The sequence below is a fragment of the Helicobacter monodelphidis genome, from assembly GCF_003288845.1.
Classification (GTDB): Bacteria; Campylobacterota; Campylobacteria; order Campylobacterales; family Helicobacteraceae; genus NHYN01.
Genome location: NZ_NHYN01000008.1, coordinates 1 through 57,671, shown reverse-complemented (window position 1 = coordinate 57,671; position 57,671 = coordinate 1). Strand labels below are relative to the sequence as shown.

Sequence of the window (57,671 nt, the reverse complement as noted above, 5' to 3'; positions counted from 1 at the left end):
TGAAATTATTAGAATTGATCGTTTTGAATTTGATGGATCTTCTGTAGATTCTCAAGGTGCTGGGGTTGTTCGTATTGGCGATGGGATGATTAACTTTCATGTAAAAATTGCCGCTTTTAAAAATTTAAGTACATTGCTCAATAATATCCCATTGATGGGTTATATTATCACAGGGCAGGATGGTTCATTTTCGACTTTTTTGGAAGTTACAGGGACAACAAAAGATGTTCGTATCCAAACCAATATTCTCAAGCAAACCATTCAAAGCCCGGCATATTTATTGGAAAGAATACTAAAAACCCCTATGCAATTCTTGAAAAAAAATGATTGATTAAGAATGGGTTATTGTTACTTAAAAAAATAAAAAAAATTTTTTTGTGCAAATTTTATGTAAAGAATGCTAAACTTTTATCTAAAACATACCGATATAATCGTTGGTAGTTTCCAGAAAAACGCATTAGGAGTAAAAAAATGTATATAGGACAGACTAATCCATTTCAACCGCAACAACTTGGCTCATTGATTCGCCCTAGTAAGCCTGAAGAGGAACAACCTCAAGACACATTGAAAAATGCAGGTGAAGGTGTTGGTGATAAAGATAAGCTGAAGACAGATGCTGCTAGGAATGGTATCGAAAATACAGATGGGCAGTCTGCAAAAGAGCAATTGCGTGCGGATTTTGCAAAGGGTATTGTTGAAAAATTACGGGGCATCACAAATATGTTCCAAAATAATAACCAAAATAAAAGTGCTTTTGCACCTTTTAATAATCTTGCAAATACCCCAAAGGTTTCGTCTCCCGTTGCAGATCAGATAGAAAAAAGTGATGATGAGAAGAAAAAAGAAGAAGAGGAGCGGTTAGAAGAGCAACAAAAGCCTTCTAATTCAGTTGCTCCAGCAAATAAAGGATTTGACCTTACAAACTTAAACCTTGTTCCAATGGATAGTTTTGAGGCGAGCGAGTCTCTACAGTTCAATGCGTCTTATGACAACACAACAGGGGTTGCGACACAAGAAATGGCATATACGCGTTCGTATAAGTTGAGTTTTTCAGGAAAAGTAACGGGTGAAGATGGTACAACGCGTATGATTGAAGCTGAAGTTACATTGACGCATAGTGTTTATACAAAGATCACTGGCGGTAAAGATACACTTGATCCAACATTGTTGGAAAAACTACAAAATGGTGACCCTATTGAGCTTTCTTATGCGGGCAACACAAGTGATTTGGATCAAGCAAAGTTTGGATTCTTTATGGACGATTTAGGCGACAAAAATCAGCTTAGTGCCGTAGATTCTCCATTTAATGGGCTTTTGGACACTGCCTTTAATGAGGGGTTAGGTTCTTTGCTTGAGGGGTTGCGTATTTTTGCAACAGATCCTTTTGGTTTAGGGGCTTCAAGAGATCCTTCAGGAGGTGGGCATTCTGAAGAGGGTATTACACCTCTTCCCGCAAATGGGCTTAATAACGCACAGCAACCTAGTTTAAATATGCCTACTTTGGCAAATCCATTTTCCTATGGTAAAACAATCGTAGAGGCGTTGCGTGATTCTTTAGGTTTAAATGAGAAAGATCAGATTTCGGAGAAAATTAAAGAGGCGATGGAAAATGGAGATCAAGAGGCGTTAGAGCTACTCCAAAAAGAGCTAAAAGAAAGGGAGCTTGCACAGCTAATTGGTTTAGGTGAAGAAGGTGTAGGTATTAAATTTCTCTCAATGATGCAAAAAGAAATTTATGCACAAATGACGATTCAGCATACTCAAGCACAAAGCGGATCATCATTAAGCTTTTCTGCTTCATTTAGTTTCTCTGCTAGTTTTTCATCGACTTCTAGTAGTGGTAGTAGCCTTGATATGCTCTTAGGGCAACAAAAGGCACAAGGTGAGGTTCTTAACCCTCAAAAAGCCTTAAACACCTACAAAGCTGAGGGTTTAGAATAGCCCCTTAACTTTTTGTGTTAGCTAATGATTGTATTAGCTAACACTTACTAACTCAAAAATAAAGCAATTTCATCAGCTAGAAGGAGTGATTTTGCGTAGATTCTTCCACTCCTTTCCTCAACAATTCCCTCCTTGATTGCAATATCTAAATTTTCTTGATTAGGGACATCTGTTTTTTTTACGCCGATAATTGCACAGCGAAGCCCTAAAAATAAACGCTCTAAGGATTCTTCTTGAGAAGATAAAAATTCTTTTTTGATATACTTTGGGTTTTTTATATATTCTTGAATGCTTAAAAGATTTGTATAGCGGTAATTCTGTAGAAAACCAACCGCACCAGCTCCAACACCGATATATTCTTTACGATTCCAATAACCTAAATTATGTTGGCATATCCATTCTTTGCACTGAACATAATTACTTACTTCATATTGCCACCACCCTGCTTTTTCTAAAAGAAAAGAAAATTCTTCTCCCTCATAATTTTGCCTTTTATCTTGTTTAAATTTACTTCCATTTTCGATACTCAAATGATAGGCAGAAAGATGGGTAATGGGTAATTGTTGCAAAGATTCTAATTCATTTAAGAGTTGTAAAGAATCATCAAAGGGCGTTCCATAAATCAAATCAATGTTGATATTTTTAAAATTTGCTTGATCTAAAGCTATGAATGCTGATTGAATGGAATGGGGCGTTGCATTCCTCTCAAGCCATTGTAGTTTCTGTGTGCTGAAGCTTTGGACACCCATCGAGATGCGATTCACTCCATATTCTTGAATGTGGCGTATAAATTCTACATTCAAGAATTCTGGATTTGCTTCAAGCGTAATTTCAGCATTTTTTTGTACAAAGGGCATAAATATCTGAAATAGGTTTTCATAAAGCCAAAAATTGACAATATTGGGTGTTCCTCCTCCAATAAAAACACTTTCAATAGATGGATTTAAGTGGTACAAAAATGATTTAAGTTGTGTTTGCATAGCTTGAAAATAAGGTAAATGTAAATCTATATTATTAATAATGGAATTAAATGCACAGTAACCGCATTTAGAGGCACAAAATGGTATATGAAAGTAAAGTAACATTGTCATTCCTCAGAGAGTTTTTATCTTGCTTATTTTATAATGTGCGACCCAAAAAGGAGTTTACAGATTAAGGTAAGCAATGGAGCAGAATGAGAAAAAAATTTATCGTCCTAATGTTGCTGCTGTCATAGTTTCACCAGCGTATCCTGAAAAATGTGAATTTTTCATTGCGAGTCGCACGGATATTAAAGATGCGTGGCAATTTCCGCAAGGGGGTATCGATGAAGGAGAAAGCCCAAAAGAAGCTTTATTTAGGGAATTGAAAGAGGAAATTGGAACAGATAGGGTGGATTTAATTGCTGAATATCCGCAATGGGTAACTTATGATTTTCCACCCTCTGTTGCACAAAAAATGTATCCTTTTAGTGGACAACGACAAAAATATTTTTTGGTACGTTTGCATTCAACTTCACTCATTAATATTCAAACAGAAGTTCCAGAGTTTAATGCTTATAAGTTTGTCCCCTATAAGATTGTTTTCAATGAAGTTACAAATTTTAAACGTATGATTTATAAACATGTTTTGGATTATTTTAAAAGAGGAGGTTATCTATAAATGCTACTTGTTCAAAAATATGGTGGAACGAGTGTTGGTGACTTAGAACGTATCAATAATGTTGCTAAACGTGTTCTTGAGACAAAAAAACCTCAGGATCGTGTTGTGATTGTTGTGTCTGCGATGAGTGGTGAAACGGATAAGCTTTTAGGTTACGCTTTACATTTTGACCCCTTACCTGATCCGCGCGAAGTTGATATGATTCTTAGCTCTGGTGAACGTGTAACAAGTGCTTTGTTGGCAATTGCTCTACAAACATTGGGACATAAGGCAATTTCTTTGAGCGGGAGGAATGCTGGGATTTTTACAGATTCTTACCACACAAAAGCTCATATTGAACATATTGATACCCAACGCATTTTGCAACTTCTCGATGAGGGACAAATTGTTATTGTAGCAGGTTTTCAAGGTGTGAATGAAAAAGGTGATGTTACGACACTTGGACGTGGTGGAAGCGACCTTTCTGCCGTTGCACTTGCAGGTGCTTTGAAGGCTGATTTGTGTGAGATTTATACAGATGTTGAAGGTGTTTTTACGACTGACCCTCGCATTGAACCCAACGCAAAGAAAATTGACAAAATTAGCTATGATGAAATGCTAGAATTGGCAAGCATGGGAGCTAAGGTTTTGCTGAATCGTTCTGTGGAATTAGCAAAAAAACTTGATGTTAAGCTGGTAACGCGTAGCACTTTTAGCGATAATCCAGGTACATTAATTACTAAAGAAGAGGATATTATGGAACAACCCATCATTAGCGGAATTGCTTTAGATAAAAATCAGGCACGCGTGAGTATTGCAGAGGTAGAGGATAGGCCCGGTATTGCTGCTGAAATTTTTGGCACTCTTGCTGAGGCAAATATTAATGTGGATATGATTGTGCAAACAATTGGTTATGATGGTAAAACCGACCTAGATTTTACCATTCCTAAGACGGAATTAGAATTAGCTAAGAGTGTTTTAAAAAGTTTTAAGGGTAGTTTTGCACAGATTGAATATGATGATAATATTGCAAAAGTTTCTATTGTAGGTGTGGGTATGAAGTCTCATACAGGTATTGCAAGCAAGGTTTTTACAACATTTGCAAATGAGCAAATCAACATTATGATGATTAGCACAAGTGAAATTAAAATTTCTGTATTGATTGATTTACAGTATGCAGAGTTAGCCATTCGTTCTATGCATTCGGCCTTTGAACTAGATAAGTGAGTTGAATGGAAAATAAAGATTTTTATTCATGGACGATTAAGACAATCCGTAATGATGCAAGTAAGCCTGCCGTTTGGCTGGAGGATCGCAAGACAGAATGGATTGCACTTACCCAAAGTGTGTTGATGCGTATTTTGGACGGATATAGCGTTATTTTAATGAGTGATGAGGAACGTTCTTGGTTTGTGGATTACATTCTTCATTTTTTAAATCATCCTCGTAAAGGACGTCCATTTATACCGCTTTATTCTTTGAATTCTGTTTATACACAGTTTTATCATTTTGATTCTGACCCTAGCGATGTGAGTCTTTTGCAAGATATGTTAGCAATTTCATTGGGAGACAAGTATATTTTTTGGTATATTGGTAGAGGAAGTGGTACTTGTGCAAAGCTTTCTTTAGGGCGAGAATTTAGCTTTAATTGGATTTTAGATGATCGTTTGCAAAATAGTTTTTGGCTACAATCTGATGAATTGCTTGATATTAAGTTAATGCAGCTTCTAAGAATTTTTGATAAGAGTCTTTCGGCTGCAATTTTTGGCGATGTTAATTTGGAGTCTTGATTATGCAAGAATTTGCTTTAGATGAGGAGCAGGGTTCTTTCATTTTGTTGGTTGATTCTCCGCAAGAATGCTTTGAATCTTTGCAGGTAAAATTTAAATCATCGGATTCTATGTTCTTCTTATTTTGTTTTAGAGATATTTTTGAGATTGATGATGCAAAGGAAGTGGTACGTCTTGCCTACATTCACCATTATTCAGCGACGCGTATGGTTTTAGCGGCAAAGTCATATAATGAATATGCACAAAATTCTTTGCTAAAGATTTTAGAGGAACCACCATCCTCTGTCTATTTTACGCTTATTACATCGAGCAAGTCTGCCATTCTTCCAACGATTCGTTCTAGATTACGCATTGTGAATATGCGTCAAAATGTGTCGCTTCCAAGCCTTAATATAGATTTGCAAAATATAAGTTTGGATTCTATTTATACTTTTTTGAAAGCTTTTGGTAAGGAATTTATTAGCAAAGAGGAAGTAAAGGAAAGAGTCTCTGCTCTTTTGATTTGTGCGAAACAGGTAAATATTCCTCTTAATGAGGAGGATTTGCAGGCATTTCATCAAGCTTTTTTGTTGGCAGAACAATTTGAACGAGCCGAACATATATTTTTACCTTTGCTGTTGCGTATTTTAAGGCATAAGCAAAATGCGAGAATCAAATATGCTTAATTTGGTTAAAATTATGCCTAAAGATATTGCGTCATATTTGAGTAGTTTGGGATGCGAGAAGGGCGGTGTTCGTATTATGCAACAAAAGGCACAAATAGAATTTTTTTTTATTAAGGATTTAAAAACTCCTGCAGCATTAATTCTCAAGCAAGAGGCATTAAGCTTAGGGGCGGAAGTTGCATTGCCCAAAGAAGCAATTTTAGGTATTAAAAAAGTTGATGCAATTTTAATAATTACGCGAAATTTACTCCCCATTCTTATCCAAAAATGCAAACAACAACCTTTTGATTTAAAGCAGCTAGCTATGCAATTACAAAGACATATTCATACACCAATATTTTCAGCACAAATTATGGGTGTGATCAACCTCACACCTGATAGTTTTTATTTACAAAGTCGTTGTAACACGCAAGAAGCAATAGAAAGGATTTATCAATTTATTGATGAAGGTGCAGACATAATTGATATTGGTGCGGCTTCTAGTCGGCCTGGAAGTGCATGGCTGGAAGAAGAAGAGGAATTAGAACGTGTTCGGGAAGTTTTTTATGCAATTAAAAGTGAAAATATTGCAGCTAAAGTTGCTTTGAGTGTGGATACTTATTCTCCAAAGGTTGCAGAATTAGCTTTAGAAAGTGGTTTTAGTATCTTGAATGATATCACGGCATTGCGTCATTCGCGTATGGTCCAAATTGCAGTAGCTACACAATGCAAAGTTATTCTTATGCATATGCAAAACAATCCTAAGAATATGCAAGATTGCCCACACTACGATAATGTATTAGAGGAGGTGGACGCATTTTTTGCAGATAAAATTCAAAGCTTGAATGCTGAAGGGATTACAAATCTGATTTTAGATGTGGGGATTGGTTTTGGTAAAAGCTATGAGCATAATTTTTCCCTTATTGCCCATCTTTCTAATTTTCAAGCCTATCGTTTACCGCTTTTAGTGGGTGCAAGTCGTAAATCGATGATAGGAGCTGTTTATCCTTCAGAACCTGAAGAAAGATTGCCGGGTAGTTTGATTTTGCACGCAGAGGCTTTGGAGCATGGTGCAAGTATTATTCGTTGCCATGATGTTAAAGAGCATAAACAAATGTTAGCCATTAAACAAGCATTAAGGAGGGTATAATGCCGTTATCATACAAAGATTTGGTTGCACAACTTCAGTTGCATGGACATTCACTAGATAAGCTTAAACAGATGGATCTTGAGGATATCCAGTCTCTCTTTAATGAAGAAAGTAAAAAATTCATAAATAGTTTTGAGGATATTCTGATTGAGCAGGGTATTGTTGAAAATGAAAAAACAGAGGTAGATAACGGAGGTTATCCAACACCACTTAAGCACTATTGGGATCAAATTATAGAGCATAGAAATAGTGCTGATGATATTTACACAATTATCGGTGCAATGGTGAAAGAACATGAGTATGAAGATATTTTAGACTTTTTTGCCCATATGAGTACGGGTAGTTTTTTTAAGAGTCTTGAGGGAATGCTATTGATTAAGTGCAGTGAGTATCAAGAAATTCTTTTAGATAAAATTGAGGAATATTATAAGGAACTTCCGCCAGATGAGTTGGAAGAACAAATGGCTCATTATACAGCGATTCGTTTTCAGATTCATCGTTTAGAATTTGTCTTACAAAAACTTAAAAAAGACAATCAAAAATATACCTATATGGCACATCTTAAAGAGATGATTGTGCGTGATTTTATTAAGTATGGCGAAGAGGAGAGTGGGACTTTTTAGTTTTTTAATGTTATAATATCCGTTTAATTTTGTAAGGAGTTAATAATGTCAAAACATAGTTTTCAAACAGAAGTGAATCAATTGCTTGATTTGATGATTCACTCTTTATATTCTAATAAAGAAATTTTTTTGCGGGAGCTAATTTCAAATGCTTCTGATGCGCTTGAAAAATTACAATATTTAACGCATACTGATGATGCATATAAAAATTTAGAATTTACCCCTAAGATTGAAATTTGTATTAACGAGAATGCAAAAACAATTAGTGTGATTGATAATGGTATTGGTATGAATGAGGCGGAATTGGTAGAGAATTTAGGGACAATTGCACGTAGTGGGACAAAGGGATTTTTAAACAACATGGTCGGCGATAAGAAGAAAGATTCGGCGTTGATTGGGCAATTTGGGGTCGGATTTTATTCTGCATTTATGGTTGCTAAGGAAGTGCATGTTGTTTCTAGGAAGCCTCTTGTTGAGGAATCTCATCTCTGGAAGAGCATTGGAAAAGGAGAATATGAGATTGCACTTGCTGACAGGAAAGAGTTTGGTAGTCATATTACATTATTTTTAAATGATGATGAAGAAGAATTTTTAAGTCATTATCGTTTAAGCGAAATTATTAGACGCTATTCAGATCATATTCCTTTCCCCATTTTTTTACGTTATCAGAAAAAAGAGTACGATAAAGAAGGAAAAGAAACTGGAGAGAAAGAGCAATATGAACAAGTCAATAAGGCATCTGCGTTATGGAGGCTTGCTAAAAGTGAAATTTCAGAAGAAGAATATAAAGAATTTTACAAGAGCTTAAGTCATGATTCTAGCGACCCATTGTGCTGGGTGCATACAAAAGTTGAAGGTGGTTTGGAGTATACAACCCTTTTTTATATTCCACAAAAAGCACCTTTTGATTTATATCGTCCAGATTATCGTTCCGGCGTTAAACTCTATGTTAAACGTGTATTCATTACTGATGATGATAAGGAGTTGTTGCCAACTTACTTGCGCTTTGTACGCGGAGTTATTGATAGTGAAGATCTTCCTTTGAATGTAAGTCGTGAAATTTTGCAACAGAATCGTATTTTGGCTAATATTAAGAGTGCGTCTGTAAAGAAGATATTAGGAGAAATTGAGGAAATTGCTAAGGATAAAGAAAGATATAAACCATTTTATGATGAGTTTGGTCGGGTATTAAAAGAGGGTTTATATGGAGATTTTGAGAATCGTGATCGTTTGTTGAATTTGGTTAGATTCTCTTCAAGTGTCAATGGAGAACAAGTTTCTTTTAAGGAATACAAAGAGAGAATGCAAGAAAATCAGAAAGCCATTTACTATTTATTGGCACAAAATAATCAGAGCATTGGTGATTCTCCTATGCTTGAGCGATTTAGGAAAAAAGGCATTGAAGTGCTATTGTTTGATGAAGAAATTGATGCTATTGTAATGCCAAATATCCAAGAATATGAGCATACTAAGCTTGTTTCGATTAATAGTAAGGAAGCTGATGAAGAATTTATCTTAGAATCAGTGAGTGCCGAAGAGCAGGAAAAGTTTAAAGATTTGATTGCAACTTTTAGAGAGGAGCTAGGTGAAAAAGTTGAAGATGTTGTGCTATCAAAAAAGCTTGTTAGCTCACCTGCTTGTATTGTTTATAAAGATGAATCTAGTATTGCAATAAAGAATCTTATGCGACAGATGGGGCAGTTTGGTGATATTCCAGAAGGAAAACCTATCCTTGAGATTAATCCTGAACACCCTATTTTAATACGTTTATTGCTTTGTAATGATAACCATAAAAATGCAGAATATGCCCATTTACTTCTTGAGCAAGCTTTATTGCTTGAAAATGGAACATTGAAAGAACCGACAAGTTTTATTCAAAGAATGAATAGGATTTTGGAGAAAAGCATTTAGGTATGTTTCTTTCCAAATTAAATTGTCTTAGAAGGTAATGAATTTTGTTACCTTCTAAAATTTTTATTTAAAAGTTTCTATTTATACTTCGAATACTCTCTTAAAAATAGCGTCGACATTTTTGGTGTAATATTGTACATGAAAACATTCTCGTATGGCGTCTTGCCCGATATATTCCACGAGCTCTTTGTCTTCAAGGAGATATTGTAAATATAGACTTTCATCGTTTGCGTTCAAAACCGCTTTACCTTCTTGTAAGTCCGCCCATACTTTCATTGCATTGCGTTGCACAATTTTATAGGAATCTTCACGCGATACACCTCTTTTTGGAAGTTCCAGTAGAATTCTTTGTGAAAAAACAAGCCCTCCAGTTAGGTTAAGATTTTTTATCATATTTTTGGGGTAAACCACAAGCTGTTCAAGCAATCCGCTTAAGCGATGAAGCATAAAATCTGTCGTGATGAATCCATCTGGCAAAATAAATCTCTCCACACTGGAATGGCTAATATCCCTTTCGTGCCATAGTGCAACATTTTCCATTGCCGGAATAGCATAGGAGCGGATTATTCTGCATAGCCCTGTAATATTTTCACTTAGAACTGGATTGCGTTTATGTGGCATTGCAGAACTTCCTTTTTGCCCCTTGCTAAAGTATTCTTCTGCTTCATAAACTTCTGTTCGTTGTAGGTGTCTAATTTCAACAGCAATCTTTTCGCAACTACTAGCTAGAAGTGCTAAATCACTCATTAATCGTGCATAGCTATCGCGTTGTATAACCTGATTACTAACCCTCGCAGGTTTTAATCCAAGCATAGAGCAAACAATTTCTTCTAATTCGATGGGGGTGTGTGCAAGATTTCCCATAGCCCCACTCAATTGCCCCACGCTAATGACTTCTAAGGTTGATTGCAGGGCATTTAAATGGCGCCCCATCTCATCATACCAAATTGCTAAAACCAAGCCAAAGGTAATGGGTTCTCCATGAATCCCATGACTGCGCCCCACCATTAATGTGTCCTTATGTTCATAAGCGCGTTTTTTGAGTATTTTTCTTAAAATCTTTATATCTTCAATAATGATTTTCAAAGAATCACGCATTTGTAATGCCACCGCCGTGTCAATACAATCACTCGAAGTAATTCCATAGTGCACCCATCGACTTTCTTCCCCTAAAGACTCAGCGACACTTGTTGTGAATGCGATAAGATCATGCTTTGTAACTGCCTCTATTTCATCAATTCGTGCAATGTCAAATTTTGCATTTTTACAGATTTTCTCACAATCAGAATCTGGAATTAGTCCAAGTTGATTCCAGCCTCGCACTAATGCCTTTTCTACCTCTAGCCATGCACTGTACTTTGCATTCATATCCCAAAGGGCTTTCATTTCCTTTCTTGCATATCGTTCTATCATATTTAACTCCTTTAAATTAAATCAATTTTAACAATTTCTCGCTCCAAATCCAAGCTTTTATGTAAAGTTTGAATAATGCACTGGAAATGCTCAAAATCTATCTTTTCATTTTTATGGCTTTTTAGATATTTATCCAAAACTTGATAACCTCCGATTTTGTATTCCCATACTTCTTTACTTACATTATCAAAATACAATGTTTCATTAACAAAAAGCTTTTGTTCAGATTCTTTATAGTTAGGCTTGATAATGGTTAAATTTTTGTTTTTTGTATCTTTATAAAGTGGCTTACCAATGTTAGAATCTAGCATAACTTCTCCTTAAGATAGAGTGGGAAAATATAGCTTCCGCTACCTACCAAATGCAAATCAATAATATTTTGAGTAATAAAAATGTTATTAATCTCTTGCAATTTAGAACCTCTATCACAAACTAAACCTATATTTTGCATTTTTAAGCCTTTAGATAGAGCGGAAAGAGATAATTTATCTCTCTGGTTGTGTCTGAAATGTAACAACTCTCCATTATCGAATATACTATGAAGCTGTGGCTGAATGCTTGACGTACTACTTGTCTGCAAAGCACCAGCCCAATATTGAGATTTGTTCTCATTATTTTCTGCTCTCTCTCTCTCTCTCTCTCTCTCTTGTTGCTGAATCTTGCATTAAATGCACCGAGATTAATTTTTGCCCTAACGCACTTAGGATTAAAAATTTCTCTTTAGATTCTACAAAGGGAATCTTTGGGAAGTCGATTTTAAGAAAGTCAAGGTATTTTTCTCTATAGTCTTTATGGAAAAGCACTGCATAGATATAGCCTAGTATTGCTTCTGGTGTGAGGGTGAATTTATGGTTATTGTGTTGTTCTTTGTCATATTGAGCAGAGCGAAATATCTCTTTGTTGGAATCTTTTTTAGATTCTTCGGCTTTAGCCTCAGAATGACATGGGGTAATAATAAAGAATTCAGGATTATTTTTATAATCCTCATTATCCCATTGATATTTAGAATCTATAAAATCTCTAAATTCTTGTGTGAAGTTTTCTATTCTATTTGATTGTAAATCCTCATTTTTGAGATAAAGAGGCATAACTTCTTCCCCACCCCTGCGGTAGAAATTTAAATCTACCATTTTATCGCTAATAGCAATAGTGCTGATTTTATCATCGCCCACAGCACTACTTTGTCTTGAAGCAAGTAAAGCTACATTATCGTTATCTAAAAAATGCTGAAAAACTTCATAAACAGGATAAGCCATAAACGCGCGTGATTTATTAATGTAATAAGTCCAACGATAATCAAAAGGGCGATAATGGCATTGCATTATAAAATCATCTAAATTATCTTTATTTTCTTTAATAGATTCTATTGCAGAATCTAGTTTCCAATCTCTTGAATCTTCCCCTATATTATAGATTCTATATAATTCCTCTTTTGATTTTGTGATAAAATCTTTTAGCATAACTTTTAGACTTTCTTTAGTATTGTGAAAAACAATATTATCTCTTTTAGAGCAGATTCCAACCCCGCTTATTCTAAAAATATCCTTTACACTCCAGCCCTTATCGTATTCCTCTCTTAAACTCTCATTTTGCGGGATAAAGAGATAAAAAGGCTTTTTGGGAGAGAGTTTGCTCCACTTAATGGAATCTAAAGTATTTTCATAAAGAAAGTTATATTTGTCTTTGCGTTTGCCATAAAGGTTATAATGATAGACTGACGCAAGTGGCTTTTTGGTTTTAGATTCTTCGCTACGTTCAGAATGACAAACCGCCTTATCATATTGAGGCTTTGAAAAAGCCGAAATATCTTTGCTAGAATGCTTCTTAGATTCTTCGGCTTTAGCCTCAGAATGACCAATGGGGAAGCTGGAATGGCAAGAGTGTTTCACAAATACATTAATGCTTACCCCTTGCATAATATCAAATACATTATCATCTTTACTGCCATCAGGGCATAACTCCTTTTTCCTTGCATTGCCATGCAAATCTAAAATATAAATTTTATCAAAAGTATTTAGCAAAGAATAGCGCATTCCGCGAAATGTGGGGTTATCCAAAAAGCTATTATTAGAAATAAAAGCAAAGATTCCACTTCCTTGCTTTTGAATCTTAGATTCTGCAAAACAAATAAATTTTACATAATCATCAAGTAACCATTTTGGGTTTTTCTCTTTTTCTATCTTGCCATTTTTGATAAATGTCACAGGAGAACCTAGAATCTCTAAAGGTTTTTTATAGGTATTTCGCACTTCTTTTTCATATAAACCCTTATTTGCACTTGCACCGTTATAGGGTGGATTACCTGTAATAATTAAAATCTCTTTTTCTTTAGTTTTTTGTGCAGCTATTGCTTCCCCCACAAGTTCTGGGATTCCACCAAATAGATTTGCTTTTTCGTTTTGTTCTGCTTTAATATCTTTACTATAAAGTGTGTTTGTAAGATAGATTCCTAATCTCTCGTTGTCCTCTATGGGAGTGTTAAACTCTTCTTTGAAACTTTGAGAAAGTCGCAAATGTGCAATAATATAAGGAGCGATTAAAAATTCAAAACCAAAGAATTTATTAAGCAAGTTTTTGGGGTCATATTTAGGACTATTTTTAGATGTGGGTTCCAATGCTTTTCTAAAACTTTCTAGCAAAAATGTCCCTGTGCCTGTGGCGAAGTCTAAAAGGGTAATATTTTGGTTTTCTAAACTCGCACTCAAGCCTTTTGGTAGTGCAAAATCAGCTTTTAATATGAAATCTATTGCATTAATAATAAAGCTTACCACGCTTATAGGAGTATAATATACCCCACGAATCTCACGCAATTTTGGGTCGTATTTGCTTAGGAATGTCTCGTAAAAATGCAAATAAGGGTCTTTGTGTGTAAAAGCAGTTGTATAGTTTCCGAGTAAATCTTTTTCGTTCATTTGATTAAGTTCACGGATAATACTTGCAATGTCAATATGATTGCTGATGTGGATAATTTCTTCTAATAACCACTTAATAGAATCTAAATCCTCAAGTTGGTTGAGAAAATCGCTCATTGCACGAATAAGCGGGAATGATTTAGGGATAAACTTTTTTGCATTATATAAATCAAGCTCTTTATCTTCTGTGATGTTTAGCTTTGCGAGAAAAAGACTATAAGTCAACGTCTGTGCAAAAGAATCGCAAAAGTCATTAAAATCTAGCTCTTGATAGAGTTGAGTTTTGAAAGTTTCATAAAGGTTTGCAATGTGCATATTGTCGATATTTTCTATCAAAGTAGCTTTTAGAATCTGTGTGCGAAGTGCTAAGCTTTGAGCAAATTCTGAAGCCGTGATGATAGGTTTTATTTTACTTGCATCAAAGAAGATTTTAAAAAAATCTAGCAATTCTTGTGTTTTGGATTCTAAAATTTGCTTACTTTTAAGTGTGGCTTTGATTTGGCTAAGCTCACAGATTCTACACCCTTGCACAATTTGTGCTTTGTTTTTTTCATTTTTGCACACGCGACAAAAGTGCAAATAATCCGTTAGTATTAGATTATCATTCAATTGAAGATATTTTTCAATCTGTTCACTTTGTACCACAGAATCTAAATCCGTATTTACACGTTTATTTTCAATGTAGCCAATACTTAAGCCTTGAAATAAAATCATAAAATCTGGTGCACCTCTACCCTCTTTGTCATTGTTTGGTTCGTGTCTAATAGTAAGGCTGGACAAAGCCTTATTGTTGGTAGCTAAAGCTTCTTTAATGGAGTTTAAAAAGTTTTGTAAATACGTGCGGTGTGTATGTTCTTTGTCTTGTAGTGTGATATTTTGAATTGTATTAAGATAAGTGCCTAGAAATTCCATTATTTAACCTTTTTCTTAATTTTATAAACTAAGAATTTTTTATTTTTTCTTGTGCGTGTTGCTCTATCATTGTAGAATCTCCATTAAATTAATCATCACTGTTTTGAGGCTGATTTGTTTTTGAATGCTGTATTATAATCCAACAAGGCTTAAGGGATAAAATTTTTTCATTAAATAAGATTTTAAGAATTTTTAGGGTAGAAATATAGGCTAATTTTAAAAGTGGAGTACAATAAATGGCATTAATGATTACAGAAGAATGTATTGCGTGCGATGAATGTCGTGAGGAGTGTCCTAATGATGCAATTGAGGTTGAAGATCCCTATTATATTATTGACCCTGATCGTTGCACAGAATGCGTAGGTTATGATGATGAACCTTCGTGTGTTCCTGTATGTCCTAAAGATGCATTGATTCCTGACCCTGATAATGTTGAAAGTATCGAAGAATTAAAATATAAATATGAACAACTCCAGAAAGAAGAGTAATGGCAAAAATAACTGCAGTGATTGACATTGGTTCGAATTCAGCAAGAATGGCAATTTTTAAGAAGACGAGTCGCTATGGTTTTTATCTGATTGAGGAGAGAAAAAGTCGTGTGCGTATATCTGAAAATAGCTATCAAAATGGTGGATATTTACAAAAAGAAGCGATTGAAAGGGCGATTTGTGCTTTAAGGGGTTTTTTGAAAATTGCCCATGAAGTGGGAGCCAGGAAGATTTTATGTGTAGCAACAAGTGCATTAAGAGATGCCCCTAATCGTGGGGAATTTCTTGCATTGGTGCGTTCATGTCTGGGCTTGAATATAAAAATTATCACTGGGGAAAGGGAGGCATTTTATGGTGCAGTTGCAGCACTGAATCTTTTACCTTATGATGAAGGCGTAACTATTGATATTGGTGGTGGTTCAAGTGAATGTGCATTAATCCAAAATGGAAAAATTGTAGATTTAATTTCTCTTGATCTTGGTACGATTCGTTTAAAAGAGTTATTTTTTGATAAAAATATGCCTATCCATGAGATGTTAACTTTTATTCAGGGGCAAATGCAAAAAATTCCTTATTCTTTTAAAGGGAAGCGTATTTTTGGAATTGGTGGAACAATTCGTGCACTTTCTAAGGCAATTATGGAGAGAGAAGAGTACCCTCTGAGTACCCTTCATGCATTTGAATATAATGTAGAATCTCATCAAGGTTTCTTTAGACAGGTTTATGAAGCGTGTGACACTCAGGAGCTAGTAGATTTGGGTATTAGTGAAGATCGTTTTGATAATATTCGAGGCGGTGCATTGATTTTTAGTACCCTATTGAAACATTTTGAGGCAACAGAAATTGTGATAAGTGGTGTTGGGGTTAGAGAGGGTGTATTTTTAACGGACGCACTGCGTAACTCCCATTTTACATTTCCTAAAGGATTTAATCCAAGTATTCGTAGCCTTGTTGATCGTTTTTCTTTGCAGGATGTACGGACAAAACGTCTTGCGTCCTATGCGTTAAGATTGTTTGATGTTTTATATTTACTACATCAAGTCAATGAATCTTATCGATTTCATTTAAAAAGTGCAGCACGATTATTGAATATTGGAACAGCATTAAATTTTTATCAAAATCATAAGCATGGGGGTTATTTTTTGGTAAATGGTTTAAATTATGGTTTTACGCATGCGGATAGGATTTTAATCTCTATGCTTGTTGAATCGTATGGAAGTAAAAAGCCACCGAATGTTGCACGTTATGAAAAAGTTGCTTCTTTAGTTCCATCTTATGATGTGGTTTACTGGCTAAGTATAATTTTAGCGATTGCAGAAATTCTTGCTACCTACTTACAAAATGTTGATTTTAAATATCAGCACGGGGTGTTAGTGATTTGCACACAACAAGATCCTTATCTTGCACGTGAAGCGATTAATAAGTTGGCTATTCCGCAGGAATTACAAATTCAAGTTGATTGGCTAGAGGAATAAAATTTTTGCAAGAAGCTATTATTAAACTTTCATCACTAGGTGATATTATTCATCTAGCTCTTTTGTTGCCTATGTTTGAGAGTCGTCAAAGGGAATGGTTTGTAGATGAGGAGTTTAGCGAAATTTTGCGTTATTCACCCTTTGTATCCCAGATCCACCCTTTGCCTATTAGAAAGCTGTTAAAGGGTAGGCGGTGGCGTGAACTCTATACCCTATTGAATAACTTAAAGCAATTAAACTCTTATGATTATGTAATTGATGCACAAGGGCTTTTGAAAAGTGCTATTATTGCACATTTTTTGCCATCAAAAAGAAAAATAGGTTTTTCTTTTCAATCTGCAAAGGAAGGATTATCTGCATTATTTTATCATGAGCATTGCCATATTAACTATCAAGAACATATTTTAAAACGTAATGCAAAGTTGCTTTCAGAGGCCTATTGCTTGCCCTACAAGCATCAGCTTCTTGATGAATTTTTGCAAAAAGGTCGTTTATGTTGCTTACCCGGATTAAACGCATCGGATGAGGCAAAGCAGAAAATTCAAACCTTGATTCAGGATTACAAGGGTAAAAAAATTGTTTTTGCATTAGAATCATCAAAACCAAATAAAGTTTATCCACCACAACAGTTTTTGGTGCTTTCAAAATACTTAGATAAAAATTTTCATATTTTTTTATTATCATACTCCTATCCATTGATTGCCCAAGAGATGCAAGAGAGCAATCCTTGTTTGGTTTGCTTGCCAAAACTTTCTTTAGATGAGGTTAAAGCACTTTTAATGCAGGTAGATTTAGTTATTGGTGGTGATACGGGTGTCGTGCATTTAGCTTTTGCCTTAAACATTGCCTCAATTACGCTTTTTGGTAATACACCTATTGAACGATTCGCACTCCTTAGCCCAATTAATCGAGCTTTAAGGGCAGAAGCAAGCAGAGATTATCAAAAGGATGATTTTTCCATTGCTACACTTTGTCCAAAAAAAATTGCTGAAATCGCTAAAGATTTATTGCGATAAAAGGAGGTGTAATGTCCCAGACAGATTCAAAACTTAATCGCTTAAAAATAAGAATTTTTGAGATATTTTTTTATACACTAGCCTATTTTTTTGCTTTTTTACCCCATAAAATTTTTATGTTTTTTGTGAAAGGACTTGCCTGGATTTTCTATATTCTTGATAAAAGAAGGAAAAAAGATGCAAAAATTAATTTAGATTTTGTTTACCAAGATAATTTAAGTGAGGAACAGAAAAAAAATATCATTAAACGCGGTTATTTAAATTTTGCATTCAGTGTTTTGGATTTTGTGCGACTCTCTGTGTCGTCCCAAGAAAAAATTCTTCAAAGAGTTACAATTTTTAATAAAGAAAAAGCTGATGCAATCATTCCTAAGGATAAGCCTTTTGTATTAATTACGGCACACTATGGGCATTGGGAATTAATATCGCTTTGTGCGGGAATTGTTTATGGAAAAATGGGGAATGTAGGAAGATTTTTTGGAAATTCTAGCCTTGATTATTTTCTATGTAAGGTGAGAAGTCGTTTTGGTATTCAGCTTATTAATAAACAAAAAGGAATGAGGGAAATTCTAAAATTTATGAATCATGGCTATCCGATTGGTTTGGTAGTTGACCAAAATACGGCAGAAAAAGAAGGAGTGATTGTTGATTTTTTTGGAAAAAAGGTGCGACATACTCCTAGTGCATCGATTTTAGCAAGGCGATTTGATAGTGTGATTATACCAGTTTTTTCAGAATGCAATGAAGATTATTCACATTTTTTTATCCACTATTATGATCCTATTGTTGTTTCAAAAACAGACAATATGCAACAAGACATTCTTGAGGCTACCCAAAAACAGGCGATAATAACCCAGCAGGCCATTGAAAAGAAGCCTGAAGAATGGCTTTGGTTTCATCGTCGCTTTAAGAATCAATATGAGGAAATTTACTCTTAATCTTTAGATGTCCAATTGTAGGTATTAATTAAGTATCTTTATTGTTATTATTGTTTTAGATTTTAGTTAAAGAGTTTTTTGCTTTAAACTTCTTAAGCTTTTTTGTAAGTGTTAAGTAGTTATTTTGTATGAATCGTACAATTCTTTTTTTATTAAGCCAGAAAGATGGTGTTGTTTTTAATGTGTAGCTGTTGTTATTGGGCAATGTATTGTTTATAAAGTAAATTGATTGCAACGATGAGGGCAATTACAACAACCAAAGGTTTGATAATTTTACCCCCATAACGTAATGCAACTTTTGCCCCTAATGTTGCTCCAGTAAATTGTCCAATTGCCATCAAGAGTCCAACAAGCCACAAAACCTGCCCATTGATAGCAAAAAATAACAAGGAAGCAATATTGGAAGTAAAATTGAATAGTTTAGAATATGCAAGTGCTGATGTAATCATTGATCCTCCCAATGCAACAAGAATTAATAAAAAAAATGATCCTGTACCGGGACCAAAGAAGCCGTCATAAAAACCTATAAGACCCAATAAGGTTGCAAGGGTATAGCGTCCTACCTTTGCTTTTGTGTTTTCTTGAGACACTTTTGGAGAAAATAAAAAGTAAAATGCAAAGATAATAAGCAAAAAAGGAATAATTTTTGCCAGATACTGCTGGTCAATTTTTTGAACTGTAAGACTTCCTAGTGCTGATAAAATAAAAACAAAAATAATCCCTAAAGATGCCTTTTTAAAATCAATATGACCTTTTCGATAGAAATATAGCATCGCAGAACCACTACCAAAGCTACTTTGTAGTTTATTTGTGCCTAAAGCTTGCGTGGGTGGAATTCCAGCATAAAATAAAGCAGGAATAGTAATCATACCGCCACCACCAGCTATAGAGTCAATAAAGCCCGCTATAAATGCTGCCATAATCAACAGAACAATCACTGAGAGTTCTAGTTCCATCGTATAACTCTTATTGTAAGTTTATTAGGTGGTTTATATGCCAATGGTGCCTAAGCTGAAAATTCCAAAAATAATCAAAATTGCCCCACCTATAATATAAACGAGATCACTTACGCAACTCTTCTCTAGTTCTGTCAATTCCTCTTTTTTGCTCATCGTATACTCCTTTATTGAGATGAATTTATGGATGCCTCAAATATGATTTGAAGTTAAAATTATTTTCATTATAAATTTATATTTCTGCTTCCTGTAAAAGTGCGTCAATATCAACCTCATCCGTGCTACTGCTACTAATGTTTGCATCTCCTACATCTTTAATCAAGATAGTATAGGTGTAGGGCAGACTCTTGTAACCTTTAGGATTTCCTTGTCCGATGTCAGTCATAAATTCCATTAAGCCACGCATTTCACAAATACGAGAAATTTCCTCGTCAAGCCCAAAGCGATCCAAATAAATGAGAATAGATTTTTTCCAATTCACATCGCTATATGTAGCCTTATTTTCTGCTGCTTTATCTAACTCATAAAGATAAGAGATTTTGATAATAGAAGCAATTTTTTCTTGCCAATACTCTACCTCAAAATAAGGATTTAAATGATCAATCACATTGCTAGTGAAGCCATCTGTAGCAAGATTGTAGGCTTGTTCCGCAATTTCTTTAAATTCATTGTTTAGTCCTGAATATTCAGGTAGGGCTTGAAGCTTACTTTCCTCTGATGCAAGTGCATATGCTTTTTTAAGATCTTTTGCTTCAACGGCACTTAAAAAGGTTTTTTGCAATTCAATCAATCGAAGATTTTCTTCACCTATTTCTTTGAAGGGGGCTAACGAAGCTAGAAAGGTAGAAAGTTCTGACGCTTTCTCAAAATTCTTATTGGCCATTAGTTGATTCATACGATCAATAACTTGTGGAATAATATACATCGCCTTATCATAACTATTTGTTTGTTTTAAGAAAGAATGTTTCTCTGCTAAAGCAAATAATTCTGCAAATTTCCTTTCCCTAAGGAGAGTATCAAGCTGTTGAAACTTATTAGATTCTTTGAGTAAGGCATACGCAATATCTTTCTTGCTTTTCACATTCAAAAATGGTTTAAGTAGGGCTTGAGCTTTTGGCATATTATTTTTTGCATCCATAATGAGAAACTTTTTCGCAGCATTGAAAATCTGTAAAAAATATTCTTCAAGTAAATCGAAAAATGGTAGTTTTCGCACTTCAGGAGATTGTTCGGCAATTTTGTAGGCGGTTTGCACATCTTTACTTTCCCATGCATCACAAAATTTCGCAACAGCTTCAATTTGTTGTGCATATTGGCTAAATTCTTCTTTTTTGCGTTTGTCGTCCATGAAAGGTGCAACAAGGTTAATCGCTTCTTGAAAACGATTGGTGGCTAAGAAGTCAATCGCCTCTTTAAGTGTTTTTTTCCATTGTTCTTCCATTGTTTTGGTGTAGATAGGCAACAAACTGAGGAATACATTTTCTTCTTTTGTGAGTCGTAGGGCATCAAGAAAATTCCCCTCATTAATTAAGCCTTCAAAAATATCAAGAGATTTTTGAAGGTTATAAAATTCTATGTAGCCATCAATATAAGCAACAGCTAAACGGTCGATTGTTAAATCAATCGCTGAAATTCCATTATGTTCCGTTATAAGAGTTTGAATAGGTTCTAAATCTTCTAAGCGAATAATAAAAAGCTTATTTGCTTTTGTTCCAACAATAGCAAAGCGACGGTCTGTAGTAAGCCTTAGACGTGTAAACCACTCCTTAGTTATTTCTTTTAATGTTAATTCTTGTGTTAACAGATTGTAAATACCTGCTCTCCCATCACGACAGACAAAGAAGAATTTGTTTCCACAATCAAAGAATACACCGTCTTCAAGTACTGTTTTTTCTAGCTCGAAAGTTCCTACAATAAGGTTTCTTTCAATGTCTAATATAACCGTCACACCGTCAAAACTGCTTGAAGCAATTCTCTCTGCTTTTGAATCAAAATTAATACTTGCGATGTAATCTGGACGCGGGAGCATAGAGCCTGCAAGCTTAAAGCTTGGAATTTGAAAAAGTAGAGTTTTCCCATCTTCTCCGCCTGTTGCAAGATAGCGCCCATCACGTGAAAAACGTGATGAGCTTACAGTAGCCTTATGCCATTGTAGGTTGGCAATTTTTGCAACTGTTTCGCCATCTTTCAAAATGACGCCTTGTGAACTATTATGGAGTGTAACGAATAAATATCCATCGACAGAACCAGATATAGCATGTGTGAATTTATGTCTTGCTTCTTTGTCTTTAAAAATTTGTGTGCTTTTCGAAAAAGAGAGGTCTGAAGCATCCAGTTCATAGAAGTGGTAAAGATTATCTAGCATAAATATTTTCTTGTCTGTAATAGTGCAACTAACAACCCCGCTATTCAGCTTGGTTCGGTGTAAAAGTGGAAGCATTATGAGACTCCTTGTGTGAGGTTTTTCTTAGATAGTATCGCCCTTTTAACTAAAATCTTGAGATGCTTATCTAAGGTTGTCGTGTTGATTGGTTTAAAAAGGAAGCGATCAACTCCTAACTGCAAAGCTTCAATTAGATAATCTGATTCATTAAAAGCAGTAATCATCATAATAGGAATTTCTTCATCAATTTCCCTGATTTTTGCACATAATTCTAAACCACTGACTTTTGGCATACTCATATCTGTAATGACAATGTCTATGTTTTCTTTTTGGAAAAGGTCAAATCCTCCTTCTCCATCATTAGCACAAAGAACCTTGCAAAAACGGCGTTGAAGAATCTTTTTCATCATTTCTTGAATGCTCTTATCGTCTTCTGCATACAAAAGTGTTAGCTCGAAAAGAGAACGGTCACTTGAAGTTACACTCATTAAAACCCCTTCCTTCTTTGATTGCCTCTCATTAAATTCCTAACTAGAGCTTTAAATATAAGGAATTATAGCTTAAAAATGAGTTATTTAAATAAATAACTCATAATTTTTTATTGTTTTTTATAGATTCGTTTCTTTTAAGTTATTCTTAAAGAAACAACCCAAGTTGTCCGTCAAATTTTTATATTTATCTCAAAATTAGTAGATAACCATTTTTCTTTTACTTTTCATAAATTTTAATAAAGTTTAGAATTTTGGGTTGTGAGATGATTGCTTGAGATACAGAGCGCAAAAGATGTATTTGCATTTACTAAAAAATTCTTTGTATTGTCAAAAAAATTTTTGTACCTTGCAATTCCATAAAACCCTTTACTTGCTGTATATTTTTTCTTATCTTTGGTAGAAGAAGTAGACTGCATTAATTTGACAAAGATGATGATAGGATTATAAGGAGGTTCAATAACCAAATTCATAATAAAATTTTTATTATAAATATTGAATAATCCTTTTTGATTGACTTTGATAAACGGGTAGGTGAGATAATAATTAGAATTCAGTGGAGCGCGAATTTATGTTGTGGAGTTAGAATATATCTTGATAAAGTTAAAAGAAAAGGAAAAGTTTATCCATATAATATTGATAGTTCGGGCAAGAATGTAATTGACGGCATAAAAATAAACCGGGTATCAATGTGCGTATAATAAATGGAACTTTTGATGAATGCTGGATTAATCCTTTAGTATCGATGTTTTTCAAGGATTAATAATAGGGCAAAGAACTGAGGTAAATCTTATTTTAAAATTTTTATGCTTAAACTACAGCTTAAAAAATAACTTGAATCAAAACTCATAAACCAAAGATGATCAAAAGAGACTCAACTAACTTTTCCTTATTTTTGTAATTTCATCACGAATTCGAGCAGCTTCTTCAAATTCTAATGCTTTAGCTGCCGTGTGCATTCTACGCGTGAGTTCTTTAATAATTCTGTCTTTTTCTGCTTTAGGGATTTTATCTTTTTTAAGATTTTTTATATCTAAATTACCCAGAGATTCTACTTTTAATTCTTCCTCAACCTTTCGATTAACACTCTTAGGGATAATATTATATTTTTTATTAAATTCTTCTTGTTTTTTACGACGATAATCCGTTACCTCCATGGCTTTTCGCATTGATGGTGTAATTTTATTTGCAAAAAGTAAAACTCTTCCATTTAAGTTTCTGGCCGCTCTCCCCATTGTTTGAATGAGGCTTGTTTCGCTGCGTAAGAACCCTTCTTTATCTGCATCTAAAATGGCAACAAGAGAAACTTCAGGTAAATCTAAACCCTCTCTTAATAAATTAATTCCAACTAAAACATCAAATTCACCCAATCTTAACCCTCTAATAATCTCATTACGTTCAATGGCATCAATATCTGAATGCATATAACGCACCTTAATTCCGAGATCACTATAATATTTTGTTAGTTCCTCTGCCATTTTTTTTGTTAAAGATGTAATTAAAACTCTTTCTTTTTTTTCGATGACTTTGATAATTTCGTCATAGAGTGTCGCAATTTGATTATCGCTTGATAGGATTTCGTAAGTAGGATCTAAAAGCCCTGTAGGGCGGACAATTTGTTCAGCTATTGCCTCTTGACTCAATTCTAATTCTAGTTTAGCAGGTGTGGCAGAAACAAACAAATAATGTGGTGCTTTAATAATAAATTCATCAAATTTTAATGGGCGGTTATCCAAAGCACTTGGCAATCTGAATCCATACTCAACCAAAACCTCTTTGCGACTACGATCCCCCGCATACATTCCTCCAAACTGGGGCAAAGACACATGGGATTCATCAACAATGAGCAAATAGGGTTGTTGTTTAAACTCAAAATAGTCTAGTAGACTATAAGGGGTTTCACCCTCTTTTTTGCCGGTAAGATGACGAGAATAGTTTTCGATGCCTTTACAAATTCCGCTTGTTTGTATCATCTCTAAATCAAATTCTGTGCGACTTTTTAAGCGTTCGTATTCAACCATTCGCCCCTCTTTTTCATAGAATGCAAGACGTTTTGCTAATTCTTCTTTAATCTCTGTAGTGGCTTGTTTTTGTCTTGATTCGCCTACGATAAATTGGTTGGCTGCATATAAAATATATTCATCAAGAGTACGTAATTCCTGTAATTGAATACTATCAAGCATTAAAATGCGTTCAATTTCATCACCAAAGAATTCTATACGCACAATTTCATTTTCACTGTAGGCAGGAAAAATATCAATTGCTTCTCCACGTACGCGAAAATCACCGCATTCAAAGAAATTGTCATTGCGTGAATAGCCCATATCAACAAGCCTTGCTAGGAGTTGCTTTTGGTTAATCTCCTCACCTTTTTTAAGATGTAATATCATCTTAATGTATTCAGCAGGAGAACCCAAACCATAATTGGCGGATACGCTTGCAACAACAACGACATCATTGTAGGACAGGAGGCTTGTTGTCGCTCTTAGTCGTAATCTTTCTAGCTCTTCATTAATGGAAGAATCTTTTTCTATAAATAAATCTTGACGTGGAATGTAGGCTTCTGGTTGGTAATAATCAAAATGGGAAATAAAATATTCCACATGGTTATGAGGAAAAAAGCTACGAAATTCACTATAAAGCTGGGCGGCTAGGGTCTTATTGTGTGTCATAATTAATGTCGGCATTTGTAATTTTTCAATAATTTTCGCCATTGTGAATGTTTTTCCACTTCCTGTTACGCCCACAAGCATAGCATAACGTTGTCCTTGCATAATCATACGACTTAGTTGTGAAATTGCTTCTGGTTGGTCTCCTGCTTCAGTATAGGTGGAGTATACCTTAAATAGGGAAGATTGTCGCGTTTTCATTCAAGAATCCTTCTTCAAAAAGTTTGTGTTGTGAGGGTTATTAAAAATCCATCATTTATTTTTAGTTTTGTTCTAACTTGTTTATTTTATAAAAGAGTTAATCAATTTTAAGGACAGCAAGGAATGCTTCTTGTGGTAGATTCACTTTCCCGATAGATTTCATACGTTTTTTGCCTTCTTTTTGTTTTTCAAGTAATTTTCTTTTTCGTGTAATATCCCCACCATAGCATTTTGCTGTCACATTTTTACCCATTGATTTAACCGTTTCCCTTGCAATAATTTTATTTCCAATGCTTGCCTGAATTGCTACTTCAAAAAGTTGGCGTGGAATAATTTCTTTCATTGCTACAACAAGTTCTTTACCGCGGTCATAAGATTTGCTTTTAGGCACAATAATAGAAAGTGCATCAACAATTTCTCCTGCTACACGAACATCAAGCTTAACTAAATCACCCTCGCGGTATTCATAAGGCTCATAATCAAAACTTGCATAGCCCTTTGTACAAGATTTTAGCTTGTCATAAAAATCCATTACAATTTCGTTGGTTGGAATGAGGTATTCAAGTAAAACACGCGTCTCATGAAGATATTCCATCTTCTCTTGAATGCCCCTCCGATGATTTAAAAGTGTAATAATATTCCCCAAAAACTCGCTTGGAACGATGATTGTTGCCTTAACATAAGGTTCTTCTATTTTTGCAATTTTTTGTTCTGGTGGGAGTTCGCTTGGGTTTTGGATATTGATTGTGCTACCATCGGTTTGTGTTATCCGATAAACAACAGTGGGCGCGGTGGCAATTAGGCTTAAGTCAAATTCTCTCTCTAATCGTTCCTTGATTACTTCCATGTGCAATAAACCTAAGAATCCGATCCTAAACCCAAAACCAAGTGCAATACTTGTTTCTGGCTCATAGGTTAGACTCGAATCATTGAGTTTTAATTTATCTAGTGCATCGCGTAAATCCTCAAACTTATCTGTTTCGATGGGATAAATTCCTGCAAAAACAAAAGGCTTTGCAGGTTCAAAGCCACTAATTGCCTCTTTGGTAGGATTCTTAAAATCTGTCATTGTGTCGCCCACGGCAATATCTGTAACGCTCTTAAGCCCTAAAATAACAATTCCAATTTCACCGCATGCAATTTCTTCTGTTTGTTGTTGTTTGATGGGGTGGGGATATAAAAGCCCAAGCACTTCATGATTTTTATTGCTACCCATTACAAGGATCCTCTGTCCCTTCTTTATTGCCCCTTCTTTAACACGAACTAAGGCTAAAGCCCCCAAATAGTTATCAAACCATGAATCATAAATAAGAGCCTTTGTGGGGGCGTTTGGATCTCCTTTTGGTGGTGGAACTTGCATAATAATACGTTCTAAAAGTTCACGAATACCCAAACGTGTTTTCGCACTGACACATAAGGGCTGATTACACTCAAGCCCAATGGTTTGTTCAATCTCCTCAATGACACGTTCAGGATTTGCTGCAGGTAAATCAATTTTATTTAAAACAGGTAGAATTTCAAGATTATTTTCTAAGGCGATATAGACATTAGCAATAGTTTGTGCTTCAACACCTTGAGAGGCATCAACAACAAGCAAAGCACCTTCACATGAAGCAAGAGAACGACTTACTTCATAGCTGAAGTCGACATGCCCTGGCGTATCAATTAAGTTAAGAATGTATGTTTCATTTTGATATTGATATGAAAGCCTTACACTTTGTGCTTTTATGGTAATTCCGCGTTCTTTTTCAATGTCCATTGTATCCATAACTTGTTGTGTCATTTCTCTTTCGCTAATAGCGCCACAGGTTTGAATAAGGCAATCCGCAAGCGTACTTTTGCCATGGTCAATATGAGCAATGATGGAAAAATTGCGTATACGTGAGAGTGGATTCAAGGTTTTTCCTTCAAGATGTGAGTTTTAAAGTATGGAGGTGACATCACCCAAAGGAAGTCTTTGCTTGGGAGAAGGTTGACCTTTTCCGTACCCTAAGGCAATAAGTATGCATGGTTGAAAGAATTGTGTGAAAGTATTAGGGTAACAATCAAGCCACTTGTAAAGTTTTTGTGTGTCAAAACCACCGATAATGAGAGAGTCTATCTTGAGTAGTGTGGCAACGCGTACCATATCTCCCATAGCAAGATAAACTTGCTCCCTAATGTAGCCCTCAATAAGACAACTCTCGTTATGAAAACGTTGCTGCAAAATATCCTCTACCATTTGCGTTTTTTCTGCAATGTGATTTATATTTTGGTGACGTTGGTAATGTTCTTTTGCCGTATTTGCGTTTAGGGTGTATGGTTTTTGACTCATTAAGATTAGCAGGCAAGAACAGTCAATAACTGGTTGTTGTGTGTGGCTAAAAGAAGCGATTTTCGTCTTTTTCTCTCTATCTGTAACAAAAATGGAGCGATAAGGCTGTAAACCCATTGAACTGGGTGCAAATTGGATACTTTGAGCAAGAATGTGTAAATGTTCCTGCGGAAGTGGTTTTGTTGGGTCAAAATCACGACAAGCATAGCGGTAAGAAAGATTGTCTTGTAAAAAATCTTGAAATTTCATAAATTTTCCTCTTTTATTGTTATCTTTAGGTAGAATTTAAATTTCTTCGTGTTGGACTGAAAAATATCGGCGGACATTATAAGCTTTGAAGGCTGATAAAACACTGAAAATTCTTAGCTATTTTTAAAAAAAAATAGGTTAGAATGCGGTCTCTAAATAACCAGAAAATAAGGAGTTAAAATTTTATGAAAAAAGATATTCACCCACAATATGTGCCTTGCAAGGTAACTTGTGTAACAAGTGGCAAGGAAATTGAAGTTCTTAGTACAAAGCCAGAATTAAGAATTGACATTTCTGCATTTTGTCATCCTTTTTATACCGGTTCGGATAAGATTGTTGATACTGCGGGACGTGTTGAAAAATTCAAGCAAAGATATAATCTGAAGTAGTGTTGACTTTTGTTCCAACTCCCATCGGTAATCTTGAGGATATTACTCTAAGGACATTGCGGGTATTGGAGGAGAGTGAGGTGGTTTTGTGCGAGGATACACGTGTCACTTCTTCGTTACTTCGTCTTTTAGAAAATAGGGGGTATTTGCGTTCTTTTTCTGCAGAGTTAATGCCTGTGCATTCTCATAATGAATGTGGTTTTTTAGAGAATGTTACTTCAGACTTTTTTGAGCGAAATGTTCTTTATATGTGTGATGCCGGGACACCCTGTATTAGTGATCCTGGTGCGGCATTGGTTCGTTTTGTTCAAGAATATCAAATTCCTTATACAGTCTTGCCCGGTGCCAATGCACCCCTAACAATTTTTGCGGCGAGTGGAAGTACACATAAGGAGTTCTTATTTTATGGCTTTTTACCTTCAAAGCAACAAGAAAGAAAAAGTGAATTTGAAAGGTTATTGTCACTCGGCATTGATGTCATTTTTTATGAATCGCCTCATCGTTTACTAGAGTCTTTGCAAGATTTGGAAAGAGTGCAAAAGAGGGCTGAAATTTTTGTTGCTAAGGAAATGACAAAGCACTTTGAAACCTTCTATAAAGGGCAGGTCGGGCATGTGCTGAAAAGTTTATCAGCTAAGGAGATTCGTGGAGAATGGGCGTTTATGGTGTATGGGTGTCCGTTGCATGAAGAATATGTTTTGCGCGGAAGCGATATTGAAGCTTTAAATCTTCCTCCAAAAGTTGTCGCCAAAATTATTGCTAAAATGACAGGAATCGATGTTAAGAAATGCTATGAATGTGTGATTCATGGGCAGAATCCGTTACATCAAGAGTGAGGAAGTAATGATTGTTTATGGCAAACAGATTCTCGGTTATCTACTACAACGACACGCTGAAAAAATCCGTAAGGTGATTTTGCAAAAAGAGATTGATAAGTCCTTATTTAAGCATATTTTAAATCTAAATATTCCTATAGAAAGGATAGATTTTAAGGCAGCACAAGCTTTAGCTAAGGGAGGGAATCATCAAGGTTGTTTAGTGGAAATTTTTCCTTTAGAACAAAGTGACTTTGCTACAATTAAAACTTTTTCTTCTGTGCTTGTTTTAGGAGGCGTGAGCGATACGCACAATATCGGTGCAATTTTTAGAAGTGCTTATGCATTGGGATTTGAAGCAATTATTTTAACTGAAATTGTTTCTTTCTCTTATGAAGGTGCAGTCAAGACAAGTAGCGGGGCAATATTTGATTTACCTTTTGTAATTGTGAAAGATGGTTTGAGTGTTGCCCACGAGTTAAAAATGGCGGGTTTTTGTTTTAACGCGGCGGGATTGCACGGACAAGAGTTAACATTGGATTTTGTTGCTTCGCTACCACCCAAAATTGCACTTTTTATGGGTAGTGAAGGAGAGGGGTTGCGTAAAAGATTAATCGCAAAAATGGATAATTGTGTTACAATTTCACTTAGGAATCTTGTTGATTCTTTAAATGTGAGTGTAGCAGCAGCAATTTTAATGGATAGGATACAAAATGGACGAAAACAACAACAATAACAACGATAATAATCAACCAGAAGAAAATACAAATCTACCAAAAGAAGAAGGGGAGAGAGTCGTCAATAATGGCAGTGAAAAGGCTTTAGAGTTTTTGCGTCAGGAAGGTGTAGAGAAAATTCACAAGCAGACATATATTGCATTGTTTAAAATTGAGGCGGTTTTAGATAGAGATTATGAGCAATTTGATAAAGTTACAGCACAGGGATTTATTCGCATCTTAGAAAGAGAGTATAATATTGACTTAAGTGGTTGGATGGATGATTATGACCGCTATTGTCAGGAGCATGGCTTATTTAAGGCTGATGAATATGATAGTCCAAGCTTGATTGATGTGAATGTGAAGATTGATCGTTATGAGAAGCATACTTCAAGCAAGTGGCTTAATATTGCTATAGCTACGATTGTTGTTGTGTTAGGTGGGAGTTATTACATTTTTAATGTATATGGAAATACTTATGATGAAATTGTGAATAATGAGCATTTTGAAGGTGGTAAGGCTGTAGTTGAGGATATTAGACGCGATTTGGAAGCACAAGTTGGCATAGAAAACAATCAGACAAAAGCAGAATCTAATGAAACGGTAGCAACAGAAGTGAATGGGACGATGGTAGAACAAAATATGTCTATTGTAGCTCAATCTTTGAATGAAGAGCCTCCATTAGTTGATCAGAACATTACACGGGAGATTATCTTTTCTTTGAATGGCCCTCTGTGGTTAGGAATTTTAGAGGTGGATACTAAAAAACGCGTTTATCAAAATGTTTATGATCGTTTTGTTGTTAAAGGAGAAAAGCCTTTATTGTTTCGCACAGGGCATGGACGTTTTAATGTGAGTGTTGGTGAGATAGAAAATAATTTTACAAGTGGTTCACCTTTGTACTTGTATTATGCGCCCAATGAGGGCTTAAGGGCAATTACTGAAGCAGAATTTCGTTCCATTAACGGAGGAGGTGGGTGGTAAACATATTGTCTATTGCCAAAACTGCAAAAATTTTCGTCTATTTGATTGTTTTTTCCACATTAGCTTTTGCGGTGGATAGGGATATTGAATCTGTCTTAAAGAGGCTTTTAGAGCCCAGAGTCTTTGAAAAAAACAAGACTTTCATTATGAATGGAATTTTTAAAAGATCACAGCTTTATTTTAATGAATACGGACCCGACTATCCAAAGATTCTTTCTCGTTTGAAAGATAATGGGCTTTTAAAGCTTTCCGTCCCTTCCGTTCGTGCTTTTAAAATTCAAATTGAAGTTTCTGATTCTCCTATTTTTGTTACTCGTTCTGTGCAAAGTGCATTGAAGTCTTTGGGGTATTATTATGCAACACCCATTCAAGCTGAATTTGTCGATGGGCGATTTTTTTTGGTTTTATTGATGAATGCAGAAAATGCCCTTGACCCGGTAAGTTTTATGCAAGAAATGCAGGAATATGGTTATCGATTAACCTCGCTCACAAGAGAAAATGAGGTTTTATGGCAATATGGATTCAAGCTGACTTCCCCAAAAATACCTGAAGCACTCAACTTAGAATATGGAGTGGAGATGTCGCATGGGAATTTGAAAGGAGAGTATTGGATTTTTTTGAATAGGCGAGGAGGTATTTTACAATTTAGCCCTTTGCATGGAGGAAAAATCTACCCAGACCTTGCTTTTTATGATTCATCTTTGAGGCTTATTTCTTTAGAGAAAGCCAGTTTTAAAAATGGAGTTTATCAACAGAAAATTCCACAAGAAGTGTCGTTTGTACGTTTAAGTGATAGCCATACGCCCTCTAATGTGAAGACGGGATTGCGGTTTGTGCTTGAACGTCTTTAATGATTTGAATTTGAAAGGGAGATATGATGTTTGATGAGATTGAATTTGATAAAATGAAGAGGTTGCCTAAATATGTTTTTGCAACAATTAATGAAATTAAATTGCAAATGCGACAAAATAATGAAGATGTCATTGATTTTAGCATGGGGAACCCAGATGGACCAACTCCACAACATATTATCGATAAGCTTTGTGAGGCGGCACAAAAACCAAAGAATCACGGTTATTCTGCGAGTAAAGGAATTTATAAATTGCGTTTAGCGATTTGTAATTGGTATAAACGAAAATATGGTTTAGATTTAGACCCAGACACAGAAGCTTGTTTATCGATGGGTTCTAAGGAAGGATATGTGCATTTAATCCAAGCTATTTCAAACTTTGGTGACAATGCTATTGTGTCAGAGCCAATGTATCCTATTCATTATTATGCCTTTATTATTGTTGGTGCAAATGTAACAAAATTTAGTTTGAAGTGGAATGAAAAATTTGAACTTGATGAGGAGCAATATTTTCAAGATTTAAAACGGGCACTTAAAGAAGCGATGCCCAAACCTAAATTTGTTGTTGTGAATTTTCCCCATAATCCAACGACTGTTACTGTAACAAAGAGCTTTTATGAACGTTTAGTTGTTTTAGCTAAGCAAGAACGATTTTATGTCATTAGTGATATTGCTTATGCGGATTTAAGTTATGGTGACTACAAGACGCCTTCTATTCTTGAGGTTGATGGAGCTAAAGAAGTGGCTGTTGAGAGTTTTACGCTTTCAAAAAGTTATAATATGGCGGGTTGGCGTGTAGGTTTTGTTGTAGGAAATAAAAAGCTTGTTGGTGCTTTGCAAAAAATAAAAAGCTGGATTGACTATGGAATGTATACGCCTTTACAAATTGCAGCAACGATTGCACTTGACGACGATCAAAGTTGTGTAGAGGAAATTAAGAATCAATATTCAACGCGTATGGATATTTTAATTAAGAGTTTTGGCGAAGCAGGTTGGCTAATACAAAAGCCTCAAGCAACAATGTTTATTTGGGCAGAGATACCAGAGGTTGCAAAAAAAATGGGAAGCTTAGAATTTAGTAAGCGATTACTTAAGGAGGCAAAAGTTGCTGTTTCTCCAGGTGTTGGATTTGGAGAATCAGGGGAGGGTTATGTAAGAATTGCATTAATTGAAAATGAGAAAAGGATTCGCCAAGCGGCAAGAAATATTAAGCAATTTTTAAAGAATTTAGGAAGTGAGAATTAAGTCATTATGCGTATCGGAATTGTAGGGGTCGGTGTTGTAGGTAGCAGTGTTGTGCGTATTTTGCAACAAAATAAAGAAGTCATTGCGGCACGTGCTGGAGAGGAAATTATTCCTGTTAAGGGTGTTGTTCGTTCTTTAGGTAAGCAAAGAAATGTAGATATTTCGCTATATAGCGATATTGAATCTGTCTTGAATGATGATTCTATTGATACGATTGTAGAATTAATGGGTGGTGTTGATGAGGCATTTATTGTAGCAAAAAAAACATTGGGTGCAAAAAAACGTCTTGTCACTGCAAATAAAGCACTTTTAGCATATCATCGCTATGAATTACAAGAGATTGCAGGAGAAATTCCTATTGGCTTTGAAGCAAGTGTTGCAGGAGGAATTCCTATCATTAAAGCACTTAGAGATGGATTGGGGGCAAATCACATTCTAGAAATTAGTGGTATTTTAAACGGCACTTGTAATTATATTTTAACTAAAATGCTTTATGAAAATATAGATTATGCAACTGCTTTGCAAGAGGCACAACATTTGGGCTATGCAGAGGCTGACCCAGTTTTTGATGTGGGGGGTATTGATGCTGCTCATAAACTGCTGATTCTTGCAAGTTTAGCTTATGGTATTGATGCAAAACCTGATGATATTTTGATAGAAGGTATTACGAAAATTTCTAATGATGAAATTGCATTTGCTAGAGAGTTTGGCTATAGTATTAAGCTTTTAGGAATTGCAAAAAGACAAAACAATCAAGTTGAGTTGCGTATTCACCCTGCATTTATTAAGAATGCTGAAATGCTTAGTCGTGTTGATGGCGTAATGAATGGAATTAGTGTTGTTGGGGATTGTGTAGGTGAGACAATGTTTTATGGTGCTGGAGCTGGTGGTGATGCTACTGCCAGTGCTGTGATTTCAGATTTGATTGAAATTGCAAGAAGCAAGGGTGCACCTATGCTTGGCTTTAAGAAGCCATTTGAAAGTGGGTTGTATTTGCGTTCGCAAGAAGAGATTCAATCGCGCTATTATTTGAAAGCGGAGGTTGCGGATAAAACCGGTGTTTTAGCACAGATTGCAAAAATTTTAAGCGAGGAAGATATTTCTATTAATTCTCTGTTGCAACAAAATGGGATGAACGATGCAAAGATTCTTCTTTCAACACATTATGCATTAGAGAAGAATATTAAATGTGCATTGAAGCGTTTAGGGGAATTGCCTGTTGTGTTAAGCGAGCCTCTGATGATTCGCATCAAGGACTAGAGTGAGTCGCCAAAAAGGTAATATTGCTGAAGAAAAGGCAGCACAATTTTTACAGCAAAAAAAATTTAAAATCATAGAGCGGAATTTTTATACGCCTTTTGGCGAGATTGATATTATTGCCGAAAAAAAGAAGATTTTACATTTTGTAGAAGTCAAGAGTGGGGAGAGTTTTGAGCCTATTTATAATATCACGCCTATTAAGATGCAACGAATTATTAGAAGTTTGGAGTTCTATTTGAGTCAAAATGGTATTACGAGGGAGTATTGTGTTGATGCGTTAATTGTTTGTGGCGAAAAATTAGAATTAATAGAAAATATTACTCTTTAGTTTACAAAAATAGGTTATAATGGGCTTTTTAAATTTTAACATTAGGAGTGAAGATGAGTAGTGAATTAGTAAGACATTTAACAACAGACACTTTTGCGGATACAATTGGAAGTGGTGGGGTTGTTTTAGTTGATTTTTGGGCACCTTGGTGCAGTCCTTGTCGTATGCTTGGCCCTGTTATTGATGAGCTTGCGGGTGATTACGAAGGGAAGGCAATTATTTGTAAAGTTAATGTTGATGAGCAACAGGAATTAGCTGCACAAAATGGCGTGAAAGGAGTTCCTTCTATTTTTATCTATAAGAATGGAGAGCAAGTTGATAGTCATGTGGGTGCAGCCCCTAAGTCGCTTTTTCAGGAAAAGCTTGATAAGCTTCTTTAATGTCGATTAAAAAACATGGGGAGTGTAACTCCCCTCGACCAGCTTTTGGAATTATTACTCCATTCTTAGCCGCGTTATTTTGTGCCGCAGCTTATTTTTATTTTCAGTTTTCTTATTCCAGACTTGTAAAGGTAGACTTCAATGAGTGGGTGCTTTATACTTCGGAAGGTTTGTTTACTCCCCAGTCTGACCGATATGTAATCATATTTTATAGTTCCAATGTACAAGAGCAATTGAGGTTTGTGCAAAATTTAGAAATTATTGAAAAAGACCCTATTATAGCGATTGATTTTTATCAAAATCGTGAATTACCCTCACAGAATGGCAGAATTTATGCAACTTCTAGTGCAAATACTATTTTAAACTATTTATTACGTTTTAAAGTAACGCAACTTCCAACACTTGTCAGTATAGAACGTGAAAAAGGTGTGGGGCAACAATTTAAACAACGTTACCCATCTCGTATGGTGAGTAATGCAGAAATGGAGATTCAAAATCAGAAGATAGAAAAAAATATTTAGTATTAAAAGATAATTTTTATTGATTAAAATATATTTTAATGCTATAATGCACTACACATTAATGAGAGTGTGAAAAAATTTGATAATTTTTTAAGGAGTTTTTTATGTTAGATGTTGCAATTATTGGTGGCGGTCCTGCTGGATTGACTGCGGGTTTATATACAACAAGAGGTGGTGCAAAAGAAGTGGTAATGTTTGAACGCGGTATGCCCGGCGGACAAATTACAGGTAGTAGTGAAATTGAAAATTATCCTGGCGTAAAAGAGGTTCTCTCTGGATTTGATTTTATGCAACCTTGGCAAGAGCAGTGTTTTCGCTTTGGTTTAAAGAGTATGCAAAAAGATGTTATGCGCATTTCTCGGCTTAAAAATTATTTTGTTATCCATACCGATAAAGAAACTTTCGAGGCAAAATCAGTAATTGTGGCTACCGGTGGGAGTCCTAAACGTTCTGGGGTGAAGGGAGAAGATCAGTTTTATGGACGTGGTATTAGTACTTGTGCGACTTGTGATGGTTTTTTTTATAAGGGTGAGGAAGTTGCAGTGTTAGGTGGTGGTGATACAGCGATTGAAGAGGCACTTTTTCTTTCTGAGTTATGTAAAAAAGTAACAGTCCTTCATCGTCGCGATGAATTTAGGGCAGCCCCTGTAACCCTTCAAAAAGCGAAAGCGAAAGCAAATATTGAATTTTTAACTCCTGTATTGCTTGATGAAATTTTAGGCGATGCAAAGGGTGTAAATGGTATATTATACAAATACAAGGATTCGCAAGAGCAACAGAAGTTAGAAGTGAATGGCTTATTTATATTTGTTGGCTATTCTGTCAATAACCAGATTCTTAAGCAAGAAGATGGTTCTTTTTTATGTGAAATGACTGATGCCGGAGAGGTGAAAGTAGATTTAAATATGAATACGAACGTGCCAGGTCTTTTTGCGGCTGGAGATATTCGTATTCAAGCTGCAAAGCAGGTTGTTTGTGCGGCTGGAGATGGTGCTAGAGCAGCATTGAGTGCTTTGGCATATTTAGAGCATCATATGTGAAAGAGGAGTGGTATATAATGAAAAAAATTGGCGTTTTTGGAGCAAGTGGACGTGTGGGGAAGATTCTGGTTGATCTTCTTGTAGATCATAAGGATGCAACCCTTTCTGCAGTTTTTGTACGGAAGAATCTGGATTTTTCGATGTCTCCGGGAGCATTGGTAACAAATGATTATCAGATTTTCTTGGATGCTTGTGATGTTGTTATTGATTTTTCTTTACCTGATGCAACGACGACTTTGCTTGAAACCGCTATTGATAAGCACCCAAAGCCTATCGTGATAGGTACAACTGGTTTGCTTGATTATCAAAATAATCTTTTGCAAGTTGCTTCCACAAAGATGCCTATACTATATGCAAGTAATATGTCTTTTGGTGTAGCCATTTTGCATGAAGTTATTCGAACAGTTTCTAAAACTTTGGCTGAATTTGATATTGAAATTGTTGAGATGCATCATCGTTACAAAAAAGATGCACCGAGTGGAACAGCGTTAGCACTTGCACAAACATGTGCGGAAGCACGTAACCTTAGTTTAGAAAATATCCTTTATGGTCGTGAGGGTAACACGGGCGAACGCTCTAAGGATGAGATTGCTGTGTTTGCAGTTCGTGGTGGTGATATTGCAGGGAAGCATACGGTAGGCTTTTTTAATGAGGGCGAATATTTGGAATTCACGCATACAGCGACAAATCGTGCAACTTTTGCTAAAGGGGCGTTGAGGGCTGCAATATGGCTATCAGAGCAGAAGATTGGTTATTATTCTATCCAAGATGCTTTAGGCTTATAAGGGAGAATGTGTGGATTCTTTTAAAGAAGAATGTGCTGTTGTTGGCGTATACAATTGTCAAAATGCTGCAAAACTTGCCTACTATTCTTTATTTTCAATGCAACATCGTGGACAAGAAGCAAGTGGAATTAGTAGTTCTGATGGGAAAAAAATCAAAACAATTAAAAATCATGGGTTGGTGACAAGCGTTTTTGATGAGGAGAATTTAAAGAAACTCTCTGGTTATGCAGCTGTTGGTCATAATCGCTATTCAACTGCTGGTGAAGATTCAATGTTAGATGCACAGCCTGTTTTTGCACGTTATGATTTGGGGGAAATGTCTGTTGTGCATAATGGAAATTTAACTAATGCACAAGAATTGCGTAAAAAGCTGATTGAGAATGGGGCAATTTTTCAGAGCTTTATGGATACAGAGATTCTCATCCATTTGATTGCAAAAAGTGAGAAAAAATGTTTGCAAGATCGTATTATTGATGCGATTTTACAAGTACAGGGAGCGTATTCCCTTGTTTTTTTGAGTCGATCTAAAATGTTTGTCATTCGTGATGCAAATGGATTTCGTCCGTTTTCTCTAGGAAAGATTCAAAATGATGACGGAAGTGTAGGCTATATTGTTGCGAGTGAGAGTTGTGCTTTTGATTTAGTGAATGCACAATATGTGCGAGATGTTCAACCTGGCGAGATGTTGATTTTTGAAGCTAATAAGCCTCCTCAAAGTTTGCAGATTATGTCACCTACGCCTCACCCTTGTATTTTTGAATATGTCTATTTTGCACGTCCTGATAGTAAAGTTTTTGGACGCACCGTTTATGATGTGCGTAAAAAAATGGGTATAGAGTTAGCAAGAGAAAAGTCTATTGATGCAGATATTGTTATTCCTGTTCCCGATAGCGGTGTAGCAGCGGCACTTGGGTATTCTCAGGAGAGTAAAATTCCATTTGAGTTGGGTATTATTAGAAATCATTATATTGGACGTACTTTTATTGAGCCAACACAGACAATGCGTGAATTGAAGGTGCGTTTGAAATTGAATCCCATTCGTGAATTAATTGAAGGTAAGAAAGTGATTGTGATTGATGATAGTATTGTACGCGGAACAACAAGTCGCCAAATTGTACGTATTTTGCGTGGTGCTGGAGCGAAAGAAGTGCATATGTGCATTAGCTCTCCACCAACAATTAGCCCATGCTACTATGGTGTAGATACTCCCAATAAAGAAGATTTAATTAGTGCGAGGATGTCAGTTGAACAGATTTGTGAATATATTGAGGCAGATTCTTTGGTGTACCTTTCTTTGCAAGGGTTGCGACAAAGTTTGGAGTGTGGTCAATCTGATTCTTTTTGCCAAGCCTGTTTTGATGGCAAATATGTAGTTTAGTTTTTAGGAATAATGTGAGAAAAATGTTAACATTTGGGCGTTACTTTCAAAGACGCTTTGGAGAACGGGTTAGGAAAGTCCCTTTAAGTATTCCGGGTTTTACATGCCCTAATATTGATGGAACACTTGCTAGGGGAGGGTGTATTTTTTGTAAGAATGAGAGTTTTTCGCCTTCGTTGAATAGTCAAGAAGTCCCCAAGCTTCCCTTTAAATTAAAACCTAGTATGCAGGAAAATCCCATTTTGCAACAGCAGATTCAAGCCTTAAATATTCAATTTGAAACCCAAAGTGAATATCATCGTAAAAAATTTAAAATGCGTAAATTTTTAGCTTATTTTCAATCTTTTACAAATACTTATGCACCATTAGAAACATTAAAAATTTTATATAATGAGGCATTAAAACGTAAGGAAGTTGTTGGGATTTCAATTGGAACGCGTTTTGATTCAATTACGCTTGATATTTTAGATTATCTTGCAGAATGGGTGCAAAAAGATAAGGAAGTATGGGTGGAATATGGTGTGCAATCTATTCATCAGCGAACCCTTGAGTTAATTAATCGTGGGCATGATTGTAGTGCTTTAGAATATTGGGTGGATGAGGCAAGGAAACGTGGAATTAAGATTTGTATCCATTTAATTTATGGACTTCCAGAAGAGACGGATGAGATGATTCTTGCTTCCTTAGAAGAGGTTTTGCGTATAGGGCTTGATGGTTTGAAAATTCACCCTTTGTATGTTATGGAACATACAAAGTTGGCACAGATGTACAAAGCAGGGGAGTATATGCCTATTAGTTTAGAACATTATGGAGATTTGTTAGTTAAGTCTTTGAAACTTATTCCTGCTGATGTTGTGATGCACCGAATTTCTGCTGGAGTGCATAGTGGAGATTTGTTAGCTCCGAAGTGGTGTATGGATAAAAATATTCAGATGAATTATTTGCGACAACTTTTACGCAGTCATGGAATTGAATATTAGGTGTATCGGCCAGTTATAGGGGGAGATTTTTCGTATACCCTTTTTAATGAAGCTTATGCTGAATCTTATCATTGTATTACTGAAGGTGCATTGAGTGAGACTTTGCGTAAACATATTCGTCCACCGATTGATTTAAAGGAAGATTTGCTTTATTTACCTGTTGTGCGGATTATCGATATTTGTTTTGGCTTGGGTTATAACACTCTTTGTTCTGTGCTAGAATATACAAAACTAAACTTTGCAGGTAAGGTTCAAATATTCACTCCCGAAAAGGATTTTGAACTTTTAAAAAGATTGCCTACAATTCCTTATCCCGATGATTTAAAACCTTTCCTGTTTATTTTAGAGACTTTGTTGCAAAAGAGAAGATTTATTTCAGATAAGATAGATATTCAGCTATATTGTGGAGACGCAATAGAATATTTGGGAGGACTTATTGATTGTTTTGCTGGTAAGATTGATATAATCCACCAAGATCCTTTTAGCCCAAAGAAGAATCCTGAATTATGGAATATGAAGCATTTTCATATTCTTGCAAAACTTCTTAAGCCAAACGGAATCATTACAACTTATTCACAAGCTTCTAATGTCTATTATACGGCTTTTTTAAATGGATTTTATAGTTATAAAATTTTCCATTTGGATGCGAGTCATAAACCCTCTTCTTGTTTGACGCTTCGACCTATCGAAAATTTCAAGCAAAGAAGAATTAAGCCGATTGACATTAATCACAAACTTCGCATTAATCCATATTTAAAAGAAATTTTGTAATTTTCTTAAAGAATATATTGACAACTCAAAAAAAAATCTGTATAATTCTACCTCAATTCAATTTATTTCGATGATTTGCTGGTGTAGCTCAGTTGGTAGAGCAGCTGCCTTGTAAGCAGCAGGCCGGGGGTTCAAGTCCCTTTACCAGCTCCATTTTATTTATTAATTTTGTTCAGTGTTTGACCAGTAATAGAGCTATAAGCAAGGGTGGGATACTCAAGTGGCCAACGAGGGTAGACTGTAAATCTACTGACTTTGTCTTCCGTGGTTCGAATCCACGTCCCACCACCATGAATAGGGTGGCTTATACGCTGGTAGTGTGCGGGAGTAGCTCAGTTGGCTAGAGCATCAGCCTTCCAAGCTGAGGGTCGCGGGTTCGAGCCCCGTTTCCCGCTCCATAATACCTCTGGGAGCTGATTGCTTCGTTAAATTGGTTCCTCATTATTCTACTTTTATGGTTGTTTAGGTTTACTGTGCCCATATAGCTCAGTGGCAGAGCACTTCCTTGGTAAGGAAGAGGTCGGCGGTTCAATCCCGCCTATGGGCTCCAGTTTATGCGTTTGTGATGTCGATCACATTTTATTTTAGCGTTTGTTGTGTGCTTTGGTGCATAATTTTAATTTGAATTAGGAGATTAGAAATGGCTAAGGAAAAATTTGAAAGTACAAAGCCCCATGTCAATATAGGAACAATTGGACATGTCGATCATGGTAAAACTACCCTTAGTGCTGCTATTTCGGCTGTTCTTTCAGTTAAAGGTTTAGCGGAGCTTAAAGATTATGATAATATTGATAATGCTCCAGAGGAGAAAGAGAGAGGGATTACGATTGCAACTTCTCATATTGAATATGAGACAGAGAATCGCCACTATGCACATGTGGATTGTCCTGGACACGCCGACTATGTTAAAAATATGATTACAGGTGCTGCACAGATGGATGGTGCAATTCTTGTTGTGTCTGCTGCTGATGGTCCTATGCCACAAACAAGAGAACATATTCTTCTTTCCAAGCAAGTAGGTGTTCCTTTTATTGTTGTTTTCTTGAATAAAGAGGATATGGTTGATGATGCAGAGCTTTTAGAACTTGTAGAAATGGAAGTGCGTGAACTTTTGAGTCAGTATGAGTTTCCAGGAGATGATACCCCTATTATTGCGGGGTCAGCACTCAAAGCACTTGAGGAGGCAAAAACAGGTAATCTAGGTGAGTGGAGTGATAAGATTCTTAAATTAATGGCAGAAGTGGACACTTATATTCCAACTCCACAAAGAGATACCGATAAGCCCTTTTTGATGCCTATCGAGGATGTTTTTTCAATCGCTGGTCGTGGAACTGTTGTGACAGGAAGAATTGAAAGAGGCATTGTAAAAGTTGGTGATGAGGTGGAAATTGTGGGTATCCATGATACTCAAAAGACAACTGTAACAGGTGTTGAGATGTTCCGTAAGGAATTACAGGAAGGTCAAGCGGGACATAATGTAGGTATTCTTTTAAGAGGAACAAAAAAGGAAGAAGTGGAAAGAGGTATGGTTCTTTGCAAAGTAGGGTCGATTACACCTCATACAAAATTTGAAGCAGAGGTTTATATTCTTTCAAAAGATGAGGGCGGACGACATACACCATTCTTGAATGGTTATCGTCCACAATTCTATGTAAGAACAACAGATGTAACAGGCTCTATTGCACTTCCTGCAGGAACAGAAATGGTTATGCCTGGTGATAATGTGAAAATTACTGTTGAATTAATTGCTCCTATTGCTCTTGAAAAAGAGACTCGTTTTGCGATTCGTGAGGGTGGTAAAACCGTAGGTGCAGGTGTTGTAACAAACATTATTCAATAATGTCACTTAGAGTTAATGAGAATTCTGGAGTTAGGTAAAGATGAAAGTGAAGATTGGACTAAAATGTTCAGAATGTGGTGATATTAACTATACTACCACAAAGAACGCTAAAACGCAAACAGAGAAATTGGAGCTCAAGAAGTTCTGCCCTCGTTTAAATAAGCATACTGTTCATAAAGAAGTTAAATTGAAGAGTTAGCTTACACCTTTTAAGGGGGAGATGTCCCCCTTAAATTCAAAGAAGTGGGCGGTGCTTATGCGGTCGTAAGGGTCAGTAGCTCTAATTGGTAGAGCGTCGGTCTCCAAAACCGAATGTTGGGGGTTCGAGTCCCTCCTGGCCTGCCATCTCTGAAAGATAAAAATAATTAAAGTGATAACTAATGAAAAAAATGATAAACTATTACAGACATTCAAAAGAAGAACTAAACAAGGTTTTATTTCCTACTTGGGCAGGTGATGATTCTGGTGTGGGTTCTGTTAGAAATGCAGCAATCTCTGTTATTGTGGTAGTTAGTGTCGTCACTCTTTTTTTGGCATTGGTTGATTCAATATTGGCTTTTATTGTTTCTGCTGTTGTATGAGAAAGGAGAAAAGTTAATGTCTCTTGCTTGGTATGCGATTCAGACTTACTCTGGGAGTGAACAGACTGTCAAGAAAGCAATTGAACATCTTGTGGAAGAATACAAGATTGCCAATCGTGTTGAACAAATTGTTGTTCCGACAGAGGATATTATTGAAATTAAAAATAACAAGAAAAGAGTTATTCCACGTAGTTTGTATCCGGGCTATGTTTTTGTAAAGGTTGATCTTGATACGGAACTATGGCATAAGATACAATCTCTACCGAGGGTTGGGAGATTTATTGGTGAGGCTAAAAAACCTACACCATTGGGTGAGGCAGATATTAATGTAATTTTGGAAAAAGTCCATAATCGTGCGGCACCAAGACCGAAGGTATTCTTTGAGGCAGGCGAGGTTGTAAGGATTATTGAGGGTCCTTTTGTTAATTTTACGGGAACAGTTGAAGAGTATGATATGGAGCATCGAAAGCTTAAGGTGAATGTATCTATTTTCGGGCGGAGCACTCCTATTGAAATTCTTTATTCTCAAGTTGAGAAAATTGTTTAAATCACTATAAAGGAAAGGCGTATGGCAAAAAAAATTGTCGGAGAGCTAAAGCTCCAGATTCCAGCAGGCAAAGCAAATCCTTCTCCACCTGTCGGACCCGCTTTGGGTCAAAGAGGTGTGAATATTATGGAATTTTGCAAGGCTTTTAATGAGAAGACAAAAGATATGGGAAATTTTAACATTCCTGTTATCATTACTGTTTATCAAGATAAAAGTTTTACTTTTGTCACAAAAAAGCCACCGGTAACCGACTTAATAAAAAAGGCGGCAGGTATTCAAAAGGGTTCTGATAATCCGTTAAAAAATAAGATTGCCAAATTGACTAGGATGCAAGTTTTAGAAATTGCGAAAACTAAAATGGACGATTTGAATGCAAAAGATGTTGAGGGAGCTATCAAGACGGTTGAGGGTAGTGCACGCAGTATGGGTGTTGAAATTGTAGATTAACGCAAAAAAAGTTGGAGTATACAATGGCAAAAAAAATGACTAAAAGAATGAAAACCTTGTTGGAAAAGGTTGATACAAGCAAAATATACGATATTACAACCGCATCTACAACGATTAAAAGTCTTGTTTCGGCAAAGTTTGATGAGACGGTGGAGGTAGCGTTGAAGTTAGGGGTTGACCCGCGACATGCAGACCAAATGATTCGTGGAGCAGTTGTATTACCGCATGGGACAGGTAAGCAGGTGCGTGTAGCAGTTTTTGCAAAAGGCATTAAGGCGGATGAGGCTAAGAATGCTGGGGCTGATATTGTTGGTTCTGATGACTTGGCTGATGAGATTAAGGCAGGTAATATTAATTTTGATATTGTTATTGCTACGCCTGATATGATGGCTTTAGTGGGTAAGGTTGGACGTATCTTAGGACCAAAGGGGCTAATGCCGAATCCGAAAACAGGAACAGTGACAGCTGATGTTGTGAAGGCTATTGAAAATGTCAAAAGTGGACAAGTGAATTTTCGTGTTGATAAGAAGGGTAATATTCATGCCCCAATCGGAAAAGCAAGTTTTAGCGAGGATAAAATTAGGGGTAATCTAGAAGAACTTGTGAGAGTTATCAATCGGTTAAAACCCGCATCTACAAAAGGGAAGTACATCCGCCATGCGGCTATTTCTTTGACAATGAGTCCCTCTTTAGAGCTCGATGCACAAGAGTTAATGGATTTACGTTGAAAGAGAGATTCGAGTTTATCTTAGACTGATGACTATAGGGGCTGACACTTAATGAAGGATTTTAATTCTTCCCCTGTAATAGGTTATTTGTCGGAAAGGAGAAGAACCAAATGACAAAAAGCGAAAAAACTCAAATTATTGAGTCATTGACCATTGAATTTAAAGAGTCAAATGCAATTGCGGTATGCGATTATAAAGGTTTAAGCGTAAAAGATCTGGAGTCTTTCCGTGTAGCAGTGCGTCCTTTGGGCATTAAGGTGCAGGTTGTTAAGAATACACTTGCTTCTATTGCTCTGAAGAATGCTGGTGCTGATGGGTTAGAATTCCGTGATACGAATATCTTTATTTGGGGAGAAGATCAAATTTCTCTCGCAAAAGCAATTAGCAAATTTGCAGAGAATTCAGCGGGTAAGTTTGTAATTAAGATGGGCTTTTTTGAAGGTAATGTTGTTGATACAAAGCATATTGAGCTTGTATCTAAAATGCCTTCAAGAGATGAGCTTTTGGGAATGTTGCTTTCTGTTTGGACAGGGCCGGCACGTTATTTTGTTACTGCTTTAGATAATCTTAGAAAGCAGAAAGAAGAAAATTAATTTATAAAAGGAGTCTATTATGTCAATCACTAAGCAAGATGTACTTGAGTATATTGGTGGTTTGTCTGTTCTTGAGCTTTCAGAACTCGTAAAAGAATTTGAGGAAAAATTTGGTGTTTCAGCTGCACCGACTGTTGTTGCAGGTGGTGCAGGTGGTGCAGGTGGTGCAGTGGTAGCAGAAGAAAAAACAGAGTTTGATGTTGTGCTTATTGATGCGGGAGAAAAGAAAATTAATGTCATCAAAGTTGTACGTGAAATTACAGGTTTGGGACTTAAAGAAGCAAAAGATGCAGTAGAGAAAACTCCTCACACTGTTAAAGAGGCTGCAAGCAAGGAAGATGCTGCTGCGATAAAAGCAAAGCTTGAAGAGGCAGGTGCAAAAGTAGAGATTAAGTAAAAATCTCTAAGAACAATAATTTTTTAAAATATTAGTGGGGAGGGAGACTTCCCCTTTATATTTTCTTTCTTCTAAAACTTATTAAGAGGTTGAATTATGCCCATAACTTTAAAATCTGGCAATCGTTTAAGAGTTGACTTTACAAAGATTCCAAAAAATATCTCTATACCTAATTTACTACAATTACAACGAAGTAGTTATGATTCATTTTTGAAGCCAACAGATGGCCATCAAAGTGGAATTGAAAAAGTTTTTCATTCTGTTTTTCCTATTCACGATGCCCAAAATCGTGTAACACTTGAATATGTGGGTTGTGAATATGGAAAACCTCGCTATACAATTCGTGAGGCAATGGAGAGAGGTTTGACTTACTCTATCCCTCTAAAGCTAAAAGTGCGTTTAGTACTCTGGGAAAGAGATGAGAAGACAGGCGATAAATTAGGAGTAAAGGACATTAAAGAGCAAAGTGTTTTTATTCGTGAAATTCCTTTGATGACCGATAGAACTTCCTTTATTATCAATGGTGTAGAACGTGTTGTTGTTAACCAACTTCATAGAAGTCCAGGTGTGATATTTAAAGAAGAAGAGGCTGCGACCACATCTAGCAAAAGGGTTTATACAGGACAAATTATTCCTGATAGAGGTTCTTGGCTATATTTTGAATATGACGCAAAAGATATTTTGTATGTGCGAATCAATAAACGACGCAAAGTACCTGTTACAATCCTTTTTAGGGCATTGGGGTATAGCAAACAAGATATTCTGAAAATCTTTTATCCTTTAAAGAAAATTACTATGAAATCTCCAGACACATTCTTAACTCCATTTGATATAAATGAATTTAAGGGACGTCCTAAGTATGATATTGAGGATGAAGAGGGAAATTTGATTGTTGCTGCAGAAAAAAGGTTGAGTGCAAAAAAACTTAAAGAATTAGAAGGTAAGGTAGAATCTGTCAAATACCCATTAGAGATTCTTTTAGACCGTTATCTTGCAGAACCTATTTTTACAAAAGATGGCAAAGAAGTCCTTTTTGATACACTTACAAAAATCGATGACACGAAGATTAAGAAGATGTATGAGGCTGGGATTACAGAATTTGTTATTGCTAATGATATCGCTGAAGGGCATGATTCTTCCATTATTAATGCTTTTACTGCTGATGCAGAATCTTTGAGGCTCCTTAAGCAAACTGAAAAGATTGATAATGAAAATGATCTTGCTGCAATTAGAATTTACAAGGTTATGCGTCCGGGTGAACCTGTTACAAAAGATGCAGCAAAAAGCTTTGTGCAACAGTTATTTTTTGATCCTGAACGTTATGATTTAACGCGTGTTGGACGTATGAAAATGAATCATAAGCTTGATTTAAATGTACCGAGTTATGTTACAGTTTTGACTTATGAGGACATTATTAAGAGTGTAAAATATTTAACAAAAGTCAAAAACGGTTTGGGGCATATTGATGATAGGGATCATCTAGGAAATCGCCGTATTCGTGCGATTGGCGAATTATTGGCAAATGAATTGCATTCGGGGCTTGTTAAAATGCAAAAGGCTATTCGTGATAAATTAACCACTCCTCCTAGCAATTTAGAGGAACTGATGCCTCATGATTTGATAAATTCCAAGATGATTACGAGTACGATTTTAGAGTTTTTTACTGGTGGGCAGTTGTCTCAATTTATGGATCAAACTAATCCACTTTCAGAAGTTACACATAAAAGGAGACTTTCTGCCTTAGGTGAGGGCGGTCTCGTTAAGGAAAGAGCGGGATTTGAGGTGAGAGATGTGCATCCAACACATTATGGTAGAATCTGCCCTATTGAGACTCCTGAAGGGCAAAATATCGGACTTATTAACACACTTTCAACTTATTCACGAGTTAATGAATTAGGTTTTATTGAAGCACCTTATCGTAAAGTATCTGATGGTTATGTGAGTGATGAGGTTGTTTACTTAACAGCTACGCAAGAAGAAAATTTGGTGATTGCTCCAGCTAGTACAGAAATTGATGAAAATGGTTATATTAAAGAAGATTTGATTGAAGTTAGAGTTAATGGTGAAATTGAATTAAAAGATAAAAAAAGTGTGAATTTGATTGACCTTAGTCCCGGAATGGTTGTTGGTGTTGCTGCATCTTTGATTCCATTTTTAGAGCATGATGATGCGAATCGTGCATTGATGGGTTCAAATATGCAACGTCAAGCAGTACCTATTCTTGCTCCAGATGCACCTATTGTCGGAACAGGTATGGAAAAAACAATCGCAAGGGATTCGTGGGAGGCGATTAAGGCAGTACGTGGTGGAAGTGTTGAAAAGGTAGATGGTAAGAATATTTATATTTTGGGTGAAGATGAGAATGGTGCGTATATTGACCATTACTCTTTGCAAAAGAATCTTCGCACCAATCAAAATACTTGTTTTTCACAGCTTCCAATCGTACGTGCGGGTGATACTATCGAGGCAGGGCAGGTGATTGCTGATGGTCCTAATATGAATAAAGGGGAGCTTGCATTAGGAAAGAATATTCGTGTTGCTTTTATGCCATGGAATGGGTATAACTTTGAAGATGCAATTGTTGTGAGTGAGAAACTGATTCGTCAAGATGTGTTCACCTCCGTGCATATTTATGAAAAGGAAATTGAAGCAAGAGAATTGAAGCATGGTGTAGAGGAGATTACAAGGGATATACCTAATGTCAGGGAAGAAGAGCTTGCTTGTCTTGATGAGAGCGGGATTGTTAAGATTGGAACTTATGTCAAATCAGGTATGATTCTTGTGGGTAAGGTTTCTCCTAAAGGGGAAGTGAAGCCAACGCCGGAAGAAAGGTTGTTAAGGGCAATTTTTGGGGAGAAAGCAGGGCATGTTGTGAATAAATCCCTCTATTGTCCTCCAAGCTTGGAAGGAACAGTTGTTGATGTTAAGATTTTTACTAAAAAAGGTTACGATAAAGACCAAAGGGCATTAGCGGCTTATGGGGAGGAAAAGGCACGACTAGATTTAGAGCACCATGATAAGCTAATGATGCTTGACAGGGAAGAAATGTTGCGTTTAACTTCCATCCTTTCTAAAGAAACTTTGAAAGCAGATGCTGAAGTAAATGGTAAAAGTTTTAAGAAAGGTGAGATTATTCCAAAAGGAGATCTAACTGCAATGAATCGCTTTGCAATGAATAATCTTGCGAAGTGTTATTCGAGAAATTTTCAAGAAACTTATGAACAAATTAAAAGTAATTTTTTAGAACAAAAGAAGAATTTAAGTGAGGAACATGAGGAAAAGCTTTCTATTTTAGAAAAAGATGACATTCTTCCAAGTGGCGTTGTCAAGCTTGTAAAAATTTATGTTGCAACAAAGAGAAAACTCAAAGTTGGCGATAAAATGGCAGGGAGACATGGAAATAAAGGTATTGTCTCTAATATTGTTCCAGAGGTTGATATGCCTTATACAAAAGATGGAGAGTCTATTGAAATTGTTTTAAATCCTCTAGGTGTGCCTAGTCGTATGAATATTGGGCAGATTTTAGAAGTGCACTTAGGGCTTGTTGGACGAAAGCTTGGAGATCAAATTGAGCATGTTTTCAAAGAGCAGAGTGGGGAGTGGTTGCAACAATTACGTGCAAAAATGATTGAGATTGCTTCTATTTCAAGAATGGAGAATGTAGCTGAGTTTATTCAGAGTTTAAGCGATGAATTTTTATTGGAATATGCAAAAGATTGGTGTCGTGGAGTGAAGTTTGCAACACCTGTTTTTGAGGGAGTTGATGAGGAAGAATTTAGAAAACTATTTAAACTTGCAAGCATTGATGAAGATGGGAAAGTAGAGCTTTATGATGGTAAAACTGGCGAAAAAATGAAAGAACGCGTTAATGTTGGCTATATGTATATGTTGAAACTCCACCATCTTGTTGACGAAAAAGTACATGCAAGAAGTACTGGACCTTATAGCCTTGTTACACAACAGCCTGTTGGAGGAAAAGCACTCTTTGGAGGGCAGAGATTCGGAGAAATGGAGGTTTGGGCATTAGAAGCTTATGGTGCTGCTCACACCTTACGTGAAATGTTAACCGTGAAATCTGATGATGTGGAGGGACGTGTGAAAGCCTATAAGGCAATTACGAAGGGTGAGACAGTAAAAGAGTCTGAAATTCCAGAAACTTTTTATGTTTTAACTAAAGAATTGCAATCTCTTGCCCTTGATGTTTCTGTGTATGAGCGAAAAGATGGTGAGCTTGAGTTACTTTCTTTGAATGAGGAAAAACGTCCAGCTGATTTTAATGCATTTCAGTTGAAGCTTGCAAGCCCTGATACAATTCGTAGTTGGAGCAATGGAGAAGTAAAAAAACCAGAGACGATCAATTATAGAACATTGAAGCCAGAACGAGATGGCTTGTTTTGTGCTAAAATTTTTGGACCAGTACGCGATTATGAATGTTTGTGCGGTAAATATAAAAAAATGCGCTATCGCGGTGTTGTGTGTGAGAAATGTGGTGTTGAGGTTACAAGCTCTAAGGTGCGACGTTCAAGAATGGGACATATTGAGCTTGTAACACCTGTTGCACATATTTGGTATGTAAACTCTTTACCTAGTCGTATTGGCACATTGCTTGGCATTAAAATGAAAGATTTAGAACGTGTTCTTTATTATGAAGCTTATGTTGTTATGGAGGCAGGGAATGCATATTATGACAATGAAAACACAAAGCCTATTGCAAAGTATGATGTGTTAAATGAGGAACAATATCAAAATATTAGTAAGCATTTTGAAGACTCTGGTTTTGTTGCACAAATGGGTGGTGAGGCGATTAAAGAGCTTTTAAGTCAGATTGATTTAGTTGATTTGCTTAATGTTTTGCGTGAGGAGATCAAAACAGTTACGGCTGAAGCAAAAAAGAAGACATTAATTAAACGTTTGAAAGTAGTTGAAAGTTTTGTTAATTCCGGTAATCGCCCTGAGTGGATGATGCTTACAGCTCTACCAGTGCTTCCCCCTGAATTGCGTCCCTTAGTTGCACTTGATGGTGGTAAGTTTGCAGTGAGCGATGTGAATGATCTTTATCGCCGTGTAATTAATCGTAATCAACGTCTTAAACGACTTATTGAGCTTGATGCACCCGATATTATTGTTCGTAACGAAAAAAGAATGTTGCAAGAATCTGTTGATGCACTTTTTGATAATGGACGCAATGCAAATGCAGTTAAAGGTGCAAATAAACGTCCATTAAAGTCTCTTTCAGAAATTATCAAAGGTAAGCAAGGACGATTTAGGCAGAATCTACTTGGAAAACGTGTGGATTTTTCTGGACGAAGTGTTATTGTTGTGGGTCCTAACCTGAGAATGGATCAGTGTGGTTTACCTAAAAATATGGCGTTGGAATTGTTTAAACCGCATATCTTAGCAAAGCTTGAAGAAAAAGGTTATGCGACGACTCTCAAGCAAGCAAAAAAGCTGATTGAGCAACGTACAAATGAAGTTTGGAGTTGTTTGCAAGAAATTGTTGACGGCTATCCAATTTTGCTTAATCGTGCTCCCACTTTACATAAACAATCGATTCAAGCATTTCACCCTAAATTGATTGATGGTAAGGCGATTCAGCTTCATCCATTAGTTTGTTCTGCCTTTAATGCAGATTTTGATGGCGACCAAATGGCAGTGCATGTGCCTTTGAGTCAAGAAGCAATTACAGAGTGCAAACTTTTAATGCTAAGTTCCATGAATATTCTGCTTCCTGCAAGCGGTAAAGCGGTTACTGTTCCTAGCCAGGATATGGTATTAGGTTTATATTATCTTTCTTTGGAGAAAAAGGATTCTAAAGGTGCAAATAAACTTTTCAATAATATTGAAGAGATTATGATAGCACTTGAATTTAATGCTGTGGATATTAATAGCCGTGCAAGAACAGTTATTGATAATCACATGATAGAAACAACTGTTGGGCGTATGATTGTACACTCTATTCTGCCTGATTTTGTGCCAACTTATCTTTGGAATCGCGTATTAAAGAAAAAAGATATTGCAAACTTGATTGATTATGTGTATAAGGAAGGTGGGATAGGAATTACAGCGACATTCTTGGATAACCTTAAGGATTTAGGCTTCCGTTATGCGACGAAGGCGGGAATTTCTATCTCTGCTGATGATATTTTGGTTCCCGAAAGCAAGAAAGGAACGATAGAGATTGCAAAAACTGAAGTGAAAAAGATTCAGTCTGATTTCTTGCAAGGGCTAACAACCGATCAGGAAAGATACAATCGTATTATTGATACATGGACAGCCGCAAGCAATAAACTTGGTAGTGAAATGATGGGGCTTGTTGAGGAAAATAAAGACGGATTTAATTCCATTTATATGATGGCAGATTCTGGTGCTAGAGGTAGTGCCGCACAGATTCGTCAGCTTTCAGCAATGCGTGGTTTGATGACAAAGCCAGATGGGACGATTATTGAAACCCCGATTATCTCAAATTTCAAAGAGGGTTTAAATGTTCTTGAATATTTTATTTCCACGCATGGGGCAAGAAAAGGTTTGGCGGACACAGCATTAAAAACGGCGAATGCAGGCTATCTTACAAGAAAGCTGATTGATGTAAGCCAAAATGTCAAGGTTGTTATTGAGGATTGTGGTACACATGAGGGTGTTGAAATTTCTGATATTACTGTTGGACGTGAATTGATAGAACCCCTTGAAGAACGTGTTTTTGGACGTGTTGCAGCAGAAGATGTGATTGATCCTGTAAGTGGTGAAGTCCTTGTCAGTGAGGGGACATTGATTGATGAGAATTTAGCAAAAAAAATCAAAGAGGCAAGTGTAAAGTCTGTTACTATCAGAACTCCTGTAACTTGTAAAGCGGAAAAGGGTGTTTGTGCTAAATGCTATGGTTTAAATCTTGGGGAAGGGCGTCCGACAAATCCCGGTGAGGCAGTTGGTGTAATTGCTGCACAATCCATTGGAGAACCTGGTACTCAGTTAACACTTAGAACATTCCACGTTGGTGGAACGGCAAGTAGAAGTGCGGAAGAAAGGGAGGTAATCGCGGAAAAAGAAGGCTTTATTCGTTATCATAATATCAAAACATATAAAAATAAAGATGGTAAGATGGTAATTGCGAACCGCCGTAATGCAGCAATTTTGTTGCTAGAGCCAAAAATTAAAGCCCCTTTTGACGGAGAATTAAAAGTTGAGTTTTTGCACGATGAGATTGCTATTTCCGTATTAGGTGATAATCAGCAGAGTGTACGTTATTTATTGCGTAAGAGTGATGTTGCCAAGCCTAATGAATTGGCCGGAGTGAGTGGTAAAATCGAAGGAAAACTTTATATTCCTTACACGAGCGGTTCTCAAGTGCATATTGATGGCAGTATTGTTGATGTAATTAAAGATTGCTGGAATGTGCCTAATCGTATTCCTTATGCAAGTGAGTTAAAAGTAGAAGATAATGCCCCTGTGCCACAAAATATTATTGCAAAAGAAAAGGGTGTAGTGAAGTATTATATTCTTAAGGGCGATCATTTGGAACGCTATCGCGGGCTAAAAAAGGGTGAAGAAGTATTTGAAAAAGGGTTGTTTGCCGTTATTGCAGATGCAAATGACCAAGAAGCAACAAGGCATTATATTGCTAGAAATTCAATTATTGAAGTTGATGATAGCAGTGAAGTGAGTGCAAATACGATGATTGCAAGTATTCGTAGCGAGGAGCAAAAAATTATTGCTGAATGGGACCCATATTCTAACCCAATTATTGCCGAATGCGTCGGGAAAGTTGTTTATGAAAATATTATCCCTGGTGTTACTGTTAGTGAGCAAACTGATGAATTAACAAGGGAAAGTCGTTTTGTTGTTAATGAATATTTGCCTGGTAGCTTGAAACCAGCAATTGTTATTACTTCTGATAAGGGGGAAATTGTCCGTTATTTGTTAGATGCCCAAACAGTTATTTATGCCCAAGATGGTAGTGAAGTAGGTGTTGCGGAGGTACTAGCTAAGACTCCAAAAGCAGTTGCAAAGTCTAAGGATATTACGGGTGGTTTACCGCGTGTCACGGAGCTTTTTGAAGCAAGAAAGCAACCTAAAGATCAAGCAGTCTTAGCTGAAATTGATGGTATTGTGAGTTTTGGTAAGCCTGTTAGGGGTAAGGAAAAGATTATTGTTACCACAGAGGATGGAAAAAGGGCAACTGAGTATACTGTTGATAAGGGTAAACGCATTCTTGTGCATGAGGGTGAATTTGTTCATACTGGTGAGGCGATTACTGATGGACTCATTTCAAGTCATGATATTCTTAGAATTTCTGGAGAGAAAGAACTTCATAAGTATATTGTGAGTGAGGTACAACAAGTTTATCGTCGTCAAGGTGTGAATATTGCCGATAAGCACATTGAAATTATTGTTTCACAAATGTTGCGTCAAGTCAGAATTATCGATAGTGGTAATACGAAATTTATTGAGGGTGATTTAGTTAGTAAACGTCATTTTAGAGAAGAAAATGAACGTATTTTGTCAATGGGTGGAGAGCCTGCCATTGCTGAACCTGTGTTGCTGGGAATTACAAGAACAGCAATTAGCAGTGATTCAATTATTTCTGCAGCTTCTTTCCAGGAGACAACAAAAGTTTTAACAGAAGCAAGTGTGGCAGCTAAAATAGATTACCTTGAAGATTTAAAAGAAAATGTTGTATTAGGGCATATGATTCCTGTTGGAACTGGAATTCACAAGAGCGTGAGGGTGCGTCTACAGGAGTCTGAATAGTGTTGGGTTTTGTTAAGTAAAAAACAAGCTTAAGGGTAGTATAATGAGCGGTAATATTTTGCATAAATGCAAACAATAAGATTAAAAATAAGGAATTGTCGTGCCAACTATTAACCAATTAATTCGTAAGGAAAGAAAGCGGACGATTAAGAAGTCGAAATCTCCTGCTTTAGTTGATTGTCCTCAAAGAAGAGGTGTATGCACTAGAGTTTATACAACCACACCCAAAAAGCCTAACTCGGCTTTAAGGAAAGTGGCGAAAGTTAAACTTACGAGCAAGTTTGAAGTGATCAGTTATATTCCGGGTGAGGGGCATAATTTACAGGAACACTCTATTGTGCTTATTCGTGGTGGAAGAGTTAAGGATTTACCGGGCGTGAAGTATCATATTATTCGTGGTGCGTTGGATACTGCTGGGGTTGCGAAAAGGACAGTTTCACGTAGTAAATATGGTGCTAAAAAAGCTAAAGCGACAAAATAATTTTAGAGTAAGTTAAGGAAAGTCAAATGAGAAGAAGAAAAGCTCCTATTAGAGAAGTTTTGGGTGACCCTATTTATGGAAATAAGGTTGTAACAAAATTTATCAACAAAATGATGCTTGATGGTAAGAGGAGTGTGGCGGAAAAGATCATATACGCTACATTTGATAAAATTGAGGAAAAAACGCAAGAGAAGGGTATCGAAGTTTTTGAAAAGGCATTAGAAAAGGTGCGACCCATTGTTGAGGTTAGAAGTCGGAGAGTGGGCGGGGCAACTTATCAAGTGCCTGTAGATGTACGTGCTGCGCGTCAACAATCTCTCTCTATTCGTTGGATTTTAGAGGCGGCTAGGAAGCGAAATGAGAGAACAATGGTGGAAAGATTAGCGAATGAACTAATTGATGCTATTAATGACCGCGGAGCGGCGTTTAAGAAAAAAGAAGATGTGCATAAAATGGCTGAGGCAAATAAAGCATTTGCACATTATCGTTGGTAGAGGTATATAAAATGTCAAGAAAAATACCTTTAAGCAGGATTCGTAATATAGGGATTGCAGCACACATTGATGCCGGAAAAACAACAACAACAGAGAGGATACTATTCTATACAGGTGTTAGTCATAAAATTGGTGAGGTGCACGATGGTGCAGCAACAATGGACTGGATGGAGCAAGAAAAAGAACGTGGGATAACGATTACTTCTGCAGCAACAACCTGTTTTTGGAATAATCATCAAATTAATATTATTGACACCCCAGGACACGTGGATTTTACGATTGAGGTAGAACGTTCGATGCGTGTTCTTGATGGAGCGGTGGCAGTATTTTGTTCTGTGGGTGGTGTCCAACCACAGAGCGAGACTGTTTGGAGGCAAGCCAATAAATATGGTGTTCCAAGAATGGTTTTTGTGAACAAGATGGACAGGATTGGTGCTAACTTCTATAATGTTGAATCTCAAATTAAGGATCGTTTAAAAGCGAATCCTGTACCCGTTGTAATTCCTATTGGTGCGGAAGATACTTTCAAAGGGGTTGTTGATTTAATTTCAATGAAAGCTTTTGTTTGGAATGATGAGACAATGGGTGCCCAATATGATATTGAAGAGATTCCGGGAGAACTAAAAGAGAAAGCTGAAGAGTATCGCAATAAAATGATTGAAGCTGCTGCAGAGCAAGATGAATCGCTTATGGAGAAGTATCTTGAAGGAGAAGAATTAAGCGAGGAAGAAATTAGAAGAGGTCTTAAAATAGGTTGCCACTCTATGTCTATTATTCCTATGCTTTGCGGATCTTCTTTTAAAAATAAAGGTGTACAAACGCTCCTTGATGCAGTTGTTGAGTATCTTCCTGCTCCGACAGAGGTTGAGGAAATTAAAGGTATCAATCCCAAAGATGAATCTGAGGTGTTAGTTGAATCTTCAGATGATGGAGAATTTGCTGCTCTTGCATTCAAGATTATGACTGATCAGTTCGTGGGACAATTGACTTTTGTTCGCGTTTATCGTGGTAAGCTTGAATCTGGTAGTTATGTGTATAATTCTACAAAAGGTAAGAAAGAGAGAGTGGGGCGACTTTTAAAAATGCACGCTAATCGTCGCGAAGATATTAAGGAAATCTATGCAGGTGAGATTTGTGCCTTTGTGGGCTTAAAAGATACTCTTACAGGTGATACACTTTGTTCTGAAAAAGAGCATGTTATTCTAGAGAGAATGGAATTCCCAGAGCCAGTCATTTCAATTGCAGTTGAACCAAAAACGAAAGCCGATCAAGAAAAGATGAGTATAGCACTCTCGAAACTTGCTGAAGAAGATCCAAGTTTTCGAGTTGAGACAGATGAGGAGAGTGGACAGACAATTATCTCAGGTATGGGGGAATTGCATCTTGAAATCATTGTTGATCGTATGAAACGTGAGTTTAAGGTGGAAGCTGAAGTGGGACAACCTCAAGTTGCTTTTAGGGAGACTGTTCGTAGCACCATTAATAAAGAATGTAAGTATGCAAAGCAGTCTGGTGGACGAGGGCAGTATGGACATGTCTTTATCAAGCTTGAACCGCAAGAAGCAGGGGCAGGTTATGAGTTTATTGATGAAATTAAAGGCGGTGTAATTCCAAAAGAGTATATCCCAGCTGTTAATAAAGGAATTATTGAGGCGATGCAAAATGGTGTTTTAGCCGGTTATCCTGTAGTTGATTGTAAAGTTACACTTTATGATGGAAGTTATCATGAAGTGGATTCTTCTGAGATGGCATTTAAAATTGCGGGTTCTATGGCGTTCAAGGATGCAGCTAGAGAGGCAAGTCCTGTTCTTCTGGAGCCGATTATGAAAGTTGAAGTTGAAGTGCCCGAAGAGTATATGGGTGATGTGATTGGTGATTTGAATCGTCGGAGAGGGCAGATTAATTCTATGGATGACCGTTCCGGCTTGAAGGTTGTAAATGCGTTTGTTCCGTTGGCTGAGATGTTTGGCTATTCTACAGATTTGCGTTCTGCAACGCAAGGGCGCGGGACATATACTATGGAAATGAGTCATTATGGTGAAGTTCCGGGTAATATCGCTAAAGAGATCACAGAAAAACGAAAAGGTTAATGAATTTTCCGATATCTAACTTTAAACCTACTTAGGCAGAAATCCCAACTGCTTTAGCGGTTGGGCTGAATGCCAACGAGCATAAGCGAGTAATCTATCCTTGATTCTCTATATAAGCCTTGATTGTTTCAGGGTTTGCTTCGCCTATACTACAAGCAAAAAATCCATCAATCCAAAAAGTCTTTTCGTTCCA

General features: G+C 36.4%; 53 protein-coding genes and 5 tRNA genes (1 of these 58 running past the window's edge). 45 read left to right on the top strand and 13 right to left on the bottom strand.

Features of this window, described 5'->3' with window-relative positions; genetic code table 11:
* Together CCZ01_RS05080 and CCZ01_RS05075 are read left to right on the top strand one after the other, a co-directional pair.
* On the top strand, nt 1–331 hold the 3' portion of the coding sequence (locus tag CCZ01_RS05080; protein ID WP_181566320.1) for a YhdP family protein. Its footprint begins 2,276 nt before the window's first position; 331 of the gene's 2,607 nt are visible here — the last part of the coding sequence; its start codon lies off the left edge, out of view; it ends in the stop codon at nt 329–331.
* Between the two features lie 140 nt (nt 332–471).
* Nucleotides 472–1,941, top strand: a complete 1,470-nt coding sequence (locus CCZ01_RS05075; RefSeq protein WP_112052145.1) for a hypothetical protein — start codon at nt 472–474, stop codon at nt 1,939–1,941.
* A gap of 47 nt (nt 1,942–1,988) precedes the next feature.
* Here the strand turns inward: CCZ01_RS05075 and hemW are convergent, their stop codons facing one another.
* Complete coding sequence (gene hemW, locus CCZ01_RS05070) at nt 1,989–3,026, bottom strand: radical SAM family heme chaperone HemW (protein ID WP_181566319.1); 1,038 nt, start codon at nt 3,024–3,026, stop codon at nt 1,989–1,991.
* Between the two features lie 79 nt (nt 3,027–3,105).
* Here hemW and CCZ01_RS05065 point away from each other — a divergent pair, with 79 nt between their 5' ends.
* Genes CCZ01_RS05065 through htpG form a run of 7 tightly spaced genes read left to right on the top strand, consistent with a single transcriptional unit; the run spans nt 3,106 to nt 9,679 of the window.
* Nucleotides 3,106–3,582: an RNA pyrophosphohydrolase gene (locus CCZ01_RS05065; RefSeq protein ID WP_112052143.1), complete on the top strand. Its 477-nt coding sequence runs from the start codon at nt 3,106–3,108 to the stop codon at nt 3,580–3,582.
* The gene (locus CCZ01_RS05060) at nt 3,583–4,788 is read left to right on the top strand and encodes an aspartate kinase (protein WP_112052142.1); all 1,206 of its coding nucleotides are present in this window, start codon (nt 3,583–3,585) and stop codon (nt 4,786–4,788) included.
* Between the two features lie 5 nt (nt 4,789–4,793).
* A complete protein-coding gene (locus CCZ01_RS05055) occupies nt 4,794–5,351 on the top strand; it encodes a HobA family DNA replication regulator (protein WP_112052141.1) in 558 nt (185 codons plus the stop codon).
* Nucleotides 5,352–5,353: 2 nt separating this feature from the next.
* Nucleotides 5,354–6,016, top strand: coding sequence for a DNA polymerase III subunit delta' (locus tag CCZ01_RS05050; protein ID WP_112052140.1), 663 nt, complete (start codon nt 5,354–5,356; stop codon nt 6,014–6,016).
* Nucleotides 5,994–7,145, top strand: a complete 1,152-nt coding sequence (folP, locus tag CCZ01_RS05045) for a dihydropteroate synthase (protein WP_258436744.1) — start codon at nt 5,994–5,996, stop codon at nt 7,143–7,145. The genes CCZ01_RS05050 and folP overlap by 23 nt, the downstream gene beginning before the upstream one ends.
* Nucleotides 7,145–7,768 carry a hypothetical protein gene (locus tag CCZ01_RS05040; RefSeq protein ID WP_112052139.1) on the top strand — a complete coding sequence of 208 codons (624 nt, stop codon included), beginning with the start codon at nt 7,145–7,147 and terminating at the stop codon, nt 7,766–7,768. The genes folP and CCZ01_RS05040 overlap by 1 nt, the downstream gene beginning before the upstream one ends.
* Nucleotides 7,769–7,813: 45 nt before the next feature.
* The gene (htpG, locus tag CCZ01_RS05035) at nt 7,814–9,679 is read left to right on the top strand and encodes a molecular chaperone HtpG (protein WP_112052138.1); all 1,866 of its coding nucleotides are present in this window, start codon (nt 7,814–7,816) and stop codon (nt 9,677–9,679) included.
* An 81-nt stretch (nt 9,680–9,760) separates the two neighbouring features.
* Here htpG and purB read toward each other — a convergent pair whose 3' ends face one another.
* Genes purB through CCZ01_RS10745 form a run of 4 tightly spaced genes read right to left on the bottom strand, consistent with a single transcriptional unit; the run spans nt 9,761 to nt 14,916 of the window.
* Nucleotides 9,761–11,092 carry an adenylosuccinate lyase gene (gene purB, locus CCZ01_RS05030; protein ID WP_112052137.1) on the bottom strand — a complete coding sequence of 444 codons (1,332 nt, stop codon included), beginning with the start codon at nt 11,090–11,092 and terminating at the stop codon, nt 9,761–9,763.
* Nucleotides 11,093–11,103: 11 nt separating this feature from the next.
* The gene (locus CCZ01_RS05025) at nt 11,104–11,403 is read right to left on the bottom strand and encodes a type ISP restriction/modification enzyme (protein ID WP_112052136.1); all 300 of its coding nucleotides are present in this window, start codon (nt 11,401–11,403) and stop codon (nt 11,104–11,106) included.
* On the bottom strand, nt 11,397–11,750 hold the full coding sequence (locus CCZ01_RS10370; protein WP_181566325.1) for a type ISP restriction/modification enzyme: 354 nt from the start codon (nt 11,748–11,750) through the stop codon (nt 11,397–11,399). Before CCZ01_RS10370 ends, CCZ01_RS05025 begins: the two co-directional genes overlap by 7 nt.
* Nucleotides 11,704–14,916 (bottom strand): type ISP restriction/modification enzyme, encoded by a 3,213-nt coding sequence (locus CCZ01_RS10745; protein WP_220106536.1) that lies wholly within the window; start codon nt 14,914–14,916, stop codon nt 11,704–11,706. Before CCZ01_RS10745 ends, CCZ01_RS10370 begins: the two co-directional genes overlap by 47 nt.
* Nucleotides 14,917–15,152: 236 nt before the next feature.
* Between CCZ01_RS10745 and CCZ01_RS05005 the strand changes: the two genes are divergently transcribed.
* Genes CCZ01_RS05005 through CCZ01_RS04990 form a run of 4 tightly spaced genes read left to right on the top strand, consistent with a single transcriptional unit; the run spans nt 15,153 to nt 18,833 of the window.
* Nucleotides 15,153–15,404: a YfhL family 4Fe-4S dicluster ferredoxin gene (locus CCZ01_RS05005; protein ID WP_112052134.1), complete on the top strand. Its 252-nt coding sequence runs from the start codon at nt 15,153–15,155 to the stop codon at nt 15,402–15,404.
* Nucleotides 15,404–16,879, top strand: a complete 1,476-nt coding sequence (locus CCZ01_RS05000; protein WP_112052133.1) for a Ppx/GppA phosphatase family protein — start codon at nt 15,404–15,406, stop codon at nt 16,877–16,879. Before CCZ01_RS05005 ends, CCZ01_RS05000 begins: the two co-directional genes overlap by 1 nt.
* 5 nt (nt 16,880–16,884) lie before the next feature.
* Nucleotides 16,885–17,895, top strand: a complete 1,011-nt coding sequence (waaC, locus tag CCZ01_RS04995) for a lipopolysaccharide heptosyltransferase I (RefSeq protein ID WP_181566318.1) — start codon at nt 16,885–16,887, stop codon at nt 17,893–17,895.
* A gap of 11 nt (nt 17,896–17,906) precedes the next feature.
* Complete coding sequence (locus CCZ01_RS04990; protein ID WP_112052131.1) at nt 17,907–18,833, top strand: lipid A biosynthesis lauroyl acyltransferase; 927 nt, start codon at nt 17,907–17,909, stop codon at nt 18,831–18,833.
* Between the two features lie 194 nt (nt 18,834–19,027).
* Here CCZ01_RS04990 and CCZ01_RS04985 read toward each other — a convergent pair whose 3' ends face one another.
* The 7 genes from CCZ01_RS04985 to CCZ01_RS04955 form a co-directional block, all read right to left on the bottom strand.
* The gene (locus CCZ01_RS04985; protein WP_112052130.1) at nt 19,028–19,789 is read right to left on the bottom strand and encodes a TSUP family transporter; all 762 of its coding nucleotides are present in this window, start codon (nt 19,787–19,789) and stop codon (nt 19,028–19,030) included.
* 33 nt (nt 19,790–19,822) lie between these two features.
* Nucleotides 19,823–19,945: a hypothetical protein gene (locus tag CCZ01_RS10820; RefSeq protein WP_258436733.1), complete on the bottom strand. Its 123-nt coding sequence runs from the start codon at nt 19,943–19,945 to the stop codon at nt 19,823–19,825.
* Between the two features lie 76 nt (nt 19,946–20,021).
* Nucleotides 20,022–22,229: a WD40 repeat domain-containing protein gene (locus CCZ01_RS04980; protein WP_112052129.1), complete on the bottom strand. Its 2,208-nt coding sequence runs from the start codon at nt 22,227–22,229 to the stop codon at nt 20,022–20,024.
* Entirely contained in the window at nt 22,229–22,660 is a 432-nt protein-coding gene (locus CCZ01_RS04975; RefSeq protein WP_112052128.1) for a response regulator, read from the bottom strand. The genes CCZ01_RS04980 and CCZ01_RS04975 overlap by 1 nt, the downstream gene beginning before the upstream one ends.
* An 878-nt stretch (nt 22,661–23,538) precedes the next feature.
* Nucleotides 23,539–25,530 (bottom strand): excinuclease ABC subunit UvrB, encoded by a 1,992-nt coding sequence (gene uvrB / locus CCZ01_RS04965; protein WP_112052126.1) that lies wholly within the window; start codon nt 25,528–25,530, stop codon nt 23,539–23,541.
* Between the two features lie 97 nt (nt 25,531–25,627).
* Nucleotides 25,628–27,427: a translation elongation factor 4 gene (lepA, locus tag CCZ01_RS04960; RefSeq protein ID WP_112052125.1), complete on the bottom strand. Its 1,800-nt coding sequence runs from the start codon at nt 27,425–27,427 to the stop codon at nt 25,628–25,630.
* A 24-nt stretch (nt 27,428–27,451) separates the two neighbouring features.
* On the bottom strand, nt 27,452–28,093 hold the full coding sequence (locus tag CCZ01_RS04955) for a nitroreductase family protein (protein ID WP_112052124.1): 642 nt from the start codon (nt 28,091–28,093) through the stop codon (nt 27,452–27,454).
* 185 nt (nt 28,094–28,278) lie between these two features.
* On the opposite strand from CCZ01_RS04955, the gene rpmE reads away from it, so the two are divergent.
* From rpmE to fusA, 32 genes are all read left to right on the top strand, one after another.
* The gene (gene rpmE / locus CCZ01_RS04950; protein WP_112052123.1) at nt 28,279–28,482 is read left to right on the top strand and encodes a 50S ribosomal protein L31; all 204 of its coding nucleotides are present in this window, start codon (nt 28,279–28,281) and stop codon (nt 28,480–28,482) included.
* Nucleotides 28,482–29,318, top strand: coding sequence for a 16S rRNA (cytidine(1402)-2'-O)-methyltransferase (gene rsmI / locus CCZ01_RS04945; protein ID WP_112052122.1), 837 nt, complete (start codon nt 28,482–28,484; stop codon nt 29,316–29,318). Before rpmE ends, rsmI begins: the two co-directional genes overlap by 1 nt.
* A complete protein-coding gene (gene rlmB, locus CCZ01_RS04940; RefSeq protein ID WP_258436723.1) occupies nt 29,290–30,033 on the top strand; it encodes a 23S rRNA (guanosine(2251)-2'-O)-methyltransferase RlmB in 744 nt (247 codons plus the stop codon). The genes rsmI and rlmB overlap by 29 nt, the downstream gene beginning before the upstream one ends.
* A complete protein-coding gene (locus CCZ01_RS04935; RefSeq protein ID WP_112052120.1) occupies nt 30,011–30,997 on the top strand; it encodes a hypothetical protein in 987 nt (328 codons plus the stop codon). The genes rlmB and CCZ01_RS04935 overlap by 23 nt, the downstream gene beginning before the upstream one ends.
* Entirely contained in the window at nt 30,991–31,848 is an 858-nt protein-coding gene (locus tag CCZ01_RS04930; RefSeq protein ID WP_112052119.1) for a hypothetical protein, read from the top strand. The genes CCZ01_RS04935 and CCZ01_RS04930 overlap by 7 nt, the downstream gene beginning before the upstream one ends.
* Nucleotides 31,849–31,874: 26 nt before the next feature.
* The gene (locus CCZ01_RS04925; protein ID WP_112052118.1) at nt 31,875–33,092 is read left to right on the top strand and encodes an LL-diaminopimelate aminotransferase; all 1,218 of its coding nucleotides are present in this window, start codon (nt 31,875–31,877) and stop codon (nt 33,090–33,092) included.
* A gap of 3 nt (nt 33,093–33,095) precedes the next feature.
* Nucleotides 33,096–34,352 (top strand): homoserine dehydrogenase, encoded by a 1,257-nt coding sequence (locus CCZ01_RS04920; protein WP_181566324.1) that lies wholly within the window; start codon nt 33,096–33,098, stop codon nt 34,350–34,352.
* 1 nt (nt 34,353) lies between these two features.
* Nucleotides 34,354–34,680, top strand: coding sequence for a YraN family protein (locus tag CCZ01_RS04915; protein WP_112052116.1), 327 nt, complete (start codon nt 34,354–34,356; stop codon nt 34,678–34,680).
* 53 nt (nt 34,681–34,733) lie between these two features.
* Nucleotides 34,734–35,060, top strand: a complete 327-nt coding sequence (gene trxA / locus CCZ01_RS04910) for a thioredoxin (RefSeq protein WP_112052115.1) — start codon at nt 34,734–34,736, stop codon at nt 35,058–35,060.
* Nucleotides 35,060–35,581 carry a hypothetical protein gene (locus tag CCZ01_RS04905; RefSeq protein ID WP_112052114.1) on the top strand — a complete coding sequence of 174 codons (522 nt, stop codon included), beginning with the start codon at nt 35,060–35,062 and terminating at the stop codon, nt 35,579–35,581. The genes trxA and CCZ01_RS04905 overlap by 1 nt, the downstream gene beginning before the upstream one ends.
* 104 nt (nt 35,582–35,685) lie before the next feature.
* Nucleotides 35,686–36,621: a thioredoxin-disulfide reductase gene (gene trxB, locus CCZ01_RS04900; protein WP_112052113.1), complete on the top strand. Its 936-nt coding sequence runs from the start codon at nt 35,686–35,688 to the stop codon at nt 36,619–36,621.
* Nucleotides 36,622–36,638: 17 nt separating this feature from the next.
* Nucleotides 36,639–37,406, top strand: a complete 768-nt coding sequence (gene dapB / locus CCZ01_RS04895) for a 4-hydroxy-tetrahydrodipicolinate reductase (RefSeq protein ID WP_112052112.1) — start codon at nt 36,639–36,641, stop codon at nt 37,404–37,406.
* A gap of 10 nt (nt 37,407–37,416) precedes the next feature.
* On the top strand, nt 37,417–38,784 hold the full coding sequence (gene purF / locus CCZ01_RS04890; RefSeq protein WP_112052111.1) for an amidophosphoribosyltransferase: 1,368 nt from the start codon (nt 37,417–37,419) through the stop codon (nt 38,782–38,784).
* 23 nt (nt 38,785–38,807) lie between these two features.
* Nucleotides 38,808–39,764: a TIGR01212 family radical SAM protein gene (locus CCZ01_RS04885; RefSeq protein ID WP_181566323.1), complete on the top strand. Its 957-nt coding sequence runs from the start codon at nt 38,808–38,810 to the stop codon at nt 39,762–39,764.
* A complete protein-coding gene (locus CCZ01_RS04880; protein ID WP_112052109.1) occupies nt 39,765–40,535 on the top strand; it encodes an MnmC family methyltransferase in 771 nt (256 codons plus the stop codon).
* Between the two features lie 77 nt (nt 40,536–40,612).
* A tRNA-Thr gene (locus tag CCZ01_RS04875) sits at nt 40,613–40,688 on the top strand.
* 53 nt (nt 40,689–40,741) lie between these two features.
* Nucleotides 40,742–40,826 (top strand) — tRNA-Tyr (locus CCZ01_RS04870).
* Between the two features lie 30 nt (nt 40,827–40,856).
* Nucleotides 40,857–40,933: transfer RNA gene (locus CCZ01_RS04865), tRNA-Gly, on the top strand.
* Between the two features lie 77 nt (nt 40,934–41,010).
* A tRNA-Thr gene (locus CCZ01_RS04860) sits at nt 41,011–41,085 on the top strand.
* Between the two features lie 90 nt (nt 41,086–41,175).
* A complete protein-coding gene (gene tuf, locus CCZ01_RS04855) occupies nt 41,176–42,375 on the top strand; it encodes an elongation factor Tu (RefSeq protein ID WP_112052108.1) in 1,200 nt (399 codons plus the stop codon).
* A 40-nt stretch (nt 42,376–42,415) separates the two neighbouring features.
* Complete coding sequence (rpmG, locus tag CCZ01_RS04850; RefSeq protein ID WP_112052107.1) at nt 42,416–42,574, top strand: 50S ribosomal protein L33; 159 nt, start codon at nt 42,416–42,418, stop codon at nt 42,572–42,574.
* Nucleotides 42,575–42,643: 69 nt separating this feature from the next.
* Nucleotides 42,644–42,720, top strand: a tRNA-Trp gene (locus CCZ01_RS04845).
* Nucleotides 42,721–42,755: 35 nt separating this feature from the next.
* Nucleotides 42,756–42,956, top strand: coding sequence for a preprotein translocase subunit SecE (locus tag CCZ01_RS04840; RefSeq protein WP_112052106.1), 201 nt, complete (start codon nt 42,756–42,758; stop codon nt 42,954–42,956).
* Between the two features lie 16 nt (nt 42,957–42,972).
* On the top strand, nt 42,973–43,503 hold the full coding sequence (gene nusG, locus CCZ01_RS04835) for a transcription termination/antitermination protein NusG (RefSeq protein WP_112052105.1): 531 nt from the start codon (nt 42,973–42,975) through the stop codon (nt 43,501–43,503).
* 21 nt (nt 43,504–43,524) lie between these two features.
* Nucleotides 43,525–43,950, top strand: a complete 426-nt coding sequence (gene rplK / locus CCZ01_RS04830; RefSeq protein ID WP_112052104.1) for a 50S ribosomal protein L11 — start codon at nt 43,525–43,527, stop codon at nt 43,948–43,950.
* A 23-nt stretch (nt 43,951–43,973) separates the two neighbouring features.
* Nucleotides 43,974–44,678, top strand: coding sequence for a 50S ribosomal protein L1 (gene rplA / locus CCZ01_RS04825; RefSeq protein WP_112052103.1), 705 nt, complete (start codon nt 43,974–43,976; stop codon nt 44,676–44,678).
* 110 nt (nt 44,679–44,788) lie between these two features.
* Nucleotides 44,789–45,271 (top strand): 50S ribosomal protein L10, encoded by a 483-nt coding sequence (rplJ, locus tag CCZ01_RS04820; protein ID WP_112052102.1) that lies wholly within the window; start codon nt 44,789–44,791, stop codon nt 45,269–45,271.
* A gap of 19 nt (nt 45,272–45,290) precedes the next feature.
* Nucleotides 45,291–45,668 (top strand): 50S ribosomal protein L7/L12, encoded by a 378-nt coding sequence (gene rplL, locus CCZ01_RS04815; RefSeq protein WP_112052101.1) that lies wholly within the window; start codon nt 45,291–45,293, stop codon nt 45,666–45,668.
* Between the two features lie 96 nt (nt 45,669–45,764).
* A complete protein-coding gene (locus CCZ01_RS04810; RefSeq protein WP_112052100.1) occupies nt 45,765–54,413 on the top strand; it encodes a DNA-directed RNA polymerase subunit beta/beta' in 8,649 nt (2,882 codons plus the stop codon).
* Nucleotides 54,414–54,513: 100 nt separating this feature from the next.
* On the top strand, nt 54,514–54,894 hold the full coding sequence (gene rpsL / locus CCZ01_RS04805; protein ID WP_112052099.1) for a 30S ribosomal protein S12: 381 nt from the start codon (nt 54,514–54,516) through the stop codon (nt 54,892–54,894).
* Nucleotides 54,895–54,920: 26 nt separating this feature from the next.
* A complete protein-coding gene (gene rpsG, locus CCZ01_RS04800; RefSeq protein ID WP_112052098.1) occupies nt 54,921–55,388 on the top strand; it encodes a 30S ribosomal protein S7 in 468 nt (155 codons plus the stop codon).
* 11 nt (nt 55,389–55,399) lie between these two features.
* Nucleotides 55,400–57,478 carry an elongation factor G gene (fusA, locus tag CCZ01_RS04795; RefSeq protein ID WP_112052097.1) on the top strand — a complete coding sequence of 693 codons (2,079 nt, stop codon included), beginning with the start codon at nt 55,400–55,402 and terminating at the stop codon, nt 57,476–57,478.
* Nucleotides 57,479–57,572: 94 nt separating this feature from the next.
* Here the strand turns inward: fusA and CCZ01_RS04790 are convergent.
* On the bottom strand, nt 57,573–57,671 hold a 99-nt coding region (locus CCZ01_RS04790; RefSeq protein WP_181566317.1), incomplete at its 5' end, for a transposase.

Bases quoted from the DNA above. Each gene is read 5' to 3' on its own strand.
- CCZ01_RS04955 (WP_112052124.1), bottom strand. From the start codon at position 28,093: ATGAAATTTCAAGATTTTTTACAAGACAATCTTTCTTACCGCTATGCT.
- CCZ01_RS05025 (WP_112052136.1), bottom strand. From the start codon at position 11,403: ATGCTAGATTCTAACATTGGTAAGCCACTTTATAAAGATACAAAAAAC.
- CCZ01_RS04840 (WP_112052106.1), top strand. From the start codon at position 42,756: ATGAAAAAAATGATAAACTATTACAGACATTCAAAAGAAGAACTAAAC.
- folP (WP_258436744.1), top strand. From the start codon at position 5,994: ATGCGAGAATCAAATATGCTTAATTTGGTTAAAATTATGCCTAAAGAT.
- rplJ (WP_112052102.1), top strand. From the start codon at position 44,789: ATGACAAAAAGCGAAAAAACTCAAATTATTGAGTCATTGACCATTGAA.
- hemW (WP_181566319.1), bottom strand. From the start codon at position 3,026: ATGTTACTTTACTTTCATATACCATTTTGTGCCTCTAAATGCGGTTAC.
- nusG (WP_112052105.1), top strand. From the start codon at position 42,973: ATGTCTCTTGCTTGGTATGCGATTCAGACTTACTCTGGGAGTGAACAG.
- fusA (WP_112052097.1), top strand. From the start codon at position 55,400: ATGTCAAGAAAAATACCTTTAAGCAGGATTCGTAATATAGGGATTGCA.
- CCZ01_RS04980 (WP_112052129.1), bottom strand. From the start codon at position 22,229: ATGCTTCCACTTTTACACCGAACCAAGCTGAATAGCGGGGTTGTTAGT.
- purB (WP_112052137.1), bottom strand. From the start codon at position 11,092: ATGATAGAACGATATGCAAGAAAGGAAATGAAAGCCCTTTGGGATATG.
- CCZ01_RS05055 (WP_112052141.1), top strand. From the start codon at position 4,794: ATGGAAAATAAAGATTTTTATTCATGGACGATTAAGACAATCCGTAAT.
- CCZ01_RS05005 (WP_112052134.1), top strand. From the start codon at position 15,153: ATGGCATTAATGATTACAGAAGAATGTATTGCGTGCGATGAATGTCGT.
- CCZ01_RS04905 (WP_112052114.1), top strand. From the start codon at position 35,060: ATGTCGATTAAAAAACATGGGGAGTGTAACTCCCCTCGACCAGCTTTT.
- rplA (WP_112052103.1), top strand. From the start codon at position 43,974: ATGGCAAAAAAAATGACTAAAAGAATGAAAACCTTGTTGGAAAAGGTT.
- CCZ01_RS10745 (WP_220106536.1), bottom strand. From the start codon at position 14,916: ATGGAATTTCTAGGCACTTATCTTAATACAATTCAAAATATCACACTA.
- rpsG (WP_112052098.1), top strand. From the start codon at position 54,921: ATGAGAAGAAGAAAAGCTCCTATTAGAGAAGTTTTGGGTGACCCTATT.
- rplL (WP_112052101.1), top strand. From the start codon at position 45,291: ATGTCAATCACTAAGCAAGATGTACTTGAGTATATTGGTGGTTTGTCT.
- dapB (WP_112052112.1), top strand. From the start codon at position 36,639: ATGAAAAAAATTGGCGTTTTTGGAGCAAGTGGACGTGTGGGGAAGATT.
- CCZ01_RS04990 (WP_112052131.1), top strand. From the start codon at position 17,907: ATGTCCCAGACAGATTCAAAACTTAATCGCTTAAAAATAAGAATTTTT.
- rpmE (WP_112052123.1), top strand. From the start codon at position 28,279: ATGAAAAAAGATATTCACCCACAATATGTGCCTTGCAAGGTAACTTGT.
- htpG (WP_112052138.1), top strand. From the start codon at position 7,814: ATGTCAAAACATAGTTTTCAAACAGAAGTGAATCAATTGCTTGATTTG.
- rlmB (WP_258436723.1), top strand. From the start codon at position 29,290: ATGGGCAGAATCCGTTACATCAAGAGTGAGGAAGTAATGATTGTTTAT.
- CCZ01_RS05050 (WP_112052140.1), top strand. From the start codon at position 5,354: ATGCAAGAATTTGCTTTAGATGAGGAGCAGGGTTCTTTCATTTTGTTG.
- CCZ01_RS04985 (WP_112052130.1), bottom strand. From the start codon at position 19,789: ATGGAACTAGAACTCTCAGTGATTGTTCTGTTGATTATGGCAGCATTT.
- CCZ01_RS05040 (WP_112052139.1), top strand. From the start codon at position 7,145: ATGCCGTTATCATACAAAGATTTGGTTGCACAACTTCAGTTGCATGGA.
- trxA (WP_112052115.1), top strand. From the start codon at position 34,734: ATGAGTAGTGAATTAGTAAGACATTTAACAACAGACACTTTTGCGGAT.
- uvrB (WP_112052126.1), bottom strand. From the start codon at position 25,530: ATGAAAACGCGACAATCTTCCCTATTTAAGGTATACTCCACCTATACT.
- rpmG (WP_112052107.1), top strand. From the start codon at position 42,416: ATGAAAGTGAAGATTGGACTAAAATGTTCAGAATGTGGTGATATTAAC.
- tuf (WP_112052108.1), top strand. From the start codon at position 41,176: ATGGCTAAGGAAAAATTTGAAAGTACAAAGCCCCATGTCAATATAGGA.
- CCZ01_RS10820 (WP_258436733.1), bottom strand. From the start codon at position 19,945: ATGAGCAAAAAAGAGGAATTGACAGAACTAGAGAAGAGTTGCGTAAGT.
- rplK (WP_112052104.1), top strand. From the start codon at position 43,525: ATGGCAAAAAAAATTGTCGGAGAGCTAAAGCTCCAGATTCCAGCAGGC.
- CCZ01_RS04810 (WP_112052100.1), top strand. From the start codon at position 45,765: ATGCCCATAACTTTAAAATCTGGCAATCGTTTAAGAGTTGACTTTACA.
- CCZ01_RS04935 (WP_112052120.1), top strand. From the start codon at position 30,011: ATGGACGAAAACAACAACAATAACAACGATAATAATCAACCAGAAGAA.
- CCZ01_RS04885 (WP_181566323.1), top strand. From the start codon at position 38,808: ATGTTAACATTTGGGCGTTACTTTCAAAGACGCTTTGGAGAACGGGTT.
- CCZ01_RS04925 (WP_112052118.1), top strand. From the start codon at position 31,875: ATGTTTGATGAGATTGAATTTGATAAAATGAAGAGGTTGCCTAAATAT.
- CCZ01_RS05065 (WP_112052143.1), top strand. From the start codon at position 3,106: ATGGAGCAGAATGAGAAAAAAATTTATCGTCCTAATGTTGCTGCTGTC.
- CCZ01_RS04975 (WP_112052128.1), bottom strand. From the start codon at position 22,660: ATGAGTGTAACTTCAAGTGACCGTTCTCTTTTCGAGCTAACACTTTTG.
- CCZ01_RS05000 (WP_112052133.1), top strand. From the start codon at position 15,404: ATGGCAAAAATAACTGCAGTGATTGACATTGGTTCGAATTCAGCAAGA.
- trxB (WP_112052113.1), top strand. From the start codon at position 35,686: ATGTTAGATGTTGCAATTATTGGTGGCGGTCCTGCTGGATTGACTGCG.
- CCZ01_RS05075 (WP_112052145.1), top strand. From the start codon at position 472: ATGTATATAGGACAGACTAATCCATTTCAACCGCAACAACTTGGCTCA.
- CCZ01_RS05060 (WP_112052142.1), top strand. From the start codon at position 3,583: ATGCTACTTGTTCAAAAATATGGTGGAACGAGTGTTGGTGACTTAGAA.